This window comes from Reyranella sp. (assembly GCF_004297405.1).
In the GTDB taxonomy this organism is placed as follows: Bacteria; Pseudomonadota; Alphaproteobacteria; order Reyranellales; family Reyranellaceae; genus Reyranella.
On record NZ_SCVC01000015.1, the window covers coordinates 55663 to 110362 of the forward strand.

The following is a 54700-nucleotide window of genomic DNA, read 5'->3' on the forward strand; positions in this document are numbered from 1 at the left end:
CACGCTTGTCCAACTGGTCGGCGCGCTTGCGGGCGCCTTCGGGGTCGAGCGCTTCCCAGGCATGGACCTGACCCTCGCGGGCTTCGATGCGATCGAGGCAGGCCTCGACCAGATCGCGCGCCTTGAGCCGCTTCTCGGCCATACGACGTACAGCTTCGCTGGCCGATAGCCTGTTCGGCGATTTCGCCATGCGTTCTTCCCCCTCGTGTGTCGTTCGGCGCATGATGGCCGAGCCCAAGACAGAAAGGTAGCCCATGCTCGACGATCCGCCTCTGCTCACGATCAAGGCCGGCTTTCAACGGCCCGATCCTGCCAAGGTCGCGGCATTGAAGGGTGCACAGACATCGCATCTCGTCGACGCCATGGATGGTCGCGGTGCGCTCGACTGGACCATCAAGCCCTGCGATCCGGAGAACGCCTCGTTCGCAGGCGTTGCCGTGACATGTCATGCGTACCCCGCCGACAATCTCGCGCTGTTCGGCGCCATGGAGATCGCTCAGCCGGGCGACGTCATCATGTGCGCCAACGATTCCTATCGGCTGACCGCGCTGGTCGGCGATCTGGTGGCCGGCATGATGAAGAATGCCGGCCTTGCTGCCCTCGTCACCGATGGTCTGGCGCGCGACCGTGTCGGCATCGTAGCGGCTGGCCTGCCGCTCTTTTGCGCCGGGATCGTCCCCAATTCACCGGCCAAGAACGGGCCGGGGAGTGTCGGCCTGCCGGTGACGATCGGCGGCGTGCCGGTGAGTTCAGGCGATGTGATCGTGGGTGATGGCGATGGCGTCGTCGTGGTACCGCAGGCCATCCTCGACGCCACCGTCAAGCGGCTGGGCGAGGTGCGCGCGGCCGAGGCAAAGGCCGAGGCGGCGGTGAAGGGTGGTGCTAAGATGACGGCGAGCGCGGCTGCGTTGCTCAAATCGCCGCGGGTGCTACGCCTCTAGGAGGGTCCCATGCCCCAAGGTCTGCCGTTCAAGGTCCAGAAGCTCGGTCACGCCGTCGTCTATGTCGCCGACCTGGAACGCTCCAAGCACTTCTATACGGAGGTGCTGGGCTTCAAGGTGTCGGACGTCTATCCCGGCGCGATGATGCCGGGCGGCATGGTCTTCCTGCGCTGCAACGGCGACCATCACTGTCTGGCCCTGGTCGGCGGCCGCGGCGAGGGAGGAGAGGGGCCAAAGAGCCTGCATCATCTCGCCTTCGAACTGGCAACGCTCGACGAGGTGTTCCGCGCCCGCGATCACCTCAAGGCGCATGGCGCCAAGCTGGTCTACGAAGGCCGCCGCCGCGCCGGCTGTCAGGTCTCGGTCGAATTCCTCGATCCCGATGGCCATCATCTCGAACTCTATTGGGGCGTCGATCAGATCGGCTCCGATGACCGGTCGCGGCCGGCCGAGGAATGGCGCCAGACGGCAACCCTCGAGGATGCCGTGCGCATTGCACCCCCGGGCCAGGACACGACTCTGCGCGATTCCGATCTCAAGGTGCGCATCAATGACTGAAAGCACGATGTTCCACGATGGCAATCGCCGCCTGCAGGACCAGTTCGACAGCCGCCGCATTGCCGACCGGTTGGTCGAAAAGCTGACGCACGTTGAATTCACGGCGAGCGATCGCGCGTTCATCGAAGGTGCGATGTTCTTCTTCCTCGCGACATCCGACGATCGCGGTCAGCCCGATTGTTCCTTCAAGGGCGGCATGCCGGGCTTCGTGCAGGTGATCGGTCCCAGCGAACTCGCCTTTCCCGACTACGACGGCAACGGCATGTTCAAGAGCCTCGGCAATATCGTGGCCAACCCCAATGTCGGCCTGCTCTTTATCGACATGGGCGAGAAGCCGCGCCGAGTGCGGGTGAACGGCGAGGCGAATGTGAGCCGCGACGATCCGCTGATGCAGCGCTTTGCCGGTGCGCAGCTCCTGGTACGCGTGAAAGCGCGGGCGATCTTTCCCAACTGCCCGCGCTACATCATGACGCCAGGAACGGCGGAGGCTTCCAAGTATGCACCGCGGCCCGACTATGCGCCGCCGGAGCCCGCCTGGAAGGGCTTCGACGACTTCAAGGACTACATCCATCCCCGGCAGAAGACGCCCAACGGCGACTAGGCCTCGCGCAATACCGATCGTGTCCGATTGGTCCGCTCTCGGCGCGGTGGCCGGTGTTCGCGCGGTGCGACGAGGCCTTCGGGATGGCCTTTCAGATACTGAGTGCGGAGGACAGAACGGTGGGTAAGCGTTTCGCGATCATCGGGGCTGGCATGTCGGGCATCCTGACGGCCATCAAGCTCAAAGAGCGCGGCATCGAGGACTTCGCGATCTATGAGAAGGCCGCGCGATTGGGTGGCACCTGGCGTGACAATACCTATCCCGGCCTGTCGTGCGACGTGCCGAGCCATGTCTACGCCTACTCCTTCGAACTGAAGGGTGACTGGTCGCATCGCTTTTCGCCGGGCGCCGAGATTCAGGGCTACTTCGAAGGCGTGGCCAGGAAGTATGGCCTCGATCGGCATTTCCGCTTCAACAGTGAAATCGAGCGTGCCGAGTATCGCGACGGCCGTTGGCATCTGACGATCAAGGGCGGCGCTACCGACATCGTCGACTTCGTGATCTCCGCGACCGGCGTACTACACCATCCCGCCACGCCCGATATTCCGGGCCTCGGTGACTTCAAAGGCGCCTGCTTTCATTCGGCGCGCTGGGATCACTCGGCACCACTCGATGGCAAGCGAGTCGGCATCATCGGCACGGGCTCGACAGCGATCCAGATCGTGCCCGCGCTGGCCGACCGCGTGTCGAAGCTGACGCTGTTCCAACGCACCGCTCAGTGGGTGCTGCCGCTCGCCAATCCACCCTACAGCGACGACGAGAAGGCGATGTATCTCGCCTCGCCGCAGAGCCTGCAGCAATCCTACGATTTCTGGTCGGCGCGCTTCGTCGACACGTTCGCGCGCGCCGTGATCGGCGATCAGGACGAGCTGCACAAGATCGAAGCCGCCTGTCGTATCAATCTCGAAGAGAATGTGGGCGATCCTGAGCTCCGGCGGCGGCTCACTCCCAATTATCGTGCGGCCTGCAAGCGGCTGATCATGTCGGATACCTTCTATCCGGCGATGCAGAAGCCGAACGTCGAACTGATCACCGATGGCATCGAACGCATCGAGGCATCAGGTGTACGCACCAAGGACGGCGTCCTGCATGAGCTCGATGTACTGGTGCTGGCAACCGGCTTCGATGGTCACGCGTTCCTGCGCCCGATCGACGTGATCGGCGAGGGCGGACTGAGACTTGTCGACGCCTGGGCTCATGCCAACGAGGCCTATCGTTCGGTGGCGGCGCCGGGCTTTCCGAACTTCTTCATGCTGGTGGGGCCCAACAGCCCGATCGGCAACTTCTCGGTGATCCTGATCTCCGAGCTGCAGCTCGCTTATGTCTTGCAGCTCGTCGACCTGGTGCTGGACGGCAAATGCCGCGCCGTGGCGCCCTCTAAGGCGGCCACGCAGCGTTTCAATGCCGCGCTACGCGAGGCCATGAAGGGCACCGTCTGGGTGACCGGTTGCAAGAGCTGGTACCTCGACCGCAACGGCAATCCCGCGCTCTGGCCCTGGAGCTTCGACCGCTTCCGCGCCGAAATGCAGGCACCCGATCTCACCGACTTCGACTTGGCGGCCTAGCGCCGCCAGTCGCTCAAGCCTTGCCGATCATCCCCTTGATCTTCTCGCGGCCGCGCTGGAGCGCGACGTAGAGGCCGGGGATCACGAAGATGCCGAGGCAGGCGGCGGCGATCATGCCGCCGAACACGGCCGTGCCCACGGCACGCTGTGTGGCAGCACCGGCGCCGGACGCGATCACCAGCGGCACGAGGCCGAGGATGAAGGCGAAGGACGTCATCATCACCGCACGGAAGCGCAGGCCTGCCGCCGCGGTGGCCGCGGTCACGACATCGGCCCCCTTCTCACGTTCGGCCATGGCGAACTCGATGATCAGGATGGCGTTCTTGGCGGCCAGCGCGATCAGCACCACGATTCCGATCTGGGCATAGATGTTGTTGTCGAGCCCCGCGATGAACAGTGCCGTCATTGCGCCGAACAGGCCGACCGTCACCGACAGGAGGGCAGCGACCGGGATGGCGGTGCTTTCATAGAGGCCGACCAGGAAGAGGTAGGCGAAGACCACGGCCAGGCCCAGGATGAAGCCCGTTTGGCCGCTGGCGGCCTTTTCCTGAAGCGCCGTGCCGGTCCATTCGTAGCCATAGCCCGTGGGCAGGGTCGTCTTGGCGAGATTCTCCATGGCGGCGATTGCCTGACCCGACGAGAAGCCGGGCGCAGGGGCGCCATTCAGCGTCACCGAGCGCAGATTGTTGTAGCGCACGATCGAAGAGGGTGCGGTCACCATCTCCAGGTTGGCGACGGCTTGCAGCGGCACCAGTTCGCCACTCGAGGAGCGGACGCGCACGCGGAATACGTCGTTAACCGTCTTGCGGTCCGACGCCTCGGCCTGGACCTTCACCTGCCAGGTCCGGCCGAACAGGTTGAAGTCGTTGGTGTAGGTGCCGCCCATCGAGGTCTGCAGGGCCGAGAAGATGTCGGCGATGCTGACGCCCAAAGCCTGAGCGCGTTCGCGGTCGAGCTTGAGATTGATCTGCGGCGTCGAGGCACCATAGGTCGTGAACACGCTGGCGAGTTCCGGCACCTGTTGCGCCGCCACCATCATGCCACGTGCCACGGCTGCCAGTTCGGTAGGCGGCGCACCGGTCAGGGTCTGGAGCTGGAATTCGAAGCCCGAAGAATTTCCGAGACCCATGATCGGTGGCAGGTTGAAGGCGAAGACATTGGCCGCTGCGATCTGGCTGAAGGCGATGTTCAACTCCTTGAGGGCGCTGAATACCGAGAGATCGGCTTCCTTACGCTGATCGAAAGGCTTCAGGGCCACGACCACGAGGGCGCGATTGGGCAACGCCAGCCCGTCGAGCAGGCTGTAGCCCGAGACGGTGAACATGCTCTGCAGCCATGGCTTGCCTTGGATGGTCTTCTCGACCTGGTCGACGGCGCCCAAGGTGCGGTTGGTCGAAGCAGCGTCAGGGAGCTGAATTTCGGCCATGAAGGCGCCCTGGTCCTCGTCCGGCAGGAAGCCCGAAGGTACCATCGAACCGATGCCGCCGGTGGCGACCACGAAGCCGCCCACCAGCAGCAAGGCCACGATGCCGCGCCGCGCCAGCGGTGTGACGACGCGGACATAGCCGTCGCGCGTCTTGTCGATGCCGTTCTGCATCCAGGCGATGACGCCGGTCGGCTTCTTCTTGTGGCGCAGAATCAGCGAGCAAAGGGCGGGTGAGAGGGTCAGCGCGTTGATCGCAGAGATCACCATCGAGACCGAGACGGCGACGGCGAACTGCGAATAGAGCTGGCCGGCAATGCCGGGAATGAAGGCGGTCGGGATGAAGACCGAGAGCAGCACCAAGGTGATGGCGATGATCGGCCCGGTGACCTGGCCCATGGCCTTTTCGGTCGCCTCGGCCACCGTGAGGTTGGGCTCGTGCTCCAATATGTGCTCGACGGCCTCGACCACGACGATAGCGTCGTCGACCACGATGCCGATCGCCAGCACCAGCGCCAACAGCGAGATGGTGTTGGCCGAAAAGCCGAAGGCCAACATGACGGCGAACGTGCCGATCAGGGCCACAGGCACGGCGACGATGGGGATGATGGTGGCGCGCAGGTTGCCCAGGAAGACGAAGACGACGATCGCGACCAGCACGAAGGCCTCGATCAGAGTGTGGATCACGCTCTCGATGGTGGCCTTCACAAACACCGTCGTGTCGTACATCACATCGTAGGCGACATCGTCGGGAAAGCGCGGCTCCAGCTCCTTCATCGCCTTGCGCACGCCCTCGGCGGTGGCGAGCGCATTGGCGCCGGGAAGCTGGAAGATCTGGATGCCTGACGCGGGATTGCCGTTGTAGCGGCCGATCGAATCGCTGTTCTTGGCGCCCAGCTCGACCCTGGCGACGTCCTTGATCCTGACCAGCGCGCCGTCGGACTGTGCGCGGACCACGATATTCTCGAATTCCTCGATCGTGGTCAGGCGGCCCTGCGTGGTGATGTTGAGCTGGAAGTCGACATCGCTCATCAACGGCGCCGCGCCGACCAGGCCGACCGCGGCCTGGACGTTCTGCGCCTGCACGGCCTTCACCACGTCGTCGGGCGTGATGTTGAGGCTGGCCATGCGCTCCATGTTGAGCCAGACGCGCATCGAGTAGTCGAGCGCACCGAACAACGAGGCGTTGCCGACGCCCGGCACGCGCCGCAGCGTGTCGAGCAGGTTGATGGTTGCGAAATTGGAGAGGAACAGGCCGTCGCGGCTGCCTTTCGGCGAATAAACGGCGATGACCTGCAGCAGGGCCGAGGATTGCTTACGTGTGGTGACACCGTTGCGCTGCACTTCCGGAGGCAGCAGCGCGATGCCCTGGTTCACGCGGTTAGTGACGTTGACCGTATTGAGATCAGGATCGGAACCGACTTCGAAGCTGACGGTGAGCTGATAGCTGCCGTCGCCACCCGAGGTCGATTTCATGTAGAGCATGCGCTCGACGCCGTTGACCTGCGCCTCGATCACCTGGGCCACGCTCTCTTCGACCGCCTGTGCCGAAGCGCCGGGGTAGGTGGCGTTGACCGTGACCTGCGGCGGCACGATGTCCGGGAACTGCGCCACTGGCAGCGCCGTCATGGCGATGACACCAGCGATCGTGATGACCGTCGAGATGACGAAAGCCAGCCGCGGGCGGCGGATGAACAGCGACGAGATCGTCATGGTCTGGCGTCTCTCGGCTTACTGTTTCTGGACTGTTGGCGGGGCGGCACTTGGATTGACGACCATGCCCGGGCGGACCCGCTGCTGGCCCTGCACGATCACCTTTTCGCCAGCCTTGAGGCCGTCGAGGATGGCGACCAGGCCATCGCGCGACACGCCGGTCTTCACACGCCGCTGCTCGGCCACGTTCTTGTCGTTGACGACGAACAGATAGGCGCCGCCCTGGTCCTGCGCGATCGCGGCCTGTGGCACGACGAGCGCTACTGGTGGTTTCTCGCCCTCGATGACAACCCGCACGGTCTGACCGTCGGTCAGGAGCCCGTCCTTATTGTCGAACACGGCGCGAGCGAGCTGGGTGTCTGTCTTTGCGTCGACGGTGACGTCGAGAAAGTCGATCTTACCCTTCTCGTTATAGAGGCTGCCGTCGGCCAGTCGCAGCAATGCGACGATACCTTCGCCGCTGGCGCCGCCGGCTGGGCCGGCACCGCGTCGGGCATCAAGCAGCTCGCGCTGGGTCACGGGGAAGAGCACGCGGATCGGGCGCTCACTCACCACCGTGGCGAGTACACCCGAATCGGGGCTGACAAGGTTACCAGGCGAAACTACCGCCCGGCCGATGCGGCCATCGATTGGCGACTTGATCTGGGTATACGAGAGCTGGATCTCGGCGTCGCGGAGCTGCGCCTTAGCATCCTCGAGCTGGGCCTTGGCCTGGAGCTGCTCGGACAGACGTTGATCATAGGTTGCCTGGGTGCCGGTGTTGGTGCGCAGCAACTCAGCGGCGCGCCGTAGGGCCAGGTCGGCATTGGTGAGCGCCGCGGTGGCGGCATCGCGCTGGGCGATCTTTTGGTCGACCGCAGCCTGGTAGGTCTCAGGCTCGATGGTGAAGACGACCTGGTCTGCCTTAACTTGGTCACCGTCGTTGAACTTGCGGGGGCCGAGGAAGCCCTTTACCCGTGCCCGCAGCTCGACTTTGTCGACGGCAGCAGCTCGGCCGATGAATTCGGCCTGGTCGGCGATCGGACGCTCGGCTGCGGCCTGCACCAGCACAGCTGGAGGTGGGGCGCCCTGCTGGGCAAAAGCCGTCATGGAGAAGGCAACCGCAAGGCCCGTAACGGCCAGTATCCAGGCCGTCGAACGTCGGTCTTTCATTGTCTTCGCCCTCACTCGAACCTAACGTCCAAACACTGCCTTAATTCAACTGAAGGGTCACGGTATTTCCCCGGGCCCGGCGCTGTAGTGGCGCTGTCACGATGCGTGAAGAAAGAGGAGCAAGGAATGGCGGCGTTGCGTTGGTTGGCTATCGTGCTCGTAGCGGCGTGCACCGCGGCGTCTTTCGACGTGGCGGCGCAAACGCCCGCGCCGACGCAGCAGCAAGGCCAGATGCAACGCGGCAGCTTCAGCAACCCCGCTGAATACGATAACTACATGGCCGCGCTGAATACCCAGGACCCGTCGAGGCGCGCCTCGGCGATGGAGGTGTTCATCGCCTGGTATCCTGGCAGCGTCCTGCGCATCGACGCCTACGAGCAGGCGATCGCAGCCTGGCATGCGGCCAGTCAGCCCGCCAAGGCCGACGTGCTGGGCGCACGGTTGTTGCAGATCGATCCCGACAACGTTCGTGCGCTGGCCAATAGCGCCTATGTCGGCCGCCTCAAGGCGTCGAGCGGTGAAGCGGCGGCGCTGCCGCCGGCCGTCGCCGCTGCGGAACGCGGCCTTGCCGTGCTGCCGAAATGGCAGAAGCCACCGCTGCTCGACGATGCAGGCTTCGCCCGTGTGAAGGACCAGCTCGCCGGCGTGTTCAATGGCGTGCTGGGTTTTGCCGCCCTCCAGGCCAAGGACTACGAGAAGGCGCGCAAGTATTACCGTCTGGCCGTCGCGGCTGATCCTACGAATCTGCAGGACGTCTACCAGTTCTCGGTGGCGCAGCTCGAGGACATGCCGGTCGATGCGTTGGGCTTCTGGTACGGTGCGCGCGCGATTGCGATTGCCAAAGCGGCAAAGAACGATTCAGCGGCGCAGGACATCGACCGCTATGTACGCTCGCGCTATCGCACCTATCGCGGCAATGAACAGGGCTGGAATCAGATCGTCCAACGCGTCGTTGCGGGTGAAAAGGCGCCGCCTGACAATTTCAAGAAGTCGATCCCGCGCGCCATGACGCCGCCGGAACAGGCGCTGCAGCTTCTCGAAGACAACGATCCGGCGTCACTCTCCTTCGCTGAATGGGCGCTGGTGCTGCGCCATCGCGACATCAGCCCCGCCAACAAGGCGGCGGCCGAGAAAGTGTGGAAGGCAATTAACGACAAGCAGCAGGCGGGTGGGCGGCTCAAGGTGCCGCTGAAAGTGCTCACCGCAACCCCCGACCGCATCGAGGCCGCGATCACGGAAGAGGCGCAGACGGGCAACGTCGTGGAACTCGAGATCGTCATGGCGCGGCCGCTCAGCCCGTTGCCGGCGGTTGGCTCCAAGATCTCCATGCTCGGCGTGCTGAGCGAGTATCGCCCGCAACCCTTCCTGTTCCGCCTGACCCGCGGCGAACTCGCCCCGGAATCCATGCCGGTCGCCGGCGGCCCCTGTGCCGATCCGAGGCCGCAGATGTGCACCCAGGATTACCGGCCGGCCTGCGGTACGCGCCGAGACGGCAGCCGCCAGACCTACAGCAATGCCTGCTCCGCCTGCAGCGACGCCCAAGTCCTGACCCAAGCCGCCGGCGCCTGCCCCTAACAAGAAGCCCAAATCTCTTGCCGATTTCCGCCCATCCTGATACTTAAGTTAATGCTTAACTATCAGGCGGCGACGCCGGCTCCTCTCGATCTTGCGTTCCAGGCCCTGGCCGATCCGACCCGGCGGGTGATGGTCGAGCGACTGAGCCAAGGGCCGGCCTCGGTCAGCGAACTTGCCCGACCGCTCGACATGACCCTGTCGGCGGTCGTGCAGCACCTCGCGGTCCTGGAAGCGAGCGGTCTTGTCCGCTCCCAAAAGGTCGGCCGCGTCCGGACTTGCCGGATCGAGCCGCAGATGTTCACCGCCGCCGAGCGCTGGCTGGGCGAACGGCGCGCAAGCTGGGAACGCCGGTTCGACCGTCTGGGAGCGTTTCTTGCCGAGACCGCGTCCGAGGAGATCGCCACTGAACCCGCGACGTCACCAGCAGCACCGGGCGCGCGGCGCCAGAGGAAGAAGACATGACCGAACGATCCGCCATTCCGGCCACCTTCACCATCAAGCGGCACTACCCGGCCAAGCCGGCCCGCGTCTTCGCCGCCTGGGCGAGCGTCGAGGCCAAGGCGCGATGGGCCTATTGCGATGAGGCCTGGAAGCCTCAACTGCACGAACTCGATTTCAGGGTTGGCGGGCGCGAGCGCGCGATCACCGGTCCGGCCGGCGGCACGCGGCACATCTTCGAGGCGGTTTATTGGGACATCGTGCCCGACGAACGCATTATCTTCTCTTACGACATGCATCTCGATGCACGGCGCATCTCCGTCTCGCTGTCGACCATCGAATTCTTTGCCGAAGCTGGCGGCACGCGCATGCGCTTCACCGAGCAGGGTGTGTTCCTCGACGGCTACGACGACATCGCCGGCCGCGAGGAAGGCACCCGAATCGGGCTCGACAATCTCGAACGTGCGCTGCGGCACGCCGAAGCTGCCTGAAGGAGACCATCATGACCAAGCGATCGGCGGTCCATGCGACCTTCACCATCGAACGGCGCTTTCCGGCGTCGCGGGAAAAGGTGTTCCGTGCCTACTCCGATCCCAAATCCAAGGCGAAGTGGTTCGTCGGACCGGAAGATTGGGAGCGCTCGGACCACAAGCTCGACTTCCGCGAGGGCGGCCGCGAGAGTGTAAGCGGCGGCCCACCGGGCCAGGCGGTGCACTATTTCAGCGGCCTCTATCAGGACATTGTGTCGAACGAGCGCATCGTGATGAGCTACGAGATGCACATGGACACGACGCGCATCTCCGTGTCGCTGGGCACGACCGAGTTCAAGGTCGACGGCAAGGGCACCAAGCTCGTCTATACCGAGCAAATCGTCTTTCTCGACGGCCACGATCATCTCGCCGCCCGTGAAGAAGGCACTCGTGCCCTGTTCGACAATCTCGCAGCCGCGCTCGAACGCGAGGCGCAAGCGGCGTGACGGCTGCGACCTCCCCGACTCGTTCTGTCGAGTATGGCACGATCCGCCTGGAGCGCGTCTATAAGGCAGCTCCGGTGCGGGTCTTTGCTGCCTGGGCCGAGCCCGCGGCTCGCGCCAAATGGGACGTGCCTGGCCGCTGGATCATCGCCGAGCAGACGTTCGACTTTCGAGAAGGTGGGCGCGAGGTGAAGTGTTTCGGACCCGCGGGTGACCCGCGCTTCGTCGCCGAGACTCGCTATGTCGATATCGTTCCCGAACAGCGCATCGTCTACGCCTACGGCATGACGAGTCGTGGGGAAGGAATTTCCGTATCGTTGACGACCGTCGAATTCTCGCCGTCAGCCGGCGGCACGCGTCTTGTGCTGACGGAACAGGTGACCTTCCTCGACTGTCGCGATAACGCGATCAACCGCGAGGAGGGTCTCGCCTCGATGCTGGACAAGATCGGGCTCAGCCTCTGAGCCCGACGGTCCGAGAGAATTAGTGCGCCATCAGGAGAGGCACGCGGCAGGAGGAGATCACCTTGCCGGTGGCCCCGCCTAGGCCGAGGAAGCTCATGACCTGGCCGCGTCCGTAGGCGCCCATCACCACGAGGTCGGCACCCTTGCCGTGCGTGTAGTCGAGCAGCGCGCGACCGCGAGCGCGGCCTGAGACGGCGCCGGGATCGATGGCGTCGATTGTCGTGGTGATGCCGTGACGGCCGAGATTGCGGGCGAGGTAGGAGGCGCCGACATCGTCCGCCTTGGAGCCGACCACCAGGATGGTGATGCTCGAAGCTTTCTGCAGGAACGGCAGGGAGTATTCGACAGCGCGCGCCGCCTGGAAGCTTCCGTTCCACGCCACGATGATCGAGCCGAAGCCACCGGTGCCGGCAGTCGGGGGCGCGATCATGACGGCACGGGCGCATTCATGGATCGCGGCCTCGACCGTTGCCGGGGCCACGTTTTCCGGGTCGGAACCCGGGCGGCCGAGCACCAGCAGGTCCGAGCAACGGCCCATTGCGACCAGCGTGTCGAGCGTCGCTGTCTGGGCGGCGGTATAGGTCGCGCCCTTGTTGGCGCCGAGCACCTCCTTGTAGGCGCGCTCGGATTCCTTGGCGCGGGCCTCGAGGCGCTCGTCGTCGAGATTCATGATCAGGGGCATCGCCTCGCCGCTCATCGCCAGACCACCGACGGCGCCGCCGGCCGGACCTACGGGCAAGTGCAGCGCATCGACCGTGCCGTCGAAGGCGTCGGCCACCCGGCTGGCCAGCCGGAATGACATCGCGGCATCGGGGCCGCCCTCGGACACGGCCAGAATCGACTTGAACATGAGATTCCCCCAAACGATCTCTTTTAAGGACGCGCGATTAAGAAGCGATGCCGTGCGCGGTGCAAGCCGAACCTTTCGGTCGGCGGCTCGCGGATGCTCGGCCGTTCAGCCGCGCGCCGCCTGGGCGAGGGCGGTCATGATCTCGGCCGCACCGCTCAGTTCCTGGCCGGCCCTGCGTGCGCCGGTGAGCACTTCATCGAGGGAACGTCCGTTGGCCAGCGATGCCGCGCCCCACAGCAGGGCCGAGCGCATGCCGCTCTTGCAGAAGGCGACGATCTTGCCGTCACCCTCCGCCAGCAGGTCGGCGAACGCGCGGACCTGATCGGGCGTGGCACGCGGGCCTGAGAAAGGCAGGTCGAGGAACTTCAGTCCGGCCGCCGTGGCAGCCGTGTCGAGGTCGGCGGTGCGTGGCTGGCCGAACATCGCTTCGCCGTCGGGCCGATTGTTGATCACGACAACGAAGCCCGCAGCGGCAAGCTCCTTCATATCGGCCGGCTTGAGCTGACCCGAAAGGGCGACGCGATCATCGGCAAAGAGGAGTTGAAGGCTCATGCGGCGAGCTCGCGTTTGCGGATCCAGTGGATGAACGGCAGCGCCAACAGCACCATCCAGAGCTTGCCCAGAATCTGGCCGGCCAGATAGTCCAGACTACCGAAGGCCAGCCACAGGAAGAGAATGCTGTCGGCCACCAGGCCGACGATGCTGCTGGCCAGCACGGCCAGCACGAGGCCGCGCGACTGCAGGGGGGTGTAGACGGCAAAGTCAGCGAGCTCCGACAACAGGAACGCCGCTGTCGACGCCACCAGGAGCTGCGGCGGTGCGATCGCGCCCGAGAGCGCGGCGCCAGCGACAATGGCGACCAACGCCACGCCACGGCCGAGACGGCGCTGCACCATGTCGCGCAGGACCAGTGCCAGGCCGATCATCAGCACACCCGACGGCGCCATCAGCGCGTGACCATCAGGCCCCCACGGTGCGACCGGCACCAGGCACGGCCCTTGAGGTATGCAGACCGTGCCGACATGGCCGATCATCCAGTTGGCGAGCGGGATACAGGCGATAAAGCCCAGGAAATAGGCCAAGGCTTCGATTTTGCGCCGGGCGACGGGACTCATGCGGGCGCTCCTAGCAGGTCTGGGACGCGCAGGGAACTCGACCGTTTGGCGAGCGTTTTCCACCCGCACACCATGGAGATCCAAATGCTCGCTCGCCGTTCCGTCCTCTTCGCTCTGGCTGCTGTGCCAGTCGCTGCCCATGCGACGGCGGTCCTCGCGGTCGATGCCCTCCCAGATGCCCGGTTCGTCGGTTTCTGCCAGACCGTCAACGATTTCGAGATCGCTTCGGGTCGCTTGGCATTGGCCAAGTCGACGAACGAGAACATCCGCGGCTATGCCACGCGCATGGTGGCTGAACATAACGAGGCCGCGCAGTTCCTCGTCAAGGCCCGCGCCGAAGCCGGTGTTTCTTATGCCCCGGATCCTTCCAATCCGCCGAACACAGTCGCCGTTCTGCAGCGTCTGAACTCGCTGACTGGACCTGAGTTCGACACGGCCTATGCCAATGCTCAGCTTGCCATTCAGACGCAGGCCCACGACCAATACGGCGCCTATTCCCAGAATGGCGACAACGGAGCCCTACGCCGCTACGCTCAGCGGATGGTGCCCAAATCGACGGAGTATCTCGAATACGCCCGCCGCATCGCTGGCGGCCGCTGAGGCTAGAGCGAAGATCTACCTTCTCGATATGCCTCGAAGCCCCGCTTGCGCAGTGCGCAGGCGGGGCATTTGCCGCAGCCATAACCCCAATCGTTCCTCGGGCCGCGTACGCTGTCGTAACAGGTATGCGTATGCTCGAGGATAAGGTCGACGAGTGTTGACCCGCCCAGCTCCTTGGCCAGGCCCCAGGTCTCGGCCTTGTCCAGCCACATCAGGGGCGTGTGCAGCACGAAGCTGCGGTCCATACCGAGATTGAGCGCGACCTGCAGCGCCTTCACCGTATTGTCGCGGCAGTCGGGGTAGCCCGAGAAATCGGTCTCGCACATGCCGCCCACGAGGTTGCGGATTTCGCGCCGCCAGGCGACGGCGGCCGCGAAGGTGAAGAACAGCAGGTTGCGGCCCGGCACGAAGCTGTTGGGCAGCCCGTCCTTCTCCATGGCAAAGGCAACATCGCGGGTCAGCGAGGTCTCGCTGATCTGGCCCAGCACGGCCATGTCGATAAAATGGTCCTGGCCGAGCTTGCCCGCCCAGTGGGGAAAGGAGCGGCGGACCTCCTCCAATACCACAAGTCGTTGATCCAGCTCGATTCGGTGGCGCTGGCGATAGTCGAAAGCCACTGTCTCGACATGCGCAAATCGCTCTAGCGCCCAGGCCAGACACGTGGTGGAATCCTGACCGCCGGAGAAAAGGACGAGGGCGGATCGAGCGTCGTTCATGAGGGGCTTTATCGCCCGCAACTTCTCTCCGCGCCACTGCGTTGCCTTGTTTAGAAGATCCATCGGTCAGAGAGGGGGAACGATGTTCGTCTCCGATATCCTGTCCCAAAAGGGTGGCCTCGTTCACACGGTCACGCCGGGAACTTCGGTCGGTCAGGTGGCCCAGCAGCTCAGCCTCCGGCGTATTGGTTCGGTTTTGGTGCTCGACGATGAAGCCGTCGCTGGCATTGTTTCCGAGCGCGATCTCGTGCGTGCCTTTGCCAGTCACGGCGCGGCGGCGATGGAGCTCGAAGCGCGGCATGTCATGACGCGCGAGGTCATCGGGTGCGATCCCGACGATTCGATCGACCATGTCATGGAGCTGATGACCCGTGGTCGCTTCCGCCACCTGCCCGTGATGCGTCGTGGCGAACTGCTTGGCTTGGTTTCGATCGGCGACGTCGTGAAGGCGCGCCTGGAAGAGACCCGGCACGAGACAGAAGCGCTCAAGGCCTACATCGTCGCCGGCTGAACGGTCGGCTCATCTCTTCTTCGAACGTCCTCTCCGAGCGCGCCGCGGCGGAGAGGACAGACGAGGGGCTGTGTGAACGCGGCGTGCTGTTACTTCGCCTTGCGCGGATCGTCGTTCGGATCGACGTAGGTGATGCCCTGTGGTCCCATGCCGTGGAGCTGCAGCACCGTCTCTTCGGTGAACCAGGCGTAGTGGGTCATTCCTTTGGCGACAAAGGAGTAGCCGCCTACCTTGATCAGCGAGCCCTTCGTCTCATCGAGCTTGTCGCCGGTGCCGATGTTGAAGCTGCCCGACAGCACGGTCACGTTCTCGTCGTTGGGATGGGTATGGGCGGCGATCTTGAAGCCGGCCGGCACCTTGAGCCGCACGACATACAGGCCTTCCTTGGTCGGATCGCCCTTGAGGACGGCGAACTGGGCGCCCTTCGCATAGGCGGCCGGCGCCGTCCATTTCAGCCCATCGGCCTGGACGGTCATGTGATGATCGTCGGCGGCGAGCGCTTGTAGCGGGACGATGGCGGCCAGCAGCAGGCCCGCGATGGATAGTCTCCTCATGGCTTCCCTCCTTTGAACATTGATGCTGGTGCGTATCAGACCACCGAGATCTCGATGGCAATCGGCGGGCTCGCCCGAAGCGTGCAACTCACCGGCGAGTGCGCTTCGCCCCAGGCCGCCAGCTCGCGCAGCCGGGCAGCGTCGATGCCGTCGGCGCCGATCGTGATGGCCATGCGCATGTCGCCGAGCGCGCTCGATACTTCTGGAATGCCGACCAAGCCGCGCGCGTCCGACTCGCTCCCCACGCTCACCTCGAGTGTGCGCAGCTCGATGCCGAGCAGCGCGGCGCGCATGGCGATGACGGTGGCAGTGCATGACGCCATGCCAGCGCGTAGCAGCCAGCCGGGGTTGGCGCCGCCGCCCTGGCCGCCCATCGGTTGCGGCATATCGGTGATCGCGCGCTCGCTGCCGGGGCCGGCGATCTCGCAGCGCAGGCCGTCATGCCAGACCGCCGTCGCCATCGCGTTGGGCTTTCGGCCCGCCGCAGGTTTGTCGAGGAAGACTCGCTGGGCTCGTTCCAGGGCATCGCGTGCTTGCAAATTGGACAAGGTCGATCTCCTTCTCACTTGATTCCGGCAACGACGACAAACTCTCCGGGCACGTCGTACCCTTCGCCCTGCCGATAGGGCGCGAGAGAGGCGAGATACTCCGCTTGTGCTTCGGCCATGGTCTGCTCGGAGAAGCGGCTGCAGGCCAGCGCGACGGGGCCGCCGATAAAAGCCGCGCCGCAGGCTTCCTCTGCATTGTCGTAATGGAGCCACGTCTCCAGGCGCCGGACGGTAATTGCGCCGAAGCCCGCCACCTGGAACGCGTGCCGCAGCACCTCGCCCGTGCCGAGGTGAAAGAACAACGGACAGACCTCGGACCGGACTCGGGCGTCGACGATGGGAAAGATCTCGGACCATCCACATTTGGCGCGCTCGCCCCACACAGCGCACACTGCAAGGCCGTCGGGCCGCAGGACGCGGTGCATCTCGGCAATGGCCCTCTCGGGATCGGGCAGGTACATCAGGCCAAGAGCGCACAGCACCGTCGTGAAGGTGTCGTCACCGAACGCGAGTTCTTCGGCATCCATGCGTTCGAAGACGACATTGTCGATCTCGAGGGCGCGGGTGGTCTCGCGCGCGATCGCGACCATCTCCTCGGAGATGTCCGTGCCGGCGACCTCGCCGCCGGGCGCGACGAGGGAGGCGGCGCGAAGGGCGACGAGTCCCGTGCCGCAGGCGACGTCGAGGACCCGCTGGCCGGGCGCCAGCTCGGCCATGTCGAGCAGGGCCGTCTGTGCGGGATCGAGTTGGGCCTTCCACGAACGCTCATAATGCGTCGCGGCCTTGTCCCAGCCGTAGCGTTGCACCCGCTTTTGCAGCCTCGTGTCCATGCCGCCTCGTGACTGTGGTCTCTTCGAGATTGGAGGCGCGGTTGCCTTGACACCATGACCGGGACGCTCAGAGTCATTGCCCGCACGCCAAGCCGCCACGAACGCGGAGCGGTTTCTGCTCGGGAGGCCCGGCATGGACATCCTGTCCGACGTTCTGCGTGTGGTCCGGTTGTCCGGCGCCATCCACTTCTGTGCCGAGTTCACCGAACCCTGGGCAATCCTCACGTCGCCGCCGGAAATGCTGACCGTGCGGCTGGTGCCCGGTGCGGAAGCCGTCATTCCCTTCCACATCGCGACCGGCGGCCGGTGCTGGCTGTCCTGGGGCAAGGTCGAGCCGATCGGCATCGAGGCTGGCGACGTGCTCGTGTTCGCGCGCGGCGCCCAGCACGTGCTGGCAAGCGGCCCGGGCGTGACGCCGGTGCCGATCAAGGACATCTACCGGCCCGTGCCGGAGCAGATCACCGTCCTGCGTCATGGCGGCGGCGGCGAGGAGAGCCACTTCGTCTGTGGCTTCCTGCACTCGGACCAGCGTTTTGGCCCGCTGCTCGACGCGATGCCCGCGCTCGCCTGCGTGCGTGTTCGCGACGGCACGATCCGCCTCGAGACCTTTACCGACACCGGCCGATACGCCGAGCCCATCGTCCTTGAGCAGGATCCGCAATGGTGGACCGCGTCGATCGATCACCTGGTCGGCGAGACTGCCAAGCCCGGACCAGGCAACCGGGCGGTGCTGGCGCGCTTGTCGGAGTTGCTGTTCACTGAGGTCGTGCGCTGGCTGCTGACCTCGGTCGGCGAGGGCCGACGCGGCTGGTTGGCGGGGCTTGCCGATCCACATGTCGGGCGCGCGCTGAACCTGCTGCATGCAGAGCCGGCGCGGGCCTGGACGGTGGCGGAGCTGGCGCGCCAGGCCGGGCTGTCGCGTGCCGCACTCGCCAAGCACTTCGTCGAGCTGGTCGGCGAAACACCCATGCAATATCTCGCCGGCTGGCGGATGCATTTGGCGCGCCGGGAACTTCGTGACAGCACCCTCGGCCTCGCCGAAATCGGTGCGCGCGTCGGCTACGAATCCGAAGCCGCCTTCAGCCGGGCGTTTCGTCGTCTGGTGGGAGCGCCGCCCGCGAGCTGGCGGCAGGCCAATCTCCTGTCGGCATCAGCGCATCGGGTGGATGAACCGGCGGGCCACTCGGCGTAGGCAGCGGGCATAGCAGGCATTCGCCGGCCGCTATCCTCGCTGAAGTGATGGTGCGACAGCGTCACCATTGCCTTTAAGTTCCCGGCCGATCTCGGATAGGGTCGCCGATCCTATCGGAGATCGCATGTCACCACCCCTGCAAGGCAAGGTCGCGCTGGTTACCGGCGCGGGCAAGAATATCGGGCGTACGATTGCGCTCACGTTGGCGCGCGATGGCGCGGCGATTGTGGTCAACGGCCGCTCGGACAAGGCAGCGGTCGATGCCGTCGTAGCCGAGATCGAAGGCGCGGGCGGCCAGGCGATGGCCGCCATGGGTGACGTTTCCGATCCTGCCGTGCCGCCGCGTCTGGCAGCCGAGGCAGCCGCCAAGTTCGGTGGAGTCGATATCCTGGTCAGCAATGCCGGCTTGCGGCGACAGACATCGTTTCTCGACATGTCGTTCGACGAATGGCGCGAGATCATGGCGGTGGCGCTCGACGGTGCCTTCCTGTTGGGCAAGGCGATCGTGCCGCAGATGGTGGCGCGTGGCGGCGGCGCGTTCGTGGCACTCTCCGGCATCTCGACCCATGTCGGCACGCCCAATCGCTGTCACGTTTCGGCGTCAAAGTCGGGCCTCGAAGGTCTGATGCGAGCACTGGCTGTCGAGTTGGCGCCGCACAAGATCACCTGCAACGCGCTGGCACCTGGCGCCATCGACACAGCGCGGGGCGCGTCGGCCGGGCCCGCACCGGTCAACCGCATGAACCGGCCCATTCCGTTGAAGCGCTTCGGTACGGTCGAGGAGATCGCCGCCATGGTGCGCCTGCTGGTCGGACCGGAGGGCACCTTCATTACCGGCCAAACCATCCACGTGAACGGCGGCGAGTTCCTGACATGAAAAACCTGATTACTGATGTCGCTGGCGTACTGGTCGGCAATGCCGAAGACATGCACGCGGCCACCGGCGCCACCGTGGCGATCTTCGATGGCGGCGCCGTTGCGAGTGTCGTGACACTCGGCGGCGCGCCAGGCTCGCGCATGGTGACGTCGCTCGAGCCCGAGATGGTGCGCGGTAATGTCGATGCCGTCGTGCTGTCGGGCGGCTCGGTCTATGGCCTCGACGCGGCGGGCGGCGCCTCGGCGGTGCTATGCGCGCAGGGTCGCGGTGCGACTTTCGGGGGCATCACCGTTCCCGTGGCGGTGCAGGCGATCCTCTTTGACCTGGTCAATGGCGGCGACAAGGCTTGGCTACGTGAACCAGTGAAGGAGCGGCCACCCTATTGGGATCTCGGCCGCGATGCCGCCCTGGCGGCAGGCGATACCTTCGCGCTTGGAACGGCAGGAGCGGGTGTGGGGGCCACGACCGCAGGCTTGAAAGGCGGATTGGGCTCGACCAGTGCGAAGACCAGCCACGGCTTCACCGTCGGCGCACTGGTCGCGGTCAACGCTGTTGGCGCCGCGACGATCGGCGCCGGCCCGCACTTCTGGGCAGGTGCCTATGAGCGCGACGGCGAGTTCGGCGGCAAGGGCTGGCCGGCGCGCTTGCCCGACGATGCGTTGTCGATCCGCTTCAAGGGCCAGCCGGTGCAGGCGACGGCGACCACGATCGCATTGGTCGCGACGGATGCGCGGCTCAGCAAGGCCGAGTGCAAGCGGTTGGCCATCATGGCCAATGACGGGCTCGGCAAATCACTGCGGCCCGTCCATGCACCGAACGACGGCGACACGGTGTTCGCCGCCGCGACCGGACGGGCTGCGGCACTGGGCGATGCAGCGGATCCGAAGGTGATGACCGAGCTCGGCACGGTGGCAGCCGACTGCCTCGCCCGCGCCGTAGCACGTGGTGTCTACGAGGCGACGGCGTTGCCATTTGCGAACGCACTGCCCGACTGGAAGATGCGCTTCGGAGGCCGCTGATGATGGGTTACCTCGTCGTGTTCGTGGGCGCAGGCATCGGTGGTGCGGCGCGTCACGGCATGAACATCTGGGTGGCGCGCCTGATGGGCTCGCACTTTCCCTGGCACACCCTGGTCATCAACATCCTGGGCTCACTGGCGATGGGTCTGGTCGCGGGCTTTTTCATGGAAAAGTCCGATGCGACGGGACATCTCCGGCTCTTCCTCGCCACCGGCGTGCTGGGCGGCTTCACGACGTTCTCCGCTTTCTCGCTCGACACGATCCTGCTGTGGGAGCGCCACGAATATCTCCTGGCGTCTCTCTATGTCGGCGGCTCGGCTGCGGGCGCGCTGATTGGCCTGATCCTCGGCTTGTGGTCGATGCGGGTGGCGCTCGGGTGATACGGAGGTGATTCCACAAGTTTTTGACGTTGTCGTCCTTGGAGCTGGCGCCGCGGGCCTGATGTGTGCCCTGCGCGCCGGCCAGCGTGGCCGCAAGGTGCTGCTGCTCGATCATGCTGAGAAAGTCGGCAAGAAGATCCTCATCTCGGGCGGTGGACGCTGCAACTTCACCAACCTCGACGCCCGGCCCGAGGCCTTCCTCTCGAACAACCCGCATTTCTGCAAGTCGGCGCTGGCGCGCTACACTCAGCACGACTTCATCGAGCTGGTGCAGAAGCATCGCATCGCCTGGCACGAGAAGACCCTAGGCCAGCTCTTTTGCGACGGCTCGGCCCGCCAGATCGTGGCGATGCTGCTCGATGAATGTGCGGCGGCCGGTGTCGATGTCCGCGTCGCCCATCGGGTGACCAAGGTCGAGAAGGCGGATCGTTTTACCATCACCACAGATCACGGTGATTTCTCTGCGGCTGCGCTGGTGCTGGCGACCGGTGGGCTGTCGATTCCCAAGATGGGCGCCACGGGTTTCGCGCATGACCTCGCGCGCCGCTTCGGCCTGAAACTTACCGAGATACGACCGGCCCTGGTGCCGTTGACGCTGGCGACGCCAGCGATCAGCGGCGTGTCTCTCGATGTAATGGCACGCTGTGGCCGTGCGTCGTTTCGTGAGGCGCTGCTCTTCACGCATCGTGGCCTCTCGGGGCCGGCGATCCTGCAAGTGTCGTCCTACTGGCGCCCCGGTCAGCAGATCACCGTCGACATGCTGCCCGATCTCGATGCCGCTGCTTTCCTGAAGGAGCGCAAGCGGACGAGGCCCAAGGCAGAGTTGCGCACGGTGCTGGGTGAAAAGCTGCCGCAGCGCCTGGCCCAGGCGCTGGCGCCCGATATCGGCACCGACGGCTCGATGGCCAACCTGCGCGATCGCGATCTCGATGCGCTGGCCGCACGACTCAAGACCTGGACGATCGCGCCGACTGGCACCGAGGGCTACGCCAAGGCTGAGGTCACCGTGGGTGGTATCGACACTGACGGGCTTTCCTCCAAGACCATGGAAGCCAAGTCCGTCCCCGGCCTCTACGCCATCGGCGAAGCCGTCGACGTGACGGGCTGGCTGGGCGGCTACAATTTCCAATGGGCCTGGTCGTCGGGCTGGGTGGCCGGCGAATCGGTTTAGTGACCGAGGTAGCTTTTGCGCAGGCCGGGATGCTCGGCCAACTCTGCGGCCTTGCCTTGCAGCGCGATCCGGCCGTTTTCCAGCACATAGGCGCGGTGAGCGATCGTGAGCGATTGCATGACATTCTGCTCGACCAGCAGGATCGCGAGGCCGTCGGCATTGAGGCGGCCGATCAGCGCGAACATCTCTTCGACCAGCAACGGTGAGAGGCCGAGCGACGGTTCGTCGAGGATCAGCAGCCGGGGCTCGGCCATCAGACCACGACCGATCGCCAGCATTTGTTGCTCGCCGCCCGAGAGCGTGCCGGCGGCCTGGCGAAGCCGTTCGCGCAATCGCGGGAAGGTTGTCAGCACGCGCTCCAGATTCTGCGCCCGGGCAGGCTTGCCGCGGCGGTAGCTGCCGAGTTCGAGATTGTCGCGCACCGTCAGATTGGGAAAGACGCGACGACCCTCGGGTACTTGCACAAGACCCGCTTCGACGATCTGCGTCGATGAAGTTCCGGTGATGTCCTTGCCGTCGAAGCGGATGGTGCCCTCGAAGGGCCGATAGAGGCCGGAGATGTTGTTGTTCAAGGTCGACTTGCCAGCGCCATTGCTGCCCAGCAGGGCCACGATCTCGCCTGCCGCCACGGTGAGGTCGATGCCGCGCAGCACCTCGATCGGGCCGTAACCTGCGCGGAGGTTGGCGACCTCAAGCACGCAGCACCTTGGCGGCGCCAGGACCGAGATAGGCTTCGACGACCTGCGGATTCTCGGCGATGGCAGCGGGCGTGCCCTCGGCGATCATGCGCCCCTGGTTCAGCACATAGACCCGCTCGGCGAGCGACGTGACGGCCTGCATCACGTGCTCGATCAACAGAATCGTGACGCCTGCGGCGCGGATATCCTTGATGACACCCACGATCTCGACGATCTCCGTCGGGTTGAGGCCCGCCATCACTTCATCGAGCAACAGCAGGCGCGGCCCCGTCGCGAGCGCCCGGGCGAGTTCCAGCCGCTTGCGGCCCGCCACGGTGAGGTCGGCGCCGCGCCGGTCGAGCTGGTCGTCCATCCCGACCATGGCCGCGACAGTTTCGGCTTCGCGGGCAGCCAGGTGGCGGTCGGCGGTGCGGAAGTAGGCGCCGACCATGATGTTCTCGCGCACGCTGATGCCGGCAAAGGGCTGCGTGATCTGGAAGGTGCGGACCATGCCGGCGGCACAGATGCGGTGTGGCGCCAGGCCGGTAATCGCCTTGCCATCGAAAGCAACCGTGCCGGCATCGGGCCGATGGAAGCCGGCGATGGTGGCGAACAGGGTTGTCTTGCCCGCGCCGTTCGGTCCGATGAGTCCCACGATCTCGCCCTGCTTCACGTCGAGCGAGGCGTGGTCCACGGCTTTGAGCCCGCCGAACGCCTTGGAGATGTCGCGCACTTCAAGCACGCGCCGGTCCTCGGCGGAATAGGCCCATCAGCCCGTTGGGCAGGCGGGCGACGATCAGGATCAGCATGATGCCGTAGACGATGAGGCTGAGAGGCTGGACGTTCTTGAGTGCCGGCACGACGCTGGCCAACCAGCGCGTGGCCTCGTTGATGCCCATCAAGGTGAACGAGCCGATCAGCGGTCCGAAGATGGTGCCGGCACCGCCCACCATGCTGACCAGCAGCATCTCGACCGATTTATCGACGCCGAAGGCGATGGACGGATCGATGTAGAGATACTTCTGCGCATAAAAGGTGCCGCCGGCGGCGCACATCGCGCCGGAGAGGGTCAGCACCTTCACCTTCTCGGCGAAGACATCGATGCCCAGTGCGCGTGCCGCATCCTCGTTCTCGCGGATGGCAACCAGGCGTGCGCCGAAGCGGCTGCGCGTCAAATGCCAGGCGATGACCACCGAGACGAGGCAGAGCAGGAGCGCGAGGTAGTAGATCCAGATTGGGTCTTTGAACTGGAAGTTGATCGGCCGCTGATCGGCCTTGATCAGCATGCCGAGCCCGCCCTTGGTGAAGGGCACCGAGTTGGCGAGGATGCGAAAGACTTCGGCGAAGGCCAGGGTGATCAGTGCAAAGTACGAGCCGCGCAGGCCGGCGCGGAAGGAGAGCACGGCGATCATCCAGCCAACGAAGCCGCCCATCGCTGTGGCAGCAGGCCAGGCGAGCCAGGGGTTCCAGCCGTAGGTCACCTGCAGGATCGTCGAGGTGTAGGCGCCAGTGCCAAAGAAGACGACATGGCCGAACGAGGTCTGGCCCGCGAAGCCGCCGGCGATGTTCCACGACTGGCCGATGAAGGCGGTGAAGAACACCAGCATGCCGATGTTCACCAGATAGTTCGGCACCAGCAGCGGATAGACGAGAGCTGCCGCGAGGCCGGCCGCGCAGAGCAGCGCAGCGCGGCTCACGCCTTGCTCCCGAACAGGCCAGTGGGTTTCAGCAACAGGATCAGGATGAAGATCAGCGAGATGCCGATCTGGCCCAGTTGCTCGCCGAGGAACAGCCCGCCCAGCGATTCGGTGACGCCGATCACCAGGCCGCCGACCGCCGCGCCCACGAAGCTGCCCATGCCGCCTAGCACGACGATGGTGAAGGCCACGAGCACGAAGGCATGTCCCGAGGAGGGTGTAACGTAATACGTCGGCATCAGCAGGCAGGCCGCCGCCCCGAGACAGGCGATGCCGATGCCGTAGGAGACAGCGAAGACCGTCTCGACGTCGATACCGACCAGTCGTGCGCCCTGTCGTTCCTTGGCAACGGCGCGGATCGCCTTGCCGGTATCGCTGAGGGCCATGTAGAGCGCGAGCGCTGCACAGAGGATCAAGGAGGCGACGAAGGAAATGATCTTGGGCAGCGGCAGGAAGGCCGCGCCCAGCTCGACGAAGGTGCCGGCATAGGGAACATCGATCGTCTGCGTGTTGCCGCCGAAGAAGAGGAGGGCGGCGTTGTCGAACACGATCGAGAGGCCGAGGGTGATCAGCAGGATGTTCTCGTCTCGGCCGTGATTGTAGCGGCCGATCAGCAGCCGATAGAGGACGAAGCCGAAAGCAAAGGAGCCGGCAATCACCAGCGGTAGCGCGGCGTAGGGATCGATGCCGACCAGCCGCCACAGCCAGAAGACAGCGTACATGGCCAGCATCAGTAGGCTGCCATGCGCGAAGTTGATGATGTGCAGTACGCCGTAGATCAGCGTGAGGCCGACCGCTACCAGCACGTAAATGCCGCCGGCCAGCAGCCCGTTCAGGACGCCGGCAAGGAGAAATGCGGGATCGAGCACGCCGGTTGCGCGCCTGCTCTCAGCCGAATTTCGGCTTGGGGAACACCGCCTTGGCTGAGGCGAACTCCTCGGGGGCAATCACTTCGATATCGCCCTTGAGAGACTGCATGACGGCCGGCCGTCCGCCCTGGTTCTGGCCGTTCACGAACTTGGTCGGACCGTAGGGCAGCAGGTCTGCCTTGTAGGTCGAGGCGGCGAGAGCCGCCGTGAGCTTCTCCTTGTCCGCCGAGCCCGCATGCTCGAGCGCATCGGCCAGCAGCATCACGTTGGAGTAGGTGAGATAGACCTCGAAGGTGAAGAACGCGCCCATCGCCTCGACCCGCTTCTTCAGCTCCTGCGCCTTAGCGCTCTTGGGATTGAACCAGTGATTGACGTCCATCATGTACTGCGAGACGTCGGGCATATCCTTGACGAACTTGTAGTTGAAGCCACCGCCCAGGATCGAATAGAAGCCCGCGACATTGACCTTCTGCTGGAAGAGCGTGCGCGCCAGCAGCATGTATTCGTTGCCGTAGTTCGACATCATGACGATGTCGGGCGCCAGCGAACGGATACGCAGCGCAATGTTGTCGAAGTTGCGCGTCGGGTTGTCGTGCGCGATCAGCTCCTTCGCCGTGATCCCGATCGATGGCAGCTTGCTGGCTAGTAACTTCGCGGTGCCCGTGCCGAACTCGCCGGATTCGTGGACGATCACCGCGGTCTTGGCGACATTGTTGGCGGCCTTGTTCAGGGCGCCCAGCGAGGCGATGCCGTCGTCGACGCAGACCCCGAAGCCGGGCTTCAGGCGAAACACGTTCTTCAGGCCGCGGTTCACGATCAGGTCCGAGGCGCCGACATCGATCAGGAAGGGGGTGTTGTACTTGGCGGCGGCCTGGCTGGCGGCGATGCCGACCGGGCTCTGGAAGCAGCCGATATAGGCCGCGACGCCCTGCTCGTTCATCTTTTCGACTTCGCTCACGCCCACTTCGACTTTGGACTGGCTGTCGCCCAGCAACGCCTCGAGCTTGACGCCGCCCATCGACTTGATGCCGCCGGCCTTGTTCACGTCCTCGACGGCCATGGTGCCGCCCAGTCGGCTCTGCTGGCCGTTGTAGGCGACGAAACCCGTTACCGGGTGGATCATGCCGACCTTTACGGGGGCCGCCTGCGCGCCGCTGATCGAGGGAAAACCCAGAGAACTGGTGGCCAGGGCGGTCGTTCCAGCTACGAAGCCGCGACGCGAAATCCGAACGCTCACGTGCTTTTTCATCGTGAAGCCCCTTTTTGATCCCTGATCGCGAACGCTACGATAGCGACAGTCGGGGAGCAATCACGATGCCAAGAATCCTGACGGAGACCCAAGTCGATCAGTACCGCCGCGACGGCTTCGCCTCGCCGGTACCGGTCTTGTCAGCCGGCGAGGTGCGCGAGCTGCGGGCCGATCTCGAGCAGTGGGAGAGGCGGCAAGGCCATCCGCTCGACTTTCCGGAGAAGAGCAAGTCGTACCTGCTCTATCGTTGGGCCGATGCGCTGGTTCATCATCCCAAGGTGCTCGACGCCGTGGAGGATGTGATCGGACCTGACATCCTCGTCTATCACTCCACCATGTGGATCAAGGAGGCGCACACGCCGGCCTACGTGCGCTGGCATCAGGACGGCGCCTACTTCTTCCTCGATCCACTGGAGCATGTGACGGCCTGGGTGGCGCTCTCCGAGGCATCGGAAAAGGCGGGCTGCATGCGGGTGATCCCCGGTACGCATCGCCTGCCGATGATCGATCACGACGACAAGCCCGATGCCTACAACATGATCAAGCGCGGCCAGGGCATCAGCGAGCGTTTCGATGGTGAGACCGGCGTCGTTATGCCACTGAGGGCGGGCGCGTTGTCATTGCACCACACCGCGCTGGTCCACTGCTCGCCGGGCAACGACAGTGACGACCGCCGCATGGGTCTCGGCATCAGCTTCATTCCTGCTCACGTCCGCCCGTTGGGCCCGGTCAGGCCCTCGGCGCTCCTCGTGCGCGGTCAGGATCGTTACAACCATTTTCTGCCCGAGATGCGGCTCGCCACGCCGATGTCCGCCGAGGCGCAAGCCGCGCATGCGGAGGCGGTGCGTCTCTTCCGCGCCCGCCAGGATCAAGGATTCACGAAGGCGGCCGAGTAGGCACGCTACTGCTGCAGTACAGTGCGTATGTCTTCGACATCCGCGAGCGTCAGCGCCTTCTGCCGCACGTTGTCGGCTGTCTCGTGGGGCCACACACGCGCTGTCAGGGAGAAGTACTTGGTCGTCAGCTCCTCGCGCGAATAAGGGTCTTGATCGTCGCCGCGGTTGGCTTCGACCGCGGCCGAGAACGTACGACCGTCGCGCAGCCGGAGGTCGACCTTGGCCGGCCGGACTTGCGGCAAGCGGGAGGTCATTGCCTTGTCCTCGACCACGAAGACCCGCTTGGCGAGCGCCTGAACGCGTTCGTCACGTAGAGCGTCCCAGGTGAAGTTCTCGACGGCCGAAGAGCCGCGCGCCAGCCGCGTTGCCACGGCAAAGGGCACCGAGAATTTGGCGCCCAACGTGTTGCGCGGCGCCTGATCGTCGAGTTCGGCAGCATAAAGATAGCTCGCCACATCGACGCGCTCGACGGCGTCGGCTGCAACCGACTCGCGCGCGAGCAGGAGATCGAGCGCGTCGAGCGCGCCGTGATTGTAGCGGCAGCAGGAATGGAGCTTGAAATAGTTGTGATCGATCTGCCAGTCGTGGCCGAGCCCGTCGATCATCTTTGCCGTGTCGAAGGTTTCCGATACGACTCGGCCGAACACGCTCGACAGCCCGTCGCGTTCGCCGACGAAACCGGCCTCGATCAGGTCGATCGCCATCAGCGCCATGCGATTCGAGATACCGGCATAGGCATTTCGAACCGTACCGCCCTCCAGCATGGTGCGCTTGGAGGTGGCCAGCGTCAGCGAGGAAGCGACGTTGATCGTCTCGCGAATCCGGGCGGCATCGTAGCCCAGCAGCTTGGCGACGGCGGTCGCGGCACCTACCGTGCCCCAAGTGCCGTGCGGATGCATGTCAGGCCGGAGCGCGGCGGCGATGCCGATGCGTGCCCCGATTTCATAACCCAGGATTAAGGCTTCCATCACAGCTTTGCCCGAGAGGCCCTTGATCTCGGCCAGTGCCCACACGGCGGGCAGGGCGTGGATGGCGGGATGGCCTTTGGCGAAGCGATTGCCTTCGTCCATTTCAAGGAAGGTGCCGGCCGTACCGTTCAGGAAGGCGGCTGCCGCGGAGACGGCCTTCTTGTCCGTGCCGATCACCGAGGCCTCACCTGCCGGGCTCACGGCAAGCTTGGCCGTCAGCGCCTGCATCTCCGGTTCCGCCGCACCGCCGGCAATGGCGCCGATCGTATCGAGCATCACGTAGGAGGTCTGTTCAACCGTCGCCGGTTTCAGTGATTCCAAGCGGAAGTCGGCAACGAAGGAAGCCAGGGTGTCGAGCCAGAAGGCGGTCATGGCATCAACCCATCATCGTGTCGATATAGTGCCGGGCGACTTCACCGGGCGTCGCCTGCCAGGCATTGCCGAAGCGCTCGATGCGGCGCAGCGCCTCGTCGAGATACTTGATGCGGTGCGCCATGCCCATCAGCCAGGGATGGATCGACAGGTTGAACACCTGGCCGCCCTCGTGGTGCAGCAGCTCGAAGGCTTCGCCCACGATATCGGGATAGCGTGTGGTCGGGATACGGCGCAGCCAGAGTTGCTGGACGTCGTCCCATTCCGGCTGGTTGGGCAGAGAGACGAACTTCCGGCCGCCCACTTTCATCGGATAGGGCTGGTCGTCGTTCGGCCAGTCGAGCACATAGTCGAGTCCGGCCTCGGCCAGCAGGCCGGGCGTGCGGGCGCTCTCGCCATAGTCCTGTCCGAGCCAACCCGTCGGGCGCACGCCGGTTGCCTTTTCGACCGCCGCAATCGAACTTTCGATCTCCGCCTTTTCCTCGGCCTCGCTCATCTTCGAGGTGATCATGCGGTTGGCCGAATGGCCGTGGGCGATGAACTCGTACTTCCGCTTCTTGAACTGCTCGATCAGGAAGGGATAACGCTCGGCTGCCAGCGCATTCACCGCCACGCCGGCACGGATCTGATAGCGGTCGAGCACGTCGAGCACGCGGAAGATGCCAACCCGGTTGCCATATTCGCGCTGCGTCCAGGTGCGGTAGTCGGGCACGAAGCTGCCGTACTCACCGACATAGCGCGGATCCTTGTGGCTCTTCTCATCCGGCAGCAGTTCCCAGTATTCGAGATGCAGCAGCACGAAGGAGGCAACGCGGGCGTTGCGCGGCCAGTTGAGCTTCGGCCGAAGCGGAAAGGGCGAATAGTCGTACCAGGGATTGTCCATCCCGGCCTTGAGCGGCGGCGGGTTCTTCGGAACGTTGTTGGGAGGGGTGGAGCTGCTCATGTCACGCCTCCTTCCCGAGATGTTGCTGGAAAGGTTTCAGCCCGTTGGCGACGTACCAGTCGAGAATCTCCTCGGCGGTGCAGACCCAGGCATCCTTGTGCTTGCGAATATAGGAAAGCGCGCGGTCGAGGTGCTTCAGCCGATGCGGCGCGCCCATCATGTAGGGGTGCAGAGCGATGCACATGACGCGGCCGTTCTCCTGGCCTTCGCGATAGACCGTGTCGAAATGGTCGATGATCATTTGCGCGAACTCCTCCGCCTCGACCGGCTGGCGGTAGATCAGCGCATCGTTGAGATCCATCGTGTAGGGCACATGGATCAGGGTGCCGTGCTTGGTGACCAGCGGCGTCGGCTGGTCGTCGTGGTAGAAGTCGCAGAAATAGTCGAGACCGGCCTCCTTCACGAGATCGGGCGTGGCCATGGTGTTGGAGATCGCCGGCGAGAACCAGCCGCGCAGTTTGCGGCCGGTCAGGCGCAGGTGCGTAGCCTTGCTGTGCTCGATGACTTCGCGCTCTTCCTGCTCGCTGTAGCCCCAGTGGTAGCGCGTGTTGAAGTAGCCGTGGCTCATATATTCCCAGCGGCGTGCTTCCATCGCCTCCAGGATCTCGGGATACATCTCGATCACCGACATGGAGAGCGAGACGGTGCAGCGGACGCTGTGCTTGTCCAGCACCTCGAACATGCGCCACAGGCCGACCCGGTTACCATAGTCGCGGCCGCCATAACCCAGCACGTCGGGATGGGGCATGCGCGGCCAGGGATTGCGGACACGCACTTCGGCCGGCACGTACTCGTAATGTTCGATGTTGGGGCAGACCCAGACGGCGACCCGCGCATTGTTGGGCCAGGAGAGCTTCGGCCGTGCGACGACGGGGGAATAGCCGAATCTGTAAGGGTCCATCCTGAGCTTTCTCTCCTTGTTGGCGCGGCAAGTGCATCATGCGATTGACGTGGGCGCAACAGCTTGCATCCTTATTCGCATGGCGGACCGACTCAGCTTCACCCTCAACGACCGGCCGATCGAGATTGCGGGCGTCTCACCGATGACGACCCTGCTCGATTGGCTGCGCGACCATCGTGGCCTGCGTGGTACCAAGGAGGGCTGTGCCGAGGGGGACTGCGGCGCCTGCACTGTCGTTCTGGAACGCGAGGATGGGCGGCGCGAGGCCGTGAACTCCTGCATCGCGTTGCTGGGGCAGGTCGATGGGCTGTCCGTTCGCACGGTCGAAGGGCTGCGTGGCGCCGCTGGTGGTGCTCATCCCGTGCAAGTCGCGATGGCGGAAGCGGACGCCACGCAGTGCGGCTTCTGCACGCCAGGTTTCGTCATGTCGGCTTATGCTTTCGCTGCGGGCGGCGAGAAAGCCGATCCCGACACAGTTCACGACGCATTGGCGGGCAATCTTTGCCGCTGCACGGGCTATCGTCCGATCGTCGAGGCCATGGGCCGGGTTGCCGGGCTCGCGATCGATCCGCCGCCAGCTCCAGTGGCGCGCACGGCATCGGTCGCGATCGATGGCGTCTTCTTCGCGCCGCGCTCGCTCGACGAGTTGCTGATGCTGCGCAGTGCGCATCCCGATGCCAGACTGCTGGCTGGCGGCACCGACCTTGGGCTCGATGCCAGCCGTGCCCGCAAACCGCCTGCCACCATCATTCATCTCGCGCATGTCGCCGAGCTGAAGGCGATCGCCGCCGACGATGAGAAGATCACGATCGGCGCCGCCGTCACCTATACGGAAGCCGCGCCGACTCTGATCGAGGCCTACCCGGCGCTGCGCCCCTATCTTTCGCGATTGGGATCGCGGCAGATCCGCAATCTCGGCACGATCGGCGGCAATGTCGGCAACGCCTCGCCGATCGGCGACATGCCGCCTGTGCTGCTGGCGCTGGAGGCCAGCGTCAGGTTGGTCTCGCGCCTCGGCGCTCGCGAGATGCCGCTGGAGGATTTCTTCGCCGGCTATCGCAAGACGGCGCTGGCGCCCGACGAGGTGATCCAGAGTCTGTCGATGCCGCGCCTGTGGCCAGGCGAAGTCTTCTTCTGTGACAAGGTGAGCAAGCGTCGTGACCAGGATATCTCGACTGTCGCCGCGGGTTATCGGCTGCGGCTCAAGGACGGTCGCATCGAGGATGCCCGCGTCGGCTTTGGGGGCATGGCGGCGACGCCCAAGCGCGCAATGCATGTCGAAGCGGCCCTGAAGGCGGACGGTTTCGCTGGGGCCATCGCCGCTGTTGCCAAAGACTTCCAGCCACTCAGCGACTGGCGCGGCACGGCCGATTACCGCCTGCAGGTCGCGGCCAATCTGCTGCGCCGGCTGGAGCTGCGGATTGCTCAGCCGTCGCGCGCGCTGGAGCTCGAAGCCCTGTGAGCACCAAGGTCGGGACCGCACAGCGTCACGACAGTGCGTTGAAACACGTCACCGGACAGGCGCTCTATATCGACGACATGCCCGAGCCGCCCGGCACGCTGCACGGCGCCCTGGTGTTGAGCACGGAGGCCTGCGGTCGGCTGAAGAAGCTCGACCTCGCTACCGCGGCAACGTCGCCTGATGTGGTGGCGGTGCTGGCGGCCGGCGATGTTCCCGGCAAGAACGATGTCGCGCCCATCGGCCAAGGCGAGCCGTTGTTCGCGATAGATCGAATCGATTATGCCGGCCAGCCGCTGGCGTTGGTCGTCGCTGAAAGCCTCGATGCAGCACGGGCGGCGGCCGAGCGCGCCGTGGTCGAGATCGAGGAGGAAGAGCCCATCCTCGATATTGCGACGGCGCTGGCGAAGAAGGCCTATGTCCAGGCGCCGGCTACCCTGTCGCGGGGCGATCCCGACGACGCCCTACGGCGTGCACCGCATCGGCTGACCGCGGCGTTCAGCGTCGGGGGGCAGGAGCATTTCTATCTCGAAGGCCAGATCGCCTTCGCCCTGCCGGGCGAGGATGGCGACATCGTCGTGCATTCCTCGACGCAGCATCCAACGGAAGTGCAGCACATCTGCGCTCGACTGCTGGGCTGCGACTTCAATCGCATCACCGCCGTCGTGCGTCGTCTCGGCGGTGGCTTCGGCGGCAAGGAAAGCAACGCTTCGTGGGTGGCGGGTGCGGCAGCGGTTGCTGCCAACCACACCGGCCGGCCGGTGAAGCTTCGCCTGCCGCGCGAGATCGACATGATCGCCACCGGCAAGCGGCACGGTTTCGATTACCGCTATACGGTGGGTTTCGATGACGATGGTCGGGTGCTGGCGCTCGACGCTGTGTTGGCGGCCGATGCCGGCTGGAGCCTCGATCTGACGCCGGGCGTTGTGGCGCGGGCGCTCACCCATACCGACAACGCCTACTGGATCCCGCATTTCCGCGCCGTCGGCTATGCCTGCCGCACCAACAGGCAGTCCAACACGGCGTTCCGTGGCTTCGGTGGCCCTCAGGGCGTTGTGGTGATGGAGGACGCGCTGGATCGTATCGCCCATCACCTGGGACGCGACCCCAACGACGTCCGCGCGCTCAACTTCTATGCCGAAGGAATGGACGAGACACCCTACGGCCAGAAGGTCGACGAGAACCATCTGGCGCGCTGCTGGGCCGAAGTGAAGACAGGCGGTGCCCTGGAACAGCGCCGCGCCGAGATCGATGCCTTCAACGCCGGCCATCCCGTGCTGAAGCGTGGGCTTGGACTGTTCCCTCTGAAGTTCGGCATCTCCTTCAACCTGCCGCACATGAACCAGGCCGGCGCGTTGGTCCATGTCTATACTGACGGTTCGATCCGCCTGAACCATGGCGGCACCGAGATGGGGCAGGGCCTCTTCATCAAGGTGGCGCAGGTCGTGGCGGAGGTGTTCAAGGTCGATATCGACCGTATCCGGCCCAGCGCTACCTCGACGGCCGAAGTGCCCAACACGTCGCCCACGGCAGCCTCGACCGGTTCCGATCTCAACGGCTGGGCGGCATGGGAGGCGGCCAACACCATCAAGCAGCGCATGATGTCCTACGCCGCAGAACATTTTGGCGTCGCTCAGAACGACATCGAGTTCGCGGACGGCAATGTGCGCATCGCTAAGCCCGGCAGCAACCAGGTGTTGAGTTTCGGCGAGCTGGCGAAGCTCTGCTGGTTGGGGCGTGTTTCGCTTTCCGCGACCGGTTTCTACAAGACGCCCAAGATCCATTGGGATCCTGTGGCGATGCGCGGCCGGCCCTTCTTCTATTTCTCCTTCGGCGCGGCCATGGCTGAGGTCGCGATCGATACGCTGACCGGTGAGAGCCGCGTGCTGCGGGCCGATCTCGTGCAGGATTGCGGCGAGTCGCTCAATCCGGCGATCGACCTGGGCCAAATCGAAGGCGCATTCGTGCAAGGGCAGGGCTGGCTTACCTGCGAAGAGCTTTGGTGGGACGCCAAGGGCCGGCTCAAGACCGTGGGGCCTTCGACCTACAAGATCCCCGGCAGCCGCGATGTGCCGCCGGTCTTCAATGTGAAGATGCTTTCCAATGCGCCCTCGCGCGAGGCGACGATTTTCCATTCCAAGGCGGTGGGCGAGCCGCCGTTGATGCTGGCGACCGCCGTGTGGACGGCGCTCAAGGATGCGATCGGTGCCGCCACGGATCGCCGGGCGCCGGTGCGGCTCGATGCACCCGCTACGCCCGAGCGCGTGCTCGCGGCAGTCGTGAAGGCGCGAACAGCCGCTCGATAAGTTCGCCGAGCGCGCGGTCCATGGCGCGCCGGGCCGTCTTCTCGTCCTTCGCCTCGGCCACCCAGAGAGCGGCTTCGTTGAAAGCGCCGGAGAGCAGGAAGGTGAGAGGCTCGATGGCTAGTGCCGGATCGGGCCGCGCAGCCAGCACCACTGCAATCCCTTCGCGCAGGGAGCGCACACCATGCGGCGCGTCGATTTCGCGCCACCGGTGCCAGCCCAGCACGGCGGGTGCGTCGATCAAGTAGATACGTCGCACCGCCGGATCGAGACAGGCATCGAGGAAGGCGCGCGTGCCTTCGATCATTGCCTCCAATGGATCGCTGACAGGCACGGCCATGTCGTCGATCGTCGTGGCGATCCCGCGTGCCACCTCTTCGACGACGGCCTCAAAGAGCGCGCGCTTGTCCTTGAAGTGATGATAGAGCGCGCCGCGCGTCACCTTGGCCCGTTTGACGATCTCCTCGGTTGCCGCCGCCTCGTAGCCGGCGGACGCAAAGATCGCACGTGCTTCCTTGAGAAGAGCGGCGCGCGTCGCGGCCAACCGCTCGGCCTGGGTGCGAGGCTGGATCCGGGGTCTTGACATACATACAACCTGTATCTAAGTTCGGAGACATACAGATTGTATGTAAATCGCAACCAAGGAGAGGGCAATGCAACTCAGGAGCTTCTACACCGTGCTCTGCACCGACGATGTCGCCGGCACCGCCGCTTTCTGGGAGCGCCAGTTCCGCTTCAAGCGTGTCTTCGACAGCGGCTGGTACGTGCATCTCACCAGCGAGGCCTTGGGCACGGCGCACCTCGCGATCCTCGACTACCGGCACGAGACGATCCCCGCGCCGTTCCGCAAGAAGGCGGCGGGCATTCTGGTGAACTTCGAAGTCGAGGACGTCGACGCAGAATACGAGCGGGCCAAGGCCGCCGGGCTCAAGATTCATCTCACCCTGCGGGACGAGGCTTTCGGCCAGCGGCACTTCATCACCGAAGACCCGAACGGCATCGCCATCGACGTCATCAAGCCGATCCCGCCCAGCGCCGAGTACGCCAAGCTCTACGAAGCGGAATCGCTGCCGCAATAGGGTGGCCTGCATCTCGACTCCCGCGCCATCGACGATAAGGTGGCGGCCGATTTTGCAATCGGGAGGTCGAGATGGACGTACGGATGGATGGCCGCGTGGCCGTGATCACGGGGGCGAGCACAGGGCTCGGCCTCGCCATGGCCAAGGAATTCGCGGCGTCGGGCGCGTCGGTGGCATTGCTGGCGCGCAAGGCCGACGCGCTTGCCAAAGCCAAAGCCGAAGTGGCCAAGGTTGCAGGCAAGGCCAACATCAAGATCGAGGCTTATTCCTGCGACGTCTCCAAGGCGGCCGCCATCGCGGAGACCTGGAAGAAGGTCGAGGCCGAGTTCGGCAAGGTCGACATCGTGGTCAACAACGCAGGCATCAGCCACGCCAAGCCGTTCGACACGGTGACCGACGAGGATTGGCAGGGTGACCTCGACCTCAAGCTGTTCGCCGCCATCCGCCTGATCCGCCATGCGCTGCCCGGCATGCGCCAGCGCAAGTGGGGCCGCATCGTCAACGTGCTGAACATCGGCGCCAAGGCGCCGACCGCCAACTCGACTCCGACCAGCGTCAGTCGGGCGGCTGGCCTCGCGCTCACCAAAGCGCTCTCCCAGGAGAATGCAAAGGACAACATCCTGGTGAATGCGATGCTGGTCGGCCTGATCGAGAGCGACCAGTGGGAACGCCGTCACAAGACCGCAGCGGGTGAGGGCAAGACCTACGAGGAGTTCCTGGCCGGCATGGCCAAGGGCCGCATCCCGATCGGCCGCATGGGCAAGGCCGAGGAGTTCGCGCGCATGGCCTGCTTCCTCTGCTCCGATGCCGGCTCGTTCATCACCGGTGTCGCCATCAACGTCGACGGCGGCGCGAGCCCGGTCGTCTAGGCCGGCGCGACGTTCCAGTCGCGGCGCAGTTTCTCGAGATCCTGCTCGATCCAGTCCCAGACGCTCCAGTCTGGGGCGAAGAGGTCGATGGTCATGTCGCGACCGCGCGCCCAAGCATACCAGAACTCTTTCGGATCGAAGCCGCCTGTGGCGGGCGTGGCGACGTCGTTGAACCTGACGCCGAGATGGCCGTTGAAGATCACCGGTATGATATGGCCCGCCATGGGATTGATCGGGTGCATGGCCGCCGTGAAGGTCGAGACCAGGATCTCGCCGCGGTAGCTCGTGTCGTAGCCTGAGATGATGTGGGTGGCGTCATGCGGCGTCGCGAAGCCCGCGTTGAGCGCACCCGGGTCGCCGGGGAACGGGTAGCCATTCCTTTTGTCGAAGTCCCAGAGCGCCTTGCCGAACGTATTCTGCGGCAGCTTGCCCAGCGCCTCGTAGCGCGCCACCAGCGCGGGATCGGCTTTGTCACCCTTGTAGGGGAGAATCCATTCCGCCGGATCAGGGCGATTGCCCCAGGGCCCACCGACGACGCTCTCGGCGTTGCGCATCGTCATGTCGGCGATCGACCAGGCCATGTGGCCCGACGCCGCCTCGACCATCTGCGTCAGATAGGCTTCCTCGATGTCGAGAGCCCGCGCATAGGCCAGCACCAGCTTGAGCTTCTCCGGGTCGAGGGCGCCGTCGACCATCACCATGATGGCGAGATAGCGCAGCGCCTCGCGCGCCAGCTCGTGGTCCTGCAGCAGTCGGGCCAGATCGACGGGCTCGACCGCGGGCAAGGCTCCGATATCGGTGAGATCGTGCCGGCGCAGCAGGTAATGACCTGCTGCGAGGATGCTCACCGTATCGGCGTGGCTGATGGCGTGACCGCCCGCCAACGCCACTTGGCGCATGGCCCCCAGGATGGCGTCGCTTTCGGGACGGTCGACGGGGCGCACGCTGTCTAGCGCAGCGGTTCGAGGATGCTCACATAGTTGGCGACGGCCGCGCCGCCCATGTTGAACACGCCGCCGAGTTTGGCCTTGGGAAGCTGCATGCCTTCCGGCGCCGTTCCCGAGAGCTGCATGGCGGACATCACGTGCATGCTGACGCCCGTCGCGCCGACCGGATGGCCTTTGGCCTTCAGGCCACCCGAGACGTTGACCGGCAGCTTGCCGTCGCGCTCGACCCAGCCTTCGTGAATGGCCCGCTCGCCTTCGCCTGGTGCCGTGAGGCCCATCGCCTCGTACTCGATCAGCTCGGCGGAGGTGAAGCAGTCATGGCTTTCGACAAAGGAGAGATCGAGCAGGTCGAGGTGCGCCGACTTCAGCGCCTGCTGCCAGGCGCGCTGCGGGCCTTCGAACTTGATGATGTCGCGCTTGCTCATGGGCAGGAAGTCGTTGACGTGCTCGGCGGCGCGGAAGGCGATCGCCTGCTTCATGCCCAGCGCCGTGCCGACGTCGGTCAGCACCACGGCCGCCGCGCCGTCGGTGACGGGCGAGCAGTCGGTGCGCTTCAGCGGGCCGGCGACGAACGGGTTCTTATCCGACGGCGTGCGGCAGAAGTCGTAGGCGAACTCCTTTTGGAAATGCGCGAAGGGATTCTTGGCGCCGTTCTTGTGGGCCTTGACCGCGATCTTGGCGAGCGCGTCCGACTTGTCGCCATAGCGTTGGAAGTAGGCCGAGGTGATCTTGCCGAAGATGCCGGCGAAGCCCGCCTCGATGGTCGCTTCCTCTGCGACGTACGATGCCTTGATCAGCACGTCACCGGCCTGGGCGGAGTTGAGTTCGGTCATCTTCTCGACGCCGACCACCAGCACGAAGCGCGCCTTGCCGGCGGCGAGCGTGTTCAACCCCATGTGGATGGCAGCCGATCCGGTGGCGCAGGCATTCTCGACACGCGTGCTGGGCTTGAAGCGCAGGTCGGGATGGGTTTGCAGCGGCAGCGAGGAGTGGAACTCCTGGCGCACGAAGCCGCCATTCATGTTGCCGACGTAAATGACGTCGACGTCCTTGGGCTCGATCCCGGCATGGGCGATGGCGTCGCTCGCGGCCTTCACGATCAGCGATTCGCTGGTCTCGCCATCGAGCTTGCCGAACTTGCCGTGGGACCAACCGACGATGCAGGCCGTCATGGGAACTCTCCTTTGCTCAATTGCGGTGACCCTAGACGCCGCTTCAAGTCAGGTCGAGGGGCGGCTCGGAACACCAAGTCTGTGCATATACACTTATATAGCGAAACCGGTTGCGCAAGGAGGTCTCCGCAACGCCCAAATTCCGCCGCGCGGCGGGTGTTGACTGAGGCCCGCATCCGGAGCCCAACTGCAATATGGCAGACACCAATCCGTCACCTGCTCCCCAACCGGAACGTCCGGCAGCGCGTTGGCCGTGGATTCTGGGCGGCCTGCTGGGCGGCTTCTTCCTCCTGGCCTTCGGTCTCGGCCTCGGCTGGTACCTTTTCTATCGTCCGATCGTGAACGTAGCGGTTCAGCTTCCAGCGCCACCGGCGCCACCCGCACCTGCGGGCCCCGATGCCGCACAGGTGAAGGCGCTCGAGGATCAGATCGAGAAGCAGAAAGCGGCGAACAAGCAGATCGAGGAGCAGATCGCGGCCCTCAAGGATCGTCTGCGCGCCGATGTCTGCACGGCGAAGGACCCTCAAGGCAAGACGCCGCCAGCCCAGACGCCTGTGCCACCCGGCGGCCAGAAGACCTGACGAGTAGACCTGACGTCAGGTCAGCAAAAGAAATCGTTGCTCATTACGAGAGCGAGCTTCAATCTGCCCGAATAGTTCAATAAGCCGGGCGGGGGAGCTTGAAGCTCAGGGGAATCAATTGGCGTGGAGCGATGCTGGCCGCCAGCGTGGCTCTGCTGGTCGGCGCATGCGATCTGAAGCGCGCCGCCGTTCTCGACCCCAAGGGGCCGATTGCGCTCGCCGAGCGCGACCTCCTCTTCGACGCCTTCTGCGTGATGATGATCGTGATCGTACCGGTCATCATCCTGACCTTGTGGTTCGCCTGGCGCTATCGGGCGTCCAATACCAGCGCGCAGTACGCACCGACCTGGGCCAATTCGGTCAAGATCGACGCTTTCGTCTGGTCGATCCCGGCCATTATCGTCATTGCCCTAGGCGTGCTGCTCTGGCGCAGCACCTACAAGCTCGATCCCTACCGTCCGATCGAGAATGCCGGTCCGGCGATCGAAGTGCAGGTCGTGGCGCAGGACTGGAAGTGGCTGTTCATCTATCCCGAACAGGGTATCGCGGTGGTGAACCAGCTCGCTTTCCCGGCGGGACGCCCGGTGAGCCTGCGGATCACCTCCGACACGGTGATGAACTCCTTCTATGTCCCGCAGCTCGCCGGTCAGATCTACGCCATGGCCGGCATGCAGACGCGACTGCAGCTCCTGGCGGACCAGCCGGGCAAGTTCGTCGGCCGTAACAGCCAGTACTCGGGCGGCGGTTACTCGGACCAGCATTTCGAGGTGCTCTCACTGAGCCAGGGCGACTTCGACGCCTGGGTCGCCAAGGCCAAGCAGGCGCCGGGCCGCCTCGACGCACAGACCTATCCGGCGCAGGCGGCCAAGAGCCGCGCCGTTCCCATTACCTACTATTCAGCGATCGAGCCCGGTCTCTACGACCAGATCATCGCCAAGTACCGGCACAGCGGCCACACCCATACCCAGAACCAGGGGCAGGGCGCGGGCGTGCCGGCCCGGAGATAGCGGCATGTTCGGCAAACTGACGATCGAAGCCCTGCCGCTCTACAGCGCGATCGCAGCCGGAGGCGCGGCCGTCACCGTGGGCGGTGCACTGCTGGTGGCCATCGTGCTGACCTGGCTCAAGGCCTGGAAGTATCTCTGGACCGACTGGCTGACCAGCGTCGACCACAAGCGCATCGGCATCATGTACATCGTGCTGGCGCTGATCATGCTGCTGCGTGGCTTCGTCGATGCCATCATGATGCGCGCCCAGCAGGCGATGGCGCTCAATGCCGGCGGCTACCTGCCGCCCGAGCATTTCGACCAGATCTTCAGCTCGCACGGCACGATCATGATCTTCTTCATGGCGATGCCGTTCATGACCGGGCTGATCAACCTCATCATGCCACTGCAGATCGGCACCCGCGACGTGGCGTTCCCATGGCTGAACGCCGTCAGCCTGTGGCTGAGCGCGGCGGGAGCGGCTCTCGTCATGGTCTCGCTGGTGATCGGCAAGTTCTCGACTGCGGGCTGGACCGGTTATCCGCCCTATTCGGGCATCGAGTACAATCCCGGCGTCGGCGTCGATTACTGGATCTGGGCCATCCTGATCAGCGGCGTCGGATCGACGATGTCGGGCATCAACTTCGTCGTCACGATCCTGAAACGGCGCGCGCCGGGCATGACCTTGATGCGCATGACGCCCTTCACCTGGACCGCGCTCTGCGCCTCGGTGCTGATGGCCTTTGCCTTCCCCGCCATCACCGTGGCCTGCGGCCTGCTCGCCCTGGACCGCCTCGCCGGCATGCACTTCTTCACGAATGCGCATGGCGGCAACATGATGAACTACGCCAACCTCTTCTGGATCTGGGGCCACCCGGAGGTCTACATCCTGATCCTGCCGGCCTTTGGCATCTTCTCCGAGGTCGTGGCGACCTTCTCGCGCAAGCGCCTGTTCGGTTACGAATCGCTGGTCTATGCCACGGCGGCGATCGCGATCCTGTCTTTCACCGTCTGGCTGCACCACTTCTTCACCATGGGGTCGAGCGCCAACGTCAATGCCTTCTTCGGCGTGACGACCATGATCATCGCGGTGCCCACAGGCGTGAAGGTCTTCAACTGGCTGCTGACCATGTATCGCGGTCGCATCGACTTCCATCCGTCGATGATGTGGAGCATCGGCTTCATCGTGACCTTCGTGATTGGCGGTATGACCGGCGTGCTGCTCGCCATCCCGCCGGCCGACTTCCTGATGCACAACACGACCTTCCTGGTCGCGCATTTCCACAACATGATCATCCCAGGCGTGCTGTTCGGCTATCTCGCGGGCTACATGTTCTGGTTCCCCAAGGCCTTCGGGTTCGAGCTCAACCGCGGCTGGGGGCTCGCCTCCTTCTGGTGCTGGCTGATCGGCTTCTACCTGGCCTTCATGCCACTCTATCTGCTCGGCCTGAAGGGCATGCCGCGCCGCATGGAGACCTACAACGACCCAACTTGGCAACCTTACCTGATGGTCGCGGCCCTTGGTGCCGTCGTCGTGTTGTGTGGTATCGCCTCCATGGTGATCCAGATCTATGTCTCGATCCGCGACCGCAAGCTTACGGAAGATCGGACGGGCGATCCGTTCGACGGCCGTACCCTCGAATGGTCGACGTCCTCGCCGCCGCCGCCCTACAACTTTGCGGTGATTCCGACGGTCGGCGATCGCGAACCCTTCCTCGAGGCGAAGAAGAACGGCACTGCCTATCGGCGGCCGGCTTCCTATGCACCGATCCGTATCCCGTCGAATACGCCGGCTGGTGTGATCCTGGGCGGCTTCGCCTTCGTGCTGGGCTTTGCCATCGTCTGGCACATCTGGTGGCTGGTGATCGTTTCGGCGATCGTGATGTTCATCACGGTTATCGCCCGTTCGTCCGACGACAATGCCGAGTTCACCCTGTCGGCCGGCGAGGTGAAGCGCATGGAAGATGAGCGCTTCCGTCAGCTCGGGAGCCGGGCATGAGCGTCGTGCACATGAGCGAGCACGAACGGGAGGAGGCTGAAACCCGGGAGCAGCGCGCCCTCGGCTTCTGGCTCTACCTGATGGGCGATGCCGTGATCTTCGCCCTGCTGTTCGCCACCTACGCCATCATGATCCCCGGCACGGCCGGCGGGCCGACGGGCAAGGATCTCTTCGACCTGAACAACGCCGCACTCGAAACGGTGCTGCTGCTGGTCTCCAGTACGACCTTCGGCTTTGCGAGCCTCTCGGTGCGGACGGGCAATCGCAGCGCCGTGATCGGCTGGCTTGCCGTCACGTTCCTGTTGGGTGCGGGCTTCGTCTTCCTCGAAGTGCGCGAGTTCGCCGGCATGATCGCCAAGGGTGCCGGGCCAGACCGCAGCGGCTTCCTCTCGGCCTTCTTCACCCTGGTCGGCACGCACGGCGTGCATGTCACCATGGGCCTGCTGTGGATCCTGATCCTGTCGGCGCAAGTCGCTCTGAAGGGCCTCACTGCGCCGGTGGCCTCGCGGCTCTACCGGCTCGGCCTCTTCTGGCATTTCCTCGATATCGCCTGGGTCGGGATCTTCTCGATCGTCTACCTGCCGGGACTGCTCTGATGGAACAGCATGGGCTTCGCAACTACCTGATCGGCTTCGTGCTCGCCGTCGTGCTGAGCGTTATTCCGTTCTGGCTGGTCGCCACACACGCGCTGCCGCCGCAACGCACGCTGTTGATCATCGGCATTGCTGCCGTGTTGCAGGTGCTGGTCCACCTGCGGTTCTTCCTGCATCTCAATTTCACGACCACGCCCAAGGAAAACCTGCTGGCGCTGGTCTTCACCGCGCTGCTGATCTTCATCATGGTGGGCGGCAGCTTCTGGATCATGTTCGATCTGCATCAGCGGATGATGACCTGATCTCTGCACAGCCCTTGCGTATCGCCTGGGCGCTGGAGGTCATCGCGCCGAAGCCGTCGGATCGGCTTCTCGAAATCGGGTGTGGGCAAGGGCTGGCCGTTGCGGCCCTCTGCGAAGGATTGACGAGCGGCACGATTCTGGCGATCGACCGCTCCGCGACGATGATCGCGGCCGCTCGTCGGCGAAACCAAAATCACGAGCGAGACGGGAAGGCGACATTCGCCACGATGGCGCTGGCCGACATGCCCGTCGGCCAGCAGCGTTTCGACAAGGTCTTCGCCATCAACGTGAATCTGTTCTGGCGGGACGCGGCACGGGAGGTTGCGATTATCCGAAGTGTTCTCGCGCCGCGTGGTCGCCTTCACCTTGTCTTTGAGCCACCGACAGCCGCCCAGGTTGGGCGTATCGCGAAAGAGACGGTGGCGCGGCTGGAGGCTGGCGGCTTTTCAGGCGCGGTCGTCCGGAAGGGAACCGGAACGACTGCGCGCCTTATTCATGTCTCTGCAGCCTAGAACGTCTTGGAGATTCCGATGATGACGCGTGAGGCGCAGTTCTGGGTGCCGAGGCAATCCTGGACGCTGAGGTTGGTGCCTGTGTAGACGGCGGAGAGGTCGAAGCCATAGACGTTGACGACGACGCCGGCCTGCCAGTCCCAGTAGTTGTCGTTGGGGATGCCGTAGTTGGTGAAGCGCTCGACATACTGGTTGCCGACGTTGCCGAAGACCTTGAAGGCGATGTTCTCGTTGACGCGCAGGAAGGGCAGGGGAACGGTGATCTGTCCCCATCTGTACCAGGCGTTGCCGGAGTTGGCGAAGAAGTTGGGGCTGTAGCGGACGGCGGCCTGGAGCTGGGCGACGCCGAAATCGTATCCGGCGACGAGGCCGAACTCGTTGAAGTCGAAGTAGAGGTCGGCGGGGGCGCCGAGATAGTTGTAGCGGATGTAGCCGAGGTCGAAGGTGAGCTTGTCGTCGAGGGCTTTGAGGCGCAGCCCGGCGTTGAGGTCGATTTCGACGGAGGCGCCGGTGCCGGGGAAGTTGACGTTGGAGCCCCAGGCGCTGACGTAGGCGGACAGCGGGACCTTCTCGGAGACCGGGGCGGTCTCGTATCCGAAGGCGGCCTGGACGGCGACCTGTCGCTGGGTCTGGGAGATGCCGCGATAGGAATAGTCGTTGAGGACGGCGATGCCTGCGGTGAAGGTTCCGCCGAACGGGCCTTTCCAGACTTCCTTCTCGGGCGGGGCGGGCGCCGTCGGCGCCGCTGGATCCGGCGTCCCCTGGGCGTGGGCGGCAGTTGAACCCAGCAGCGCGAGCATTGCCACCGCCAGACTTGCCGATTTCCTGAACATCTTCGACTCCCCTTGTTACGGAGCGCAAAAGACGCGGGGCCGCCCTAGGAAATCCATGTCGATCGCGCGACTGGGTCATAGGAATTTCATAGGCAATGCGATCCATACCCGGGTGGATCGCGAAATTCCTATGCCGTTCCTATGCCATCGGCGGTTCCGTCGGCTCGAATTCCTACGCGCGAAGCTCCTTCTATCCGGCCGAAGGAGAGTTCCATGTTGGACGTTCTGTTTTTCGGCGGCGGCCTCGTGCTGTTCTGCCTGCTGATCGCTTACGAGCGTCTCTGCCACCGGATCTGAGGACGCATCATGATTCTCGATTACGTCCTGGGCGGCGGGCTCGCCGCGATCCTGCTCGTCTATCTGACCGTCGCGCTGGCGCGCCCGGAAAAGTTCTAAGGAAAGTTCTGAGGCTGCCATGACCATCAACGGCTGGGCGCAGATCGCGCTCTTCGTCGCGCTTCTGCTGCTGTTCACGCGGCCGCTCGGCGGCTACCTCGACAATGTCATGGCGGGGCGGCGTACCTTTCTGTCGCCCGTGTTGGTGCCGGTCGAGCGCGGCTTCTATCGTCTGGCCGGCATCAATCCTGCGGAAGAGCAGAGCTGGTGGGTCTATGCCCGCGCCATGATCGTCTTCCACATCGTGGGTTTTGCCTTTCTCTATCTGTTGCTGCGTCTGCAGGATCTGCTGCCCTTCAATCCGCAAGGCATGGCGTCGGTGCCGCCAGATCTTGCCGGCAATACGACGGTGAGCTTCCTCACCAACACCAACTGGCAGAGCTACGGTGGCGAGAGCACCATGAGCTATCTCTCGCAAATGGCCGGGCTCTCGGTGCAGAACTTCCTGAGTGCGGCGACCGGCATTGCGCTCGCCATGGCCTTCGTCCGCGGTTTTGCGCGTACTGAAGCGAAGACAATCGGCAATTTCTGGGCCGACCTCGTGAGGGTCACGCTCTATGTGCTGCTACCGATCTGCGTTCTGCTGACTCTCTTCTACGTCTGGCAGGGCGTGCCGCAGAACCTCGCCTCCTATGTCGAGGCGACGACTGTTGAAGGCGCTAAGCAGACCCTCGCGCAGGGCCCCGTCGCGTCACAGCTCGCGATCAAGATGCTGGGTACCAACGGCGGTGGCTTCTTCAACGCTAACTCTGCGCATCCCTACGAGAATCCGACCGCCTTTACCAATCTGGTGCAGATGCTCTCCATTCTGGTGATTGGTGCGGCGATGACCAATGTCTTCGGCCGAGCGGTCGGTGACGAACGCCAGGGTTGGGCGATTTTCGCCGCCATGGGCGTGCTGTTCCTGGTCGGTACCTATGTGGCCTATTGGGCGGAGGCCGGCGGTAATCCGCTGATCGCCGCACTCGGTGTCGACAACACGGCCGGCAACATGGAGGGCAAGGAGGTACGCTTCGGTTCGCCGCTGTCCGCTCTCTTTGCCGTGGTCACCACCGCCGCCTCGTGCGGTGCCGTGAACGCCATGCACGACAGCTTCATGCCGCTCGGTGGCATGATCCCGCTGATCAACATGCTGCTGGGCGAGATCATCATCGGCGGCGTCGGCGCCGGCCTCTACGGTGTGCTGCTGTTCGCTATCCTGGCGATCTTCCTGGCAGGCCTCATGGTCGGCCGCACGCCCGAGTATGTCGGCAAGAAGATCGAGGCGCGCGAGGTCAAGATGACCATGCTGGCCATCCTTTGCCTGCCGCTGGTCATCCTGGGCTTCACGGCGCTGGCCAGCGTGCTGCCGGTGGGTCTCGCCGGCCCGGCCAATGCTGGTCCGCACGGGTTCAGCGAGATCTTCTACGCCTACACCTCTGGTGCCGCGAACAACGGCAGTGCCTTCGGTGGGCTGACGGCCAACACCGTCTTTTACAACGGCACGCTCGCCATCGCGATGATGGTCGGCCGGTTTGCCATCATCGTACCGATGCTCGCCGTAGCTGGCTCGCTTGCCGCCAAGCGCAAGACCGCGGCGTCGGCCGGTACTTTCCCCACCCACGGCGGCCTGTTCGTCGGCCTGTTGGTCGGCGCCATTCTGATCGTGGGCGGTCTTACTTACCTACCGGCCCTGGCGCTCGGACCGATCGCCGAGCACTTCGCGATGCTGGCCGGCACGTTGTTCTAAGAGGCGTCATCATGAGCAAGAAAGACAAGTCGCCGTCCCTGTTCGACGCGGCAATCCTCAAGCCTGCGCTGCTTGCGAGCTTCACCAAGCTCGACCCACGCGCGCTCGCCCGTAACCCGGTGATGTTCACCGTCGAACTGGTGGCGCTGGCCGCGACCGTGCTGACTGTGCGCGATCTCATCGTCGGGTCGCCGCGCACCGGCTTCGAGATCCAGATCGTAATCTGGCTGTGGGTCACTGTCCTGTTCGCGACCTTCGCCGAGGCGGTGGCCGAGGGCCGCGGCAAGGCCCAGGCCGATACTCTGCGCCGCATGCGCAGCGAGACCATGGCCAAAGTTCTGCTGGGCGTCGGTGACATGTTCGAGCCGCGCCGTGCCCATACGCTCAAGGTCGGCGACAGGGTCCTGGTCGAGGCTGGTGATCTGGTGCCGGGCGACGGTGAGATCATCGAAGGCGTGGCAACGATCGACGAGTCGGCGATCACCGGCGAATCGGCGCCGGTCATTCGCGAGGCTGGCGGCGACCGCTCGGCAGTGACCGGCGGTACGCGCGTGCTGTCGGACAGGATCAAGGTCCGCATCACCGCCGAGCAGGGATCGAGCTTCCTCGATCGCATGATTGCCCTGGTCGAAGGTGCCTCGCGCCAGAAGACACCCAACGAGCTGGCGTTAAGCGTCCTGCTGGCTGGCCTGACTCTGATCTTCGTCCTGGCGGTCGTAACCATCCCGAGCTTCGCCACCTATGCCGGCGGCGCCGTCTCGGTAGTCGTGCTGATCGCCCTGTTCGTGACCCTGATCCCCACGACCATTGGCGCGCTGCTGTCGGCCATCGGCATCGCCGGCATGAACCGCCTGGTGCGCTTCAATGTGTTGGCGACTTCGGGCCGTGCCGTCGAAGCGGCGGGCGATGTCGACACACTGCTGCTCGACAAGACCGGCACCATCACGCTCGGCAATCGTCACGCCACTCAGTTCATCCCGGTGACCGGCGTCAACGAGGACGAGGTGGCACGCGTCGCCCAGCTCGCCAGTCTGGCTGACGAGACGCCTGAGGGCCGCTCCATCGTCGTGTTGGCGAAGGAGAAGCACGGTTTGCGTGGGGTCGAGGTGGCGGAGCTGCATGCCAGCTTCGTGCCCTTCACGGCGCAGACCCGCATGAGCGGCGTCGATCATGAAGGCGCGGTGATCCGCAAGGGCGCCGTCGATGCCGTGATCGAGCATGCGCGCTCGCTCGGCGTCACACCGCCGACCGAGGAGGTCAGCCGTATCTCCACCTACATCGCCAAGGAGGGCGGCACGCCGCTCGCCGTATCGCGCAACGGTCAGATCCTCGGTGTCGTCTACCTGAAGGACATCGTCAAAGGCGGCATCCGCGAGCGCTTCGCCGAGTTGCGTAGCATGGGCATCCGCACCGTGATGATCACCGGTGACAATCCGCAGACGGCGGCGGCGATCGCGGCCGAGGCCGGCGTCGACGACTTCCTGGCCCAGGCCACACCCGAGGCCAAGCTTCGCTTGATCCGCGAGGAGCAGGCGAAGGGCAAGCTCGTGGCGATGTGCGGCGACGGCACCAACGATGCGCCCGCCCTTGCCCAGGCCGATGTCGGCGTTGCGATGCAGACCGGCACCAACGCCGCGCGCGAAGCCGGCAACATGGTCGACCTCGACAGCGATCCGACCAAGCTCATCGAGATCGTGGCCATCGGTAAGCAGCTCCTGATGACGCGTGGCGCGCTTACGACCTTCTCGATCGCCAACGACGTGGCGAAGTACTTCGCCATCATCCCGGCGATGTTCATCGCCTTCTACCCGCAGCTCGGCGTGCTGAACGTAATGGGCCTCGCGACACCGGAGAGCGCCATCTTGTCGGCAATCATCTTCAATGCGCTGATCATCATCGCCTTGATCCCGCTCGCCCTGCGCGGCGTGCAGTATCGGCCGAGCGGCGCCGCTGCGCTGCTCCGGCGGAACCTTCTAATTTACGGCATCGGCGGTCTGATCGTGCCCTTCGCAGGCATCAAGCTGATCGACGTCATCGTCACGGCCGCAGGCCTCGCCTAGCCGGTCCGCGACAAGGAGAGAACCATGCTTCGTCATTTCCGCGCATCCATCGTGATGCTCCTGTCGATGACCGTGCTGCTGGGCCTGGCCTATCCACTGGCCATGGTCGGTCTCACCGGAGCCATTTTTCCCAGCCAGGCGAAAGGGTCGCTGATCGAGCGCGACGGCAAGGTCATAGGGTCGAGCCTGATTGGGCAGAACTTCATCGGCGAGGGCTACTTCCACGGCCGGCTGTCGGCCACCCTGGACACGGATCCCGCCGATGCGACCAAGACCGTGTCGGCGCCCTACAATGCCGCGAACTCGTCGGGCTCCAACCTCGGCCCGACCTCCAAGGCGCTGATCGATCGCGTCAAGGAAGACGCCGACAAGCTCGGCAAAGGCGTACCGGTCGACCTGGTCACGACCTCGGGGAGCGGCCTCGATCCGCATCTCTCGCCGGCCTCCGCCGCCTGGCAGGTGGCGCGGGTTGCCAAGGCGCGGAACATGCCGGAAGCCGACGTCCAGCGCCTGGTTGCGCAGCATACCGAAGGCCGCATGTATGGCCTGCTGGGCGAGCCCAGAGTCAATGTCCTGCAGCTCAACCTGGCGCTCGACGCGCAGGCCAAGCGGTGACAATGATCGGGCTCTATGGCCCAGGTCACTGACGACGCCCGCCCCTCTCCCGACGCGCTGCTCAAAGCTGCGGAAAAGGAAGCGCGCGGCAAGCTCAAGATCTTTCTCGGAGCAGCACCAGGCGTCGGCAAGACCTACGAGATGCTGTCGGCAGCGCATCGCCGCCGACGGGAGGGCATCGATGTCGTGGTCGGTGTCGTGGAGACGCATGGTCGTAGCGAGACCGAGGCCCAGCTCGCCGACCTCGAAGTCGTGCCACGCCGGTCCATCGACTATCGTGGCCGCACCCTTCAGGAGATGGATCTCGACGCCATCCTGAAGCGACGGCCGGCGCTGGTCCTGGTCGACGAGCTTGCCCACACCAATGCCGAGGGCAGTCGCCACCCCAAGCGCTATCTCGATGTCGAGGAGCTGCTGACCGCCGGCATCGACGTCTATTCGACCCTGAACGTCCAGCATATCGAGAGCCTGAACGACGTCGTGGCGCGCATCACGCGCATTCGTGTGCGCGAAACCATCCCTGATCGCGTGGTTGACGCTGCGGACGAGGTCGAGCTGATCGACCTGACGCCGGCCGATCTCATCGCGCGGTTAGGTGAGGGTAAGGTCTATGTCCGCGATCAGGCGCAACGTGCGCTTCGCCACTACTTCTCGCCCGGCAACCTGACCGCGCTGCGCGAGCTGGCGCTTCGCCGCACTGCTGTGCGGGTCGATGAGCAGATGCGCAGCTACATGCGCGAACATGCCATCACCGGCCCCTGGGCAGCGGGCGAGCGGGTGATCGTCTGCCTCGATCCTGGGCTGGGAGCAGCCAATGCCGTGCGCGCCGCCAAGCGCAGTGCCGAGGCGCTCGATGCCGAGTTGATCGCGCTCTATGTCGAAACCGATCGCCACGCCACATTGAGCGAGCAGGAACATACGCGACTCACCGAGGCGATGCGGCTGGCAGCCCAGCTCGGCGCGGAGGTTGTGACCGTGCCCGGCCGGTCGGTGGTCGAGGAGGTGGTGGCCTTCGCCCGCCTACGCAACGCCACACGTGTGGTGGTCGGCAAGTCGCGACGCTCTCGCTGGTTCGAGTTGCGGCACGGCTCGGTGGTCGACGAGCTGGTGCGCTCGGGTTCCGGCCTCGCTGTCGAGGTAGCGCCTTCGGGCGATCGAGAGCCGGCGGCCAGCGCCAAGGACTGGCTGCGCGACGTGCCAAGGACGCCGGGACCTTATCTCGAAGGAATCCTGTCGACGGCGGCGGCGACAGCGATCGGCGTGCTGGTCGATCGGTTGATCGTGCTGCCGAACATCTCTCTGATCTACGTGGTGCCGGTGCTGGCAGCGGCGGCGCGTCATGGGTTGGTGCCTTCGCTCTGGGTGTCGAGCCTGAGTGTCCTCTGCTTCAACTTCTTCTTCTTGCCGCCGCTCTATCAATTCACCATCACCGATCCCGCCAACGTGATGGCGCTGTTCTTCTTCATGGTGGTGGCGGCGATCGCGAGTGCACTCGCAGCGCGCACGCGCGTCCAGACCGAATCGGCGCGGCGCGAAGCGCGGACCACAGCCGAACTCTATGCCTTTAGCCGCAAGATTGCGGGTGTCGTTGATCTCTATGATCTCCTGTGGATCGTGGTGACCCACCTTGCGCGCCTGCTCAATGCCGAGATCGTCGTCCTCATGCCAGAGGGTGGCAGGCTCGCAACCAAAGCCGCGTTTCCGCCGGATAGTGAATTGAGCGAAGCGGACATCGCGGCCGCCCGCTGGTCGTGGGACGCTGACCGGCCAGCCGGCCGTGGCACCGATACCCTGCCGGGCGGGCGTTGGCTGTTCGTGCCTTTCCGCACCAGCCGGTCGGCCATCGCCACGATCGGCGTGCTGCCCAACAAGGAAGGGCGTGAGCTGTCCGCCGGTGAACGCCGCCTGCTCGAGGCGGTGGGCAACCAGGCAGCCGTCGCCATCGAGCGCGTGACCCTTGCCGAGGACATCGACCAGGCCCGCCTCGGCGCCGAGCGGGAGCGCCTGCGTTCCGCCATGCTCACGTCGGTGTCGCACGATCTGCGCACGCCGCTCGCTTCGATCATCGGTTCGCTCTCCAGCCTGCTGAGCTATGGCGAGCGCTACGATGCCGGTACGCGCCGGGAGCTGCTGGCGACAGCCCAGGCCGAAGCCGAGCGGCTGGATCGCTTTGTCGGCAACTTGCTCGATATGACGCGGCTCGATGCCGGCGCCATCGTTCCCAAACGCGAGGCGGTCGAGGTCGGCGACCTCGTTTCGACGACCCTGCGCCGGATAAAGCCGCTGATGACGGGGCATACAGTATCGAGCACAGTTCCACAGGGGATGCCGGCCCTGCAGCTCGATTTCGTGCTGGCTGAACAGGTCCTGTTCAACCTGCTCGACAATGCCGCCAAATATTCACCGGCGGGCGGTGACATCGAGGTCGTGGCGCGACAGGAGGGTGGGCGAATTGAGATCGCGGTGCGCGACGAGGGGCCAGGTATCGCCGAGGGTGACCTTGACCGTATCTTCGAGAAATTCTATCGAGCCGATGCTGGTGATCGCCGCCGCGCCGGCACTGGCCTTGGACTTGCCATTGCACGGGGCTTCGTCGAGGCGATGGGCGGCACGCTCACGGTGCGCAATCGAGTGGACCGGAGTGGTGCGGAGTTCTTGGTGATCTATCCGGTGACCCGACATGGCGGCTGACGGCGCCACCATCCTGATCGTCGACGACGAGCCACCGATCCGCCGCCTGCTGCGCACAACGCTGTCTGCGCACGAGCACCGTGTCCTGGAGGCTGCGAACGGCGCGGAAGCATTGTCAGCCATGCGGCATCATCGACCCGATCTCGTGCTGCTCGATCTCGGGCTGCCGGATGTCGACGGCCTCGACCTGATCGCTCGGCTGCGCGGGCTGGCGCACGTGCCCATCGTGGTCCTGTCGAGCCGCGGCGACGAGGCCGCCAAGGTGGCGGCTCTCGATTCCGGCGCCGACGACTATGTCACCAAGCCGTTTGGCGCCGAGGAGCTGATGGCGCGTATTCGTGCCGCGCTTCGGCATCGCCTGCAGGAGCAGGGAGCTGAGCGAACCTTTTCCAGCGACGATCTGAAAGTCGATCTGGTGCGCCGCCACGTCGAGCGCGGTGGCGACGCCATCAAGCTTTCGCCCAAGGAGTACGACATCCTCGAACAGCTCGCGATCCATGCCGGCAAGGTGCTGACGCACCGTCATTTGCTGCGCGAGGTCTGGCGCGACGAATCGGTCGATCCGCAGTACCTGCGCGTCTACATTCGTCAGCTTCGCCAGAAGATCGAAGCTGATCCGGCCTCGCCCCGGCACGTGCTGACCGAGCCGGGCGTGGGGTATCGGCTGGTCTGAGTTATTTTGCGACCACTGCACCCGTAGCGACGTTGAGCACAGCGCCATCATCCAGGCCGATGCGGTAGATTTCACGCAGCACGTTGCCGGAGAAGCCGAGCTCGACGATCGACACCGTCTTGAAGGTCGTCTTGATTCCCTCCGGCAGGATCTGGTTGAACTCCGCTGCGGTCTGGTTGAACGCCGCCTGGATCTCGGGCGTGAACTTGGCCATCGAATAGACCAGCGTGTTGTGCGGATTGTGTGGACGCAGTTCCTTGCCGTCCTTCACGGTATTCAGGCCGCTGACGCCCACGGTCTGCACCAGCTCCTTTCCAGCATCACCCATGGCGGCGTAGACCGGCCCGGTGACACGTGGCAGTGGACCGTCGCGCAGTGGTGTAAGGGCCGTCGTGGCGATCGTGTTGAAGGCCATCATGGCTTCGAAGCCCGGGCCTTCCTTGACGATACCGAGGTCGAGCCACCAGGGATGGCCGGCGCCCTTGGCCGCTTCCGTCGTGTAGAAGGTCTTGAGTGTCAGGTTGAGCACCGGCGGCAGCTTGGGCATCGCCTTCAGCATCTTCTCCGGTGTCGTTGGATCGGAGTTGTGAATGTGCAGCACGGTGACATGAGGAATGTTGAAGCGCAGGGCTTCGTCGATGAGATTGGCGTCCAGTAGCTTCTCACGCAGCAGGCCGCCGATCGTGATGGCCAGGACATCGTTCACTTCCTTCGGCAGGGTGTAGACCAATCCGAAGGTGCGTTTGTGTTCGCGGAAGGCGGGTGAGGTCAGCGAGCTGTTGTCGATTCCACCTTGTGCCAGTGCCGCCTCGGTATGGAGCATCGCCAAGCCGGTCATGGCAATGACCGCTGTACGGCCGAACAATTTGAGCCTCATGATATCTCCCCTCGGTAGCGAATCCCTCGGCCACGCTAGGTGCGCGGTGGGTGAAACGCTACCGGAATATCGGGGGCGACGGCTCCAGCGGTCAGGCAGCGCGGGGCTGATGGGGTTGCGACGCCGCAAAACGCAGGGCCGCGACGCGTTCCGCGCTCTCCACGGATTCCAGCACATGCATCAGCTTCTGGTCGTCCAGTGGGCCGAGCGGTGTCAGGGGCAGACGCAGCCCATCGCCCATCAGGCCGAGGTGGTGCAACGCCCGCTTGAGCGGGATCGGGTTGGCCTCTAGGAAAAGTGCGGCGTGTAGCGGCGCCAGGATCCGCTCGAAACGCGCAATCTCGACGGAATCGCGAGTATCGCAGGCGCGATGGAGAGCGGCACACAAGCCCGGGGCGACATTCGCCGTGACCGAAATGCAGCCATCGCCACCAGCCAGACGAAAGGCGGCCTGGGTCGGGTCGTCGCCGGACAGCAGCAGGAAACGACTGCCCAGCCGACGGCGCAGACGCGGCACGCGCGGGATGTTGCCGGTTGCGTCCTTGAGGCCGAGGACTCGCGGCAGGTCGGCGAGGCGGCGGATCGTGACGTCCGCCAGCGCACAGCCGGTGCGCGACGGCACATCGTAGAGAATGAGGGGCAGGCCCACGGCATCGTGGATGGCCTTGAAATGGCCAACCAGGCCACTTTGGCTTGGCTTGAGATAGAAGGGTGTGACGCACAGCAGCGCCAAGGCGCCGGCCTTCTCCGCCGCCTGCGCCAGTTCGACGGCCGTCTGCGTGTTGTTGCTGCCGGCGCCGGCGATGACCGGCACGCGACCGGCGGCAGCGGCCACGGTGCGCGCGATGACCAGACGGTGTTCGTCCAATGTGAGCAAAGGCGCTTCGCCTGTCGTGCCACAGGGGACGAGGGCCGAGGTGCCATGCGAAATCAAGCGGTCGCACAGTTTCTCGAGCGCCTCGATGTCGACCTTGCCGAACCGATAGGGTGTGGGCAGTGCGGCCATAGAGCCGCGGGCACGCGTGACGATGTCGAACATGTGTGGCTTCTAAGCTGCCATGCGCGCGGACTGAACAGGCGCCAGCACCAGGCGGCGCGCCACGTGATCGAAGGCGACGATGTCGAGTCCGGCGGCCAGTGCGTGCGTGCGAATGGCGGAGAGGCCGTTGGCGCAGGGACAATCGGCGCCCTCGACGATCACGCGTCCCGCGGCACCGGTGCGGTTGCGCGCGGCCTGCAGGGCATCGTGAAGCTCGTCTTCGTTGGCGACGTCGACGATCCAGGCGAGATCGGCGGCTTCGCGATCGGGTGATGCGGCGCCTGGCCGCAGGCTGCGCACACAGGCGCAACCGCGATGCATCAGGGCGAGAACGACGGAGAGGGTGTGATGGCCGATGACGGCGACATGGGCCGACGGGGGCAGGTGGGCGACCGCCATCACGCGATCGACCAGGGTGTCGGACGAAACGACAGAAGCAACAGCGACGGCGGTCATTGGTTTTCCTTTTCGAGACGAGAGACGTGCAGGGGCGCCGGCACGCAGCCGAAGTAGCGGCGGCAGGTCAGCCGCGTCTGCTTCGGTTCGGTGGCCGGTCCGGTCGTAACGCCGACATCGGTAGCGAGGGGTTCTTGGCTCGAAGATGGGGCTGCCGCTGCCATGAGGGCGAGGGCGGCGATCGTGGTGCC

At 64.8% G+C, this 54700-nt stretch carries 59 protein-coding genes (2 of these 59 running past the window's edge); 33 read left to right on the forward strand and 26 right to left on the reverse strand.

What is annotated here, in order from left to right; genetic code table 11:
- On the reverse strand, positions 1-190 hold the 5' end (the start) of the coding sequence (locus EPO50_RS12650; RefSeq protein WP_296344492.1) for an amidase. 1091 nt of this gene lie to the left of the window's left edge; only the first 190 of its 1281 coding nucleotides appear in the window; it begins with the start codon at positions 188-190; its stop codon lies beyond the left edge, outside the window.
- 64 nt (positions 191-254) lie between these two features.
- Here EPO50_RS12650 and EPO50_RS12655 point away from each other — a divergent pair, with 64 nt between their 5' ends.
- The 4 genes from EPO50_RS12655 (at position 255) to EPO50_RS12670 (ending at position 3665) form a co-directional block, all read left to right on the forward strand.
- Positions 255-941 carry an RraA family protein gene (locus tag EPO50_RS12655; RefSeq protein WP_296344494.1) on the forward strand — a complete coding sequence of 229 codons (687 nt, stop codon included), beginning with the start codon at positions 255-257 and terminating at the stop codon, positions 939-941.
- 9 nt (positions 942-950) lie between these two features.
- Positions 951-1499: a VOC family protein gene (locus EPO50_RS12660; RefSeq protein WP_296344496.1), complete on the forward strand. Its 549-nt coding sequence runs from the start codon at positions 951-953 to the stop codon at positions 1497-1499.
- Positions 1492-2100: a pyridoxamine 5'-phosphate oxidase family protein gene (locus tag EPO50_RS12665; RefSeq protein WP_296344498.1), complete on the forward strand. Its 609-nt coding sequence runs from the start codon at positions 1492-1494 to the stop codon at positions 2098-2100. The genes EPO50_RS12660 and EPO50_RS12665 overlap by 8 nt, the downstream gene beginning before the upstream one ends.
- A 119-nt stretch (positions 2101-2219) precedes the next feature.
- On the forward strand, positions 2220-3665 hold the full coding sequence (locus EPO50_RS12670; RefSeq protein ID WP_296344499.1) for an NAD(P)/FAD-dependent oxidoreductase: 1446 nt from the start codon (positions 2220-2222) through the stop codon (positions 3663-3665).
- 13 nt (positions 3666-3678) lie between these two features.
- Here the strand turns inward: EPO50_RS12670 and EPO50_RS12675 are convergent, their stop codons facing one another.
- Entirely contained in the window at positions 3679-6801 is a 3123-nt protein-coding gene (locus EPO50_RS12675) for an efflux RND transporter permease subunit (protein ID WP_296344501.1), read from the reverse strand.
- A gap of 18 nt (positions 6802-6819) precedes the next feature.
- Positions 6820-7953 carry an efflux RND transporter periplasmic adaptor subunit gene (locus tag EPO50_RS12680; RefSeq protein ID WP_296344503.1) on the reverse strand — a complete coding sequence of 378 codons (1134 nt, stop codon included), beginning with the start codon at positions 7951-7953 and terminating at the stop codon, positions 6820-6822.
- Between the two features lie 126 nt (positions 7954-8079).
- Here EPO50_RS12680 and EPO50_RS12685 point away from each other — a divergent pair, with 126 nt between their 5' ends.
- The 5 genes from EPO50_RS12685 to EPO50_RS12705 are packed head-to-tail and all read left to right on the forward strand — an operon-like array spanning position 8080 to position 11403.
- Positions 8080-9528 carry a hypothetical protein gene (locus EPO50_RS12685; RefSeq protein WP_296344505.1) on the forward strand — a complete coding sequence of 483 codons (1449 nt, stop codon included), beginning with the start codon at positions 8080-8082 and terminating at the stop codon, positions 9526-9528.
- Positions 9529-9579: 51 nt separating this feature from the next.
- Positions 9580-9990: a metalloregulator ArsR/SmtB family transcription factor gene (locus tag EPO50_RS12690; RefSeq protein ID WP_296344507.1), complete on the forward strand. Its 411-nt coding sequence runs from the start codon at positions 9580-9582 to the stop codon at positions 9988-9990.
- Positions 9987-10457: an SRPBCC family protein gene (locus EPO50_RS12695; RefSeq protein ID WP_296344510.1), complete on the forward strand. Its 471-nt coding sequence runs from the start codon at positions 9987-9989 to the stop codon at positions 10455-10457. The genes EPO50_RS12690 and EPO50_RS12695 overlap by 4 nt, the downstream gene beginning before the upstream one ends.
- Positions 10458-10468: 11 nt before the next feature.
- Positions 10469-10942 carry an SRPBCC family protein gene (locus EPO50_RS12700; RefSeq protein WP_296344511.1) on the forward strand — a complete coding sequence of 158 codons (474 nt, stop codon included), beginning with the start codon at positions 10469-10471 and terminating at the stop codon, positions 10940-10942.
- A complete protein-coding gene (locus tag EPO50_RS12705) occupies positions 10939-11403 on the forward strand; it encodes an SRPBCC domain-containing protein (RefSeq protein ID WP_296344513.1) in 465 nt (154 codons plus the stop codon). Before EPO50_RS12700 ends, EPO50_RS12705 begins: the two co-directional genes overlap by 4 nt.
- 19 nt (positions 11404-11422) lie before the next feature.
- Here the strand turns inward: EPO50_RS12705 and EPO50_RS12710 are convergent, their stop codons facing one another.
- The 3 genes from EPO50_RS12710 to EPO50_RS12720 all read right to left on the reverse strand — a co-directional run bounded on the left by EPO50_RS12710 (position 11423) and on the right by EPO50_RS12720 (position 13368).
- A complete protein-coding gene (locus EPO50_RS12710) occupies positions 11423-12253 on the reverse strand; it encodes a universal stress protein (protein ID WP_296344515.1) in 831 nt (276 codons plus the stop codon).
- 105 nt (positions 12254-12358) lie between these two features.
- Complete coding sequence (locus EPO50_RS12715; RefSeq protein WP_296344518.1) at positions 12359-12805, reverse strand: TIGR01244 family sulfur transferase; 447 nt, start codon at positions 12803-12805, stop codon at positions 12359-12361.
- The gene (locus tag EPO50_RS12720; protein ID WP_296344520.1) at positions 12802-13368 is read right to left on the reverse strand and encodes a VUT family protein; all 567 of its coding nucleotides are present in this window, start codon (positions 13366-13368) and stop codon (positions 12802-12804) included. Before EPO50_RS12720 ends, EPO50_RS12715 begins: the two co-directional genes overlap by 4 nt.
- A gap of 84 nt (positions 13369-13452) precedes the next feature.
- Here EPO50_RS12720 and EPO50_RS12725 point away from each other — a divergent pair, with 84 nt between their 5' ends.
- Positions 13453-13968 (forward strand): DUF4142 domain-containing protein, encoded by a 516-nt coding sequence (locus tag EPO50_RS12725; RefSeq protein WP_296344521.1) that lies wholly within the window; start codon positions 13453-13455, stop codon positions 13966-13968.
- Positions 13969-13970: 2 nt separating this feature from the next.
- Here EPO50_RS12725 and queC read toward each other — a convergent pair whose 3' ends face one another.
- Entirely contained in the window at positions 13971-14684 is a 714-nt protein-coding gene (queC, locus tag EPO50_RS12730) for a 7-cyano-7-deazaguanine synthase QueC (RefSeq protein ID WP_296344523.1), read from the reverse strand.
- An 82-nt stretch (positions 14685-14766) separates the two neighbouring features.
- Between queC and EPO50_RS12735 the strand changes: the two genes are divergently transcribed.
- Positions 14767-15195: a CBS domain-containing protein gene (locus EPO50_RS12735; protein WP_296344525.1), complete on the forward strand. Its 429-nt coding sequence runs from the start codon at positions 14767-14769 to the stop codon at positions 15193-15195.
- Between the two features lie 89 nt (positions 15196-15284).
- Here EPO50_RS12735 and EPO50_RS12740 read toward each other — a convergent pair whose 3' ends face one another.
- The 3 genes from EPO50_RS12740 to EPO50_RS12750 are packed head-to-tail and all read right to left on the reverse strand — an operon-like array spanning position 15285 to position 17127.
- Positions 15285-15749, reverse strand: coding sequence for a cupin domain-containing protein (locus EPO50_RS12740; protein WP_296344526.1), 465 nt, complete (start codon positions 15747-15749; stop codon positions 15285-15287).
- Positions 15750-15784: 35 nt separating this feature from the next.
- Entirely contained in the window at positions 15785-16297 is a 513-nt protein-coding gene (locus EPO50_RS12745; RefSeq protein ID WP_296344528.1) for an OsmC family protein, read from the reverse strand.
- A 14-nt stretch (positions 16298-16311) separates the two neighbouring features.
- On the reverse strand, positions 16312-17127 hold the full coding sequence (locus EPO50_RS12750; protein ID WP_296344530.1) for a methyltransferase domain-containing protein: 816 nt from the start codon (positions 17125-17127) through the stop codon (positions 16312-16314).
- Between the two features lie 133 nt (positions 17128-17260).
- Between EPO50_RS12750 and EPO50_RS12755 the strand changes: the two genes are divergently transcribed.
- The 5 genes from EPO50_RS12755 to EPO50_RS12775 all read left to right on the forward strand — a co-directional run bounded on the left by EPO50_RS12755 (position 17261) and on the right by EPO50_RS12775 (position 21766).
- Entirely contained in the window at positions 17261-18319 is a 1059-nt protein-coding gene (locus EPO50_RS12755; RefSeq protein ID WP_296344532.1) for an AraC family transcriptional regulator, read from the forward strand.
- 124 nt (positions 18320-18443) lie between these two features.
- Positions 18444-19196: an SDR family NAD(P)-dependent oxidoreductase gene (locus EPO50_RS12760; protein WP_296344533.1), complete on the forward strand. Its 753-nt coding sequence runs from the start codon at positions 18444-18446 to the stop codon at positions 19194-19196.
- Positions 19193-20215, forward strand: coding sequence for a P1 family peptidase (locus tag EPO50_RS12765; protein WP_296344535.1), 1023 nt, complete (start codon positions 19193-19195; stop codon positions 20213-20215). The genes EPO50_RS12760 and EPO50_RS12765 overlap by 4 nt, the downstream gene beginning before the upstream one ends.
- Entirely contained in the window at positions 20215-20595 is a 381-nt protein-coding gene (gene crcB, locus EPO50_RS12770) for a fluoride efflux transporter CrcB (protein ID WP_296344537.1), read from the forward strand. The genes EPO50_RS12765 and crcB overlap by 1 nt, the downstream gene beginning before the upstream one ends.
- 10 nt (positions 20596-20605) lie before the next feature.
- Entirely contained in the window at positions 20606-21766 is a 1161-nt protein-coding gene (locus EPO50_RS12775; protein WP_296344693.1) for an NAD(P)/FAD-dependent oxidoreductase, read from the forward strand.
- On the opposite strand, the gene EPO50_RS12780 is transcribed toward EPO50_RS12775, so the two are convergent.
- The 5 genes from EPO50_RS12780 to EPO50_RS12800 are packed head-to-tail and all read right to left on the reverse strand — an operon-like array spanning position 21763 to position 26246.
- Positions 21763-22464, reverse strand: a complete 702-nt coding sequence (locus tag EPO50_RS12780) for an ABC transporter ATP-binding protein (protein WP_296344538.1) — start codon at positions 22462-22464, stop codon at positions 21763-21765. The genes EPO50_RS12775 and EPO50_RS12780 overlap by 4 nt on opposite strands.
- The gene (locus EPO50_RS12785; RefSeq protein ID WP_296344540.1) at positions 22457-23185 is read right to left on the reverse strand and encodes an ABC transporter ATP-binding protein; all 729 of its coding nucleotides are present in this window, start codon (positions 23183-23185) and stop codon (positions 22457-22459) included. The genes EPO50_RS12780 and EPO50_RS12785 overlap by 8 nt, the downstream gene beginning before the upstream one ends.
- Complete coding sequence (locus EPO50_RS12790; RefSeq protein WP_296344541.1) at positions 23178-24140, reverse strand: branched-chain amino acid ABC transporter permease; 963 nt, start codon at positions 24138-24140, stop codon at positions 23178-23180. Before EPO50_RS12790 ends, EPO50_RS12785 begins: the two co-directional genes overlap by 8 nt.
- Positions 24137-25009 (reverse strand): branched-chain amino acid ABC transporter permease, encoded by an 873-nt coding sequence (locus EPO50_RS12795; RefSeq protein WP_296344543.1) that lies wholly within the window; start codon positions 25007-25009, stop codon positions 24137-24139. The genes EPO50_RS12790 and EPO50_RS12795 overlap by 4 nt, the downstream gene beginning before the upstream one ends.
- A gap of 19 nt (positions 25010-25028) precedes the next feature.
- Positions 25029-26246 (reverse strand): ABC transporter substrate-binding protein, encoded by a 1218-nt coding sequence (locus tag EPO50_RS12800; RefSeq protein ID WP_296344545.1) that lies wholly within the window; start codon positions 26244-26246, stop codon positions 25029-25031.
- A gap of 77 nt (positions 26247-26323) precedes the next feature.
- On the opposite strand from EPO50_RS12800, the gene EPO50_RS12805 reads away from it, so the two are divergent.
- Positions 26324-27154 carry a phytanoyl-CoA dioxygenase family protein gene (locus tag EPO50_RS12805; RefSeq protein WP_296344547.1) on the forward strand — a complete coding sequence of 277 codons (831 nt, stop codon included), beginning with the start codon at positions 26324-26326 and terminating at the stop codon, positions 27152-27154.
- Positions 27155-27159: 5 nt separating this feature from the next.
- Here the strand turns inward: EPO50_RS12805 and EPO50_RS12810 are convergent, their stop codons facing one another.
- Genes EPO50_RS12810 through EPO50_RS12820 form a run of 3 tightly spaced genes read right to left on the reverse strand, consistent with a single transcriptional unit; the run spans position 27160 to position 30338 of the window.
- Positions 27160-28494, reverse strand: a complete 1335-nt coding sequence (locus tag EPO50_RS12810) for an MmgE/PrpD family protein (protein ID WP_296344549.1) — start codon at positions 28492-28494, stop codon at positions 27160-27162.
- Between the two features lie 4 nt (positions 28495-28498).
- Positions 28499-29437, reverse strand: a complete 939-nt coding sequence (locus EPO50_RS12815; protein WP_296344550.1) for a polysaccharide deacetylase family protein — start codon at positions 29435-29437, stop codon at positions 28499-28501.
- 1 nt (position 29438) lies between these two features.
- The gene (locus EPO50_RS12820) at positions 29439-30338 is read right to left on the reverse strand and encodes a polysaccharide deacetylase family protein (protein ID WP_296344552.1); all 900 of its coding nucleotides are present in this window, start codon (positions 30336-30338) and stop codon (positions 29439-29441) included.
- Positions 30339-30417: 79 nt separating this feature from the next.
- Between EPO50_RS12820 and xdhA the strand changes: the two genes are divergently transcribed.
- Both xdhA and xdhB read left to right on the forward strand, forming a co-directional pair.
- A complete protein-coding gene (gene xdhA / locus EPO50_RS12825) occupies positions 30418-31800 on the forward strand; it encodes a xanthine dehydrogenase small subunit (protein ID WP_296344554.1) in 1383 nt (460 codons plus the stop codon).
- Positions 31797-34103, forward strand: coding sequence for a xanthine dehydrogenase molybdopterin binding subunit (xdhB, locus tag EPO50_RS12830; RefSeq protein WP_296344555.1), 2307 nt, complete (start codon positions 31797-31799; stop codon positions 34101-34103). Before xdhA ends, xdhB begins: the two co-directional genes overlap by 4 nt.
- Here xdhB and EPO50_RS12835 read toward each other — a convergent pair.
- Positions 34048-34686: a TetR/AcrR family transcriptional regulator gene (locus EPO50_RS12835; protein WP_296344557.1), complete on the reverse strand. Its 639-nt coding sequence runs from the start codon at positions 34684-34686 to the stop codon at positions 34048-34050. The genes xdhB and EPO50_RS12835 overlap by 56 nt on opposite strands.
- A gap of 67 nt (positions 34687-34753) precedes the next feature.
- Between EPO50_RS12835 and EPO50_RS12840 the strand changes: the two genes are divergently transcribed.
- The gene (locus EPO50_RS12840; RefSeq protein WP_296344559.1) at positions 34754-35179 is read left to right on the forward strand and encodes a VOC family protein; all 426 of its coding nucleotides are present in this window, start codon (positions 34754-34756) and stop codon (positions 35177-35179) included.
- Between the two features lie 71 nt (positions 35180-35250).
- Positions 35251-36048 carry an SDR family oxidoreductase gene (locus tag EPO50_RS12845; protein ID WP_296344561.1) on the forward strand — a complete coding sequence of 266 codons (798 nt, stop codon included), beginning with the start codon at positions 35251-35253 and terminating at the stop codon, positions 36046-36048.
- Here the strand turns inward: EPO50_RS12845 and EPO50_RS12850 are convergent.
- Positions 36045-36992 (reverse strand): hypothetical protein, encoded by a 948-nt coding sequence (locus tag EPO50_RS12850; protein ID WP_296344562.1) that lies wholly within the window; start codon positions 36990-36992, stop codon positions 36045-36047. The genes EPO50_RS12845 and EPO50_RS12850 overlap by 4 nt on opposite strands.
- A gap of 5 nt (positions 36993-36997) precedes the next feature.
- Positions 36998-38167, reverse strand: coding sequence for an acetyl-CoA acetyltransferase (locus EPO50_RS12855; RefSeq protein ID WP_296344564.1), 1170 nt, complete (start codon positions 38165-38167; stop codon positions 36998-37000).
- Between the two features lie 194 nt (positions 38168-38361).
- Between EPO50_RS12855 and EPO50_RS12860 the strand changes: the two genes are divergently transcribed.
- The 6 genes from EPO50_RS12860 (at position 38362) to EPO50_RS12885 (ending at position 43140) form a co-directional block, all read left to right on the forward strand.
- A complete protein-coding gene (locus EPO50_RS12860; protein WP_296344567.1) occupies positions 38362-38748 on the forward strand; it encodes a hypothetical protein in 387 nt (128 codons plus the stop codon).
- Between the two features lie 131 nt (positions 38749-38879).
- Positions 38880-39755 carry a ubiquinol oxidase subunit II gene (cyoA, locus tag EPO50_RS12865; RefSeq protein WP_296344570.1) on the forward strand — a complete coding sequence of 292 codons (876 nt, stop codon included), beginning with the start codon at positions 38880-38882 and terminating at the stop codon, positions 39753-39755.
- Between the two features lie 4 nt (positions 39756-39759).
- Positions 39760-41733: a cytochrome o ubiquinol oxidase subunit I gene (gene cyoB / locus EPO50_RS12870; RefSeq protein ID WP_296344572.1), complete on the forward strand. Its 1974-nt coding sequence runs from the start codon at positions 39760-39762 to the stop codon at positions 41731-41733.
- Positions 41734-41744: 11 nt separating this feature from the next.
- Positions 41745-42329: a cytochrome o ubiquinol oxidase subunit III gene (gene cyoC, locus EPO50_RS12875; protein ID WP_296344695.1), complete on the forward strand. Its 585-nt coding sequence runs from the start codon at positions 41745-41747 to the stop codon at positions 42327-42329.
- Positions 42329-42628 carry a cytochrome o ubiquinol oxidase subunit IV gene (cyoD, locus tag EPO50_RS12880; protein ID WP_296344574.1) on the forward strand — a complete coding sequence of 100 codons (300 nt, stop codon included), beginning with the start codon at positions 42329-42331 and terminating at the stop codon, positions 42626-42628. Before cyoC ends, cyoD begins: the two co-directional genes overlap by 1 nt.
- Positions 42628-43140: a class I SAM-dependent methyltransferase gene (locus EPO50_RS12885; RefSeq protein WP_296344697.1), complete on the forward strand. Its 513-nt coding sequence runs from the start codon at positions 42628-42630 to the stop codon at positions 43138-43140. Before cyoD ends, EPO50_RS12885 begins: the two co-directional genes overlap by 1 nt.
- Here EPO50_RS12885 and EPO50_RS12890 read toward each other — a convergent pair.
- The gene (locus tag EPO50_RS12890) at positions 43137-43973 is read right to left on the reverse strand and encodes a TorF family putative porin (RefSeq protein ID WP_296344576.1); all 837 of its coding nucleotides are present in this window, start codon (positions 43971-43973) and stop codon (positions 43137-43139) included. The two genes, EPO50_RS12885 and EPO50_RS12890, sit on opposite strands and share 4 nt — an antisense overlap.
- A gap of 306 nt (positions 43974-44279) precedes the next feature.
- Between EPO50_RS12890 and EPO50_RS12895 the strand changes: the two genes are divergently transcribed.
- The 6 genes from EPO50_RS12895 to EPO50_RS12920 are packed head-to-tail and all read left to right on the forward strand — an operon-like array spanning position 44280 to position 52137.
- A complete protein-coding gene (locus EPO50_RS12895) occupies positions 44280-44369 on the forward strand; it encodes a potassium-transporting ATPase subunit F (RefSeq protein WP_020699354.1) in 90 nt (29 codons plus the stop codon).
- 19 nt (positions 44370-44388) lie between these two features.
- Positions 44389-46098: a potassium-transporting ATPase subunit KdpA gene (gene kdpA, locus EPO50_RS12900; protein WP_296344581.1), complete on the forward strand. Its 1710-nt coding sequence runs from the start codon at positions 44389-44391 to the stop codon at positions 46096-46098.
- 11 nt (positions 46099-46109) lie between these two features.
- On the forward strand, positions 46110-48158 hold the full coding sequence (gene kdpB / locus EPO50_RS12905) for a potassium-transporting ATPase subunit KdpB (RefSeq protein WP_296344583.1): 2049 nt from the start codon (positions 46110-46112) through the stop codon (positions 48156-48158).
- Positions 48159-48182: 24 nt separating this feature from the next.
- Positions 48183-48773, forward strand: coding sequence for a potassium-transporting ATPase subunit KdpC (kdpC, locus tag EPO50_RS12910; RefSeq protein ID WP_296344585.1), 591 nt, complete (start codon positions 48183-48185; stop codon positions 48771-48773).
- A gap of 15 nt (positions 48774-48788) precedes the next feature.
- Positions 48789-51464: a sensor histidine kinase KdpD gene (locus EPO50_RS12915; protein WP_296344587.1), complete on the forward strand. Its 2676-nt coding sequence runs from the start codon at positions 48789-48791 to the stop codon at positions 51462-51464.
- A complete protein-coding gene (locus EPO50_RS12920) occupies positions 51454-52137 on the forward strand; it encodes a response regulator transcription factor (protein WP_296344589.1) in 684 nt (227 codons plus the stop codon). Before EPO50_RS12915 ends, EPO50_RS12920 begins: the two co-directional genes overlap by 11 nt.
- Position 52138: 1 nt before the next feature.
- Here the strand turns inward: EPO50_RS12920 and EPO50_RS12925 are convergent, their stop codons facing one another.
- The 4 genes from EPO50_RS12925 to EPO50_RS12940 form a co-directional block, all read right to left on the reverse strand.
- Complete coding sequence (locus EPO50_RS12925) at positions 52139-53014, reverse strand: hypothetical protein (protein ID WP_296344590.1); 876 nt, start codon at positions 53012-53014, stop codon at positions 52139-52141.
- Between the two features lie 91 nt (positions 53015-53105).
- Positions 53106-54053: a 4-hydroxy-tetrahydrodipicolinate synthase gene (dapA, locus tag EPO50_RS12930; RefSeq protein WP_296344592.1), complete on the reverse strand. Its 948-nt coding sequence runs from the start codon at positions 54051-54053 to the stop codon at positions 53106-53108.
- Positions 54054-54062: 9 nt separating this feature from the next.
- Positions 54063-54509, reverse strand: a complete 447-nt coding sequence (locus EPO50_RS12935; RefSeq protein WP_296344594.1) for a hypothetical protein — start codon at positions 54507-54509, stop codon at positions 54063-54065.
- Positions 54506-54700, reverse strand: the 3' portion of a protein-coding gene (locus tag EPO50_RS12940) for a hypothetical protein (RefSeq protein ID WP_296344596.1). 27 nt of this gene lie beyond the right edge of the window; only the last 195 of its 222 coding nucleotides appear in the window; the start codon falls outside the window, past its right edge; it ends in the stop codon at positions 54506-54508. The genes EPO50_RS12935 and EPO50_RS12940 overlap by 4 nt, the downstream gene beginning before the upstream one ends.

Excerpts from the sequence above, each read along its gene's own strand:
- EPO50_RS12655 (WP_296344494.1), top strand. The coding sequence starts at position 255 with ATGCTCGACGATCCGCCTCTGCTCACGATCAAGGCCGGCTTTCAACGG.
- EPO50_RS12660 (WP_296344496.1), top strand. The coding sequence starts at position 951 with ATGCCCCAAGGTCTGCCGTTCAAGGTCCAGAAGCTCGGTCACGCCGTC.
- EPO50_RS12665 (WP_296344498.1), top strand. The coding sequence starts at position 1,492 with ATGACTGAAAGCACGATGTTCCACGATGGCAATCGCCGCCTGCAGGAC.
- EPO50_RS12675 (WP_296344501.1), bottom strand. The coding sequence starts at position 6,801 with ATGACGATCTCGTCGCTGTTCATCCGCCGCCCGCGGCTGGCTTTCGTC.
- EPO50_RS12680 (WP_296344503.1), bottom strand. The coding sequence starts at position 7,953 with ATGAAAGACCGACGTTCGACGGCCTGGATACTGGCCGTTACGGGCCTT.
- EPO50_RS12685 (WP_296344505.1), top strand. The coding sequence starts at position 8,080 with ATGGCGGCGTTGCGTTGGTTGGCTATCGTGCTCGTAGCGGCGTGCACC.
- EPO50_RS12690 (WP_296344507.1), top strand. The coding sequence starts at position 9,580 with ATGCTTAACTATCAGGCGGCGACGCCGGCTCCTCTCGATCTTGCGTTC.
- EPO50_RS12695 (WP_296344510.1), top strand. The coding sequence starts at position 9,987 with ATGACCGAACGATCCGCCATTCCGGCCACCTTCACCATCAAGCGGCAC.
- EPO50_RS12700 (WP_296344511.1), top strand. The coding sequence starts at position 10,469 with ATGACCAAGCGATCGGCGGTCCATGCGACCTTCACCATCGAACGGCGC.
- EPO50_RS12710 (WP_296344515.1), bottom strand. The coding sequence starts at position 12,253 with ATGTTCAAGTCGATTCTGGCCGTGTCCGAGGGCGGCCCCGATGCCGCG.
- EPO50_RS12715 (WP_296344518.1), bottom strand. The coding sequence starts at position 12,805 with ATGAGCCTTCAACTCCTCTTTGCCGATGATCGCGTCGCCCTTTCGGGT.
- EPO50_RS12720 (WP_296344520.1), bottom strand. The coding sequence starts at position 13,368 with ATGAGTCCCGTCGCCCGGCGCAAAATCGAAGCCTTGGCCTATTTCCTG.
- EPO50_RS12725 (WP_296344521.1), top strand. The coding sequence starts at position 13,453 with ATGCTCGCTCGCCGTTCCGTCCTCTTCGCTCTGGCTGCTGTGCCAGTC.
- queC (WP_296344523.1), bottom strand. The coding sequence starts at position 14,684 with ATGAACGACGCTCGATCCGCCCTCGTCCTTTTCTCCGGCGGTCAGGAT.
- EPO50_RS12735 (WP_296344525.1), top strand. The coding sequence starts at position 14,767 with ATGTTCGTCTCCGATATCCTGTCCCAAAAGGGTGGCCTCGTTCACACG.
- EPO50_RS12740 (WP_296344526.1), bottom strand. The coding sequence starts at position 15,749 with ATGAGGAGACTATCCATCGCGGGCCTGCTGCTGGCCGCCATCGTCCCG.
- EPO50_RS12750 (WP_296344530.1), bottom strand. The coding sequence starts at position 17,127 with ATGGACACGAGGCTGCAAAAGCGGGTGCAACGCTACGGCTGGGACAAG.
- EPO50_RS12755 (WP_296344532.1), top strand. The coding sequence starts at position 17,261 with ATGGACATCCTGTCCGACGTTCTGCGTGTGGTCCGGTTGTCCGGCGCC.
- EPO50_RS12760 (WP_296344533.1), top strand. The coding sequence starts at position 18,444 with ATGTCACCACCCCTGCAAGGCAAGGTCGCGCTGGTTACCGGCGCGGGC.
- EPO50_RS12765 (WP_296344535.1), top strand. The coding sequence starts at position 19,193 with ATGAAAAACCTGATTACTGATGTCGCTGGCGTACTGGTCGGCAATGCC.
- crcB (WP_296344537.1), top strand. The coding sequence starts at position 20,215 with ATGATGGGTTACCTCGTCGTGTTCGTGGGCGCAGGCATCGGTGGTGCG.
- EPO50_RS12805 (WP_296344547.1), top strand. The coding sequence starts at position 26,324 with ATGCCAAGAATCCTGACGGAGACCCAAGTCGATCAGTACCGCCGCGAC.
- EPO50_RS12810 (WP_296344549.1), bottom strand. The coding sequence starts at position 28,494 with ATGACCGCCTTCTGGCTCGACACCCTGGCTTCCTTCGTTGCCGACTTC.
- EPO50_RS12815 (WP_296344550.1), bottom strand. The coding sequence starts at position 29,437 with ATGAGCAGCTCCACCCCTCCCAACAACGTTCCGAAGAACCCGCCGCCG.
- EPO50_RS12820 (WP_296344552.1), bottom strand. The coding sequence starts at position 30,338 with ATGGACCCTTACAGATTCGGCTATTCCCCCGTCGTCGCACGGCCGAAG.
- xdhA (WP_296344554.1), top strand. The coding sequence starts at position 30,418 with ATGGCGGACCGACTCAGCTTCACCCTCAACGACCGGCCGATCGAGATT.
- EPO50_RS12835 (WP_296344557.1), bottom strand. The coding sequence starts at position 34,686 with ATGTCAAGACCCCGGATCCAGCCTCGCACCCAGGCCGAGCGGTTGGCC.
- EPO50_RS12840 (WP_296344559.1), top strand. The coding sequence starts at position 34,754 with ATGCAACTCAGGAGCTTCTACACCGTGCTCTGCACCGACGATGTCGCC.
- EPO50_RS12845 (WP_296344561.1), top strand. The coding sequence starts at position 35,251 with ATGGACGTACGGATGGATGGCCGCGTGGCCGTGATCACGGGGGCGAGC.
- EPO50_RS12855 (WP_296344564.1), bottom strand. The coding sequence starts at position 38,167 with ATGACGGCCTGCATCGTCGGTTGGTCCCACGGCAAGTTCGGCAAGCTC.
- EPO50_RS12860 (WP_296344567.1), top strand. The coding sequence starts at position 38,362 with ATGGCAGACACCAATCCGTCACCTGCTCCCCAACCGGAACGTCCGGCA.
- cyoA (WP_296344570.1), top strand. The coding sequence starts at position 38,880 with ATGCTGGCCGCCAGCGTGGCTCTGCTGGTCGGCGCATGCGATCTGAAG.
- cyoB (WP_296344572.1), top strand. The coding sequence starts at position 39,760 with ATGTTCGGCAAACTGACGATCGAAGCCCTGCCGCTCTACAGCGCGATC.
- cyoC (WP_296344695.1), top strand. The coding sequence starts at position 41,745 with ATGAGCGAGCACGAACGGGAGGAGGCTGAAACCCGGGAGCAGCGCGCC.
- cyoD (WP_296344574.1), top strand. The coding sequence starts at position 42,329 with ATGGAACAGCATGGGCTTCGCAACTACCTGATCGGCTTCGTGCTCGCC.
- EPO50_RS12890 (WP_296344576.1), bottom strand. The coding sequence starts at position 43,973 with ATGTTCAGGAAATCGGCAAGTCTGGCGGTGGCAATGCTCGCGCTGCTG.
- EPO50_RS12895 (WP_020699354.1), top strand. The coding sequence starts at position 44,280 with ATGATTCTCGATTACGTCCTGGGCGGCGGGCTCGCCGCGATCCTGCTC.
- kdpA (WP_296344581.1), top strand. The coding sequence starts at position 44,389 with ATGACCATCAACGGCTGGGCGCAGATCGCGCTCTTCGTCGCGCTTCTG.
- kdpB (WP_296344583.1), top strand. The coding sequence starts at position 46,110 with ATGAGCAAGAAAGACAAGTCGCCGTCCCTGTTCGACGCGGCAATCCTC.
- kdpC (WP_296344585.1), top strand. The coding sequence starts at position 48,183 with ATGCTTCGTCATTTCCGCGCATCCATCGTGATGCTCCTGTCGATGACC.
- EPO50_RS12915 (WP_296344587.1), top strand. The coding sequence starts at position 48,789 with ATGGCCCAGGTCACTGACGACGCCCGCCCCTCTCCCGACGCGCTGCTC.
- EPO50_RS12920 (WP_296344589.1), top strand. The coding sequence starts at position 51,454 with ATGGCGGCTGACGGCGCCACCATCCTGATCGTCGACGACGAGCCACCG.
- EPO50_RS12925 (WP_296344590.1), bottom strand. The coding sequence starts at position 53,014 with ATGAGGCTCAAATTGTTCGGCCGTACAGCGGTCATTGCCATGACCGGC.
- dapA (WP_296344592.1), bottom strand. The coding sequence starts at position 54,053 with ATGTTCGACATCGTCACGCGTGCCCGCGGCTCTATGGCCGCACTGCCC.
- EPO50_RS12935 (WP_296344594.1), bottom strand. The coding sequence starts at position 54,509 with ATGACCGCCGTCGCTGTTGCTTCTGTCGTTTCGTCCGACACCCTGGTC.